Consider the following 57,671-nt stretch of genomic DNA (forward strand, 5'->3'; position numbering starts at 1 on the left):
GCCAGGTAGCTCGATCATGCCCGGCAAGGTCAACCCGGTTATCCCGGAAGCCGTGAACCAGGTTGCATTCCAGGTCATCGGTAACGACCTGGCGCTGACCATGGCGGCCGAAGGCGGCCAGCTGCAACTGAACGTGATGGAGCCGCTGATCGCTTTCAAGATCTTCGACTCGATCCGCCTGCTGCAACGCGCCATGGACATGCTGCGCGAGCACTGCATCGTCGGCATCACCGCCAACGAAGCCCGCTGCCGTGAACTGGTCGAGCACTCGATCGGCCTGGTCACCGCACTGAACCCATACATCGGCTACAAAAATGCCACCCGTATCGCCGGTATCGCCCTTGAAAGCGGCCGCGGCGTACTGGAACTGGTGCGCGAAGAAGGTCTGCTCGACGAAGCCATGCTCGCCGACATCCTGCGCCCGGAAAACATGATTGCTCCGCGTCTGGTGCCCCTGAAGGCATAACCTGACACGTTACTTGTAGCACCGCTCACCAGGTCGAGGGACTAGACACCTCTCACCTTTTGAGGGCCTGGAGATCGCTCTGCAGGCCCTTTTTTTTGATTTTTTTCTGCAAGCAAAACCTGACGCACCACAATAGGGCAGACGAACGGTACGCTCATCGGTATAGTGCCGCCCCTCTTCGCGTGAGCGGTCGGCGGTAGCGAGACCAGTCACATGCGAAACCCGAACTAATAACAAACCCGCGATATGAAGCCGGGACGAACATCGACCCGCCGTTTGCGCCGAGCGCAAGCGGAAGTAACTCGATGTGTCTGTCCGGCCAACATTGCCTACACAAAAAACAGCGAGGAATACTCCATGCTCGAAGTCATCAACGACTTCCTCTCAGGGAAAGTACTGATCGTGCTCATTGTCGGGCTCGGTAGCTACTTCACGATCCGCTCGCGTTTCGTTCAACTGCGTCACTTCTTCCACATGTTCACGGTTTTCGGCGACAGCCTCAAAAGCAGCGCCGGGCAACTCAGTTCGTTCCAGGCCTTGATGCTCAGCCTGGCCGGCCGAGTTGGAGCGGGTAACATCGCCGGTGTCGGCATCGCCGTAACCCTCGGCGGCCCCGGTGCAGTGTTCTGGATGTGGGTAACCGCGCTGGTCGGCATGTCCAGCAGCTTCTTCGAATGCTCCCTCGGCCAGCTCTACAAGCGCTGTGATTCCGAAGGCCAGTTCCGTGGCGGCCCGTCCTATTACATCCAGCACGGCCTGCAAAAACGCTGGCTGGGCATGGTCATGGCGTTCCTCCTGCTGGTGACCTTCGGCTTCGCCTTCAACGGCTTGCAAGCCCATGCCGTGACCCATTCGCTGAACAATGCATTCGGCTTCGACACCACTTGGACCGGCATCGGTCTGGCTGCACTGCTGGGCCTGGTGTTCATCGGCGGGATCAAACGCATCGCCAAGGTCGCCGACCTGCTGGTGCCGGTGAAAACACTGGCGTATATCGGCGTGACCATCTACGTGATCGTGCTGCAATTCGACCAGGTGCCGGGCATGCTGATGACCATTGTCAAAAGCGCGTTCGGTCTGGACCAAGCCTTCGGCGGCCTGATCGGCACTGCAATCGTCATGGGCGTGAAGCGCGGCGTGTTCGCCAACGAAGCCGGTCTCGGCAGTGCGCCAAACGTGGCCGCCGTCGCGTCGGTCGAGCATCCGGTAGCCCAAGGTGTGGTGCAGGCGTTCAGCGTGTTCCTCGACACCTTCGTGATCTGCACCTGCACCGCGCTGCTGATCCTGCTGTCGGGCTTCTACACCCCAGGCTTCGAAGGTGACGGCATCGCGCTGACCCAGAACTCCCTGGCCGCCGTGGTCGGTGACTGGGGCCGGATGTTCATTTCCGTGGCGCTGGCATTGTTCGTGTTCACCTCGATCCTCTACAACTACTACCTGGGCGAGAGCAACCTGCGCTTTATGATCGGTGAAAACCGCAAGGCATTGATGGGTTACCGTGCGCTGGTACTGATGCTGATCTTCTGGGGTGCCATCGAAAACCTCGGTACCGTGTTCGCCTTTGCCGACATCACCATGACCATGCTCGCGTTCGTCAACCTGATCGCCCTGTTCCTGCTGTTCAAGGTCGGTATGCGCATCCTGCGTGACTACGATGACCAGCGCGCTGCCGGGATCAAGACGCCGGTGTTCGATTCGAGCAAATTCCCCGATCTGGATCTCGATCGCCAGGCATGGCCGGCCAATCCGCCTGCCGCTGCTCAAGCTCAGGCCGAGCAACAAGGCGTGACCGCAGCGCAACGCTGATCGGTTAAAGTGCGCAATCCCTTGTGGGAGCGAGCCTGCTCGCTCCCACAGGACGTCATTGTTCTCGGAGAACCTCCATGAATTCGTCGACCTACCCTGCCGCTCAGCACGTCATGGTGCTCTACACCGGTGGCACCATCGGCATGCAGGCCAGCGCCCACGGGCTGGCCCCGGCGTCCGGTTTCGAAGCGCGGATGCGAGACTACCTGCACAGCCAACCGCAATTGGTGGTGCCACAGTGGCGCTTTCGCGAGATGTCGCCACTGATCGACAGCGCCAACATGACCCCGACCTACTGGCAGCAACTGCGCGAAGCCGTAGTCGACGCCGTCGATGTGCAAGGTTGCGACAGCGTACTGATCCTGCATGGCACCGATACCCTGGCCTATAGCGCCGCGGCCATGAGTTTTCAGTTGTTGGGCATGCAGGCCCGCGTGTGCTTCACCGGCTCAATGCTTCCGGCCGGCGCAACTGACAGTGATGCCTGGGAAAACCTCAGCGGCGCGCTGGTTGCCTTGGGCCAGGGCCTGGCGCCGGGCGTACACCTGTACTTCCACGGGGAGCTGCTGGATCCGACGCGCTGCGCGAAAGTACGCAGTTTTGGCCGGCATCCGTTCAAGCGTCTGGCGCGTCAGGGTGGTGGCGAGAAGGCGATTTCGACTCCCGCCGCACTGAGTTACAACCAGCCACGGCAGTTGGCGAATGTTGCCGTGCTGCCACTGTTTCCCGGTGTCGGTTCCGAGGTTGTGAATGGCTTGATCAACAGCGGCATTCAAGGCCTGGTTCTCGAGTGCTACGGCAGTGGCACCGGACCCAGTGACAACCCTGAGTTCCTCGCCAGCCTCGGCCGTGCGCGGGACAACGGCGTGGTCGTGGTCGCGGTAACGCAGTGCCATGAAGGCGGCGTCAAGCTGGACGTGTACGAGGCTGGCAGCCGTTTGCGTGGCGTTGGCGTATTGTCCGGCGGCGGGATGACCCGTGAGGCCGCGTTCGGCAAGCTGCATGCGCTGCTGGGTGCAGGGCTTGAAACGCAAGAAGTCCGCCGACTCGTTGAGCTCGACCTTTGCGGCGAGTTGAGCTGACAGAACACAAAACCTGTGGCGCGAGCAAGCTCGCTCCCACAGGCAATAAAAAAATCCTGGCGATTGATCGTCAGCGCCACACGTTTTGAAGACGACCAAGCGCTTCGCTGATCGCGGCTTCAGGCACTGCCGCAAACCCCAGGACCAGTCCTGCTCGCAGGTCCATCGGGGTTTGTGAATCCGGCAGCCAATAACTGCTGAGGGCATTGATCTCGACATCGACACTCGCAGCTTTCTCGATCAGCTCCTGCTCGCGGGCCCAGGACTCGACAGGCACCGTCATATGCAGCCCTGCCGCGACAGTCGGCAGGCTGCCCACACCGGGAATATCCTTCGGCCAACCGGCCAGCAAGGTGTTGCGTCGGCTCAGGGCCGCGCGGCGCATGCGCCGCACGTGCCGCTGGAAATGCCCGGCCGCCATGAACTCGGCCATCACCGCCTGGGTGCTGACCTCGGAGTGACGTACGTCCACGGCACGGCGCCGGGAAAACGCGTCCACCAGCCCCATAGGCAACACCAGATATCCCAGGCGTAATGCCGGAAACGCCACTTTGCCGAAGGTGCCCACGTAAAGTACCCGTCCTTGCCGGTCCAACGCCGCCAGAGGTGCCAGAGGCGCACCGCTGTAGCGGTACTCGCCATCGTAATCATCCTCGACTATCCAGCCCTGGCTACGCTCGGCCCAGGCCAGCAGCTCCAGGCGCCGAGCGAGGCTCATGACCACGCCTGCGGGGTACTGGTGTGACGGCGTAACATACGCCAGCCGGCAATCACCGAGCCTCGCCAGCTCACCACAGTCGATACCCTCGCCGTCCACCGCCACCCCATGCAAACGCGCCCCGGCAACGGCGAAGGCATGAGCGGCTGCCCGATACCCGGGATTTTCAATCGCCACCCCAGCGCCCGGCTCCACCAACAACTGTGCACAAAGGCTAATCCCCTGCTGCGCGCCACTGGTGATCACAATTTGCTCAGCGGTGCATTGCATGCCACGGGAACTGCGCAAGTAGGCGGCAATCATTCCACGCAGCCGCGCATCGCCGGCCGGATCGCCGTAACACAGTTGCTGCAAATCCGGTTTGCGCCAGAAAGCCGCGTTCAGCTTGGCCCAGACCTCAAAAGGGAATAGATCAAAAGCCGGAACACCGACTCGAAATGCACGGGGCGGACCACTTGGGGGCATGGCCAAATGGTTCTTTTCGACGCGAGTCAACGCATCACTGTGGATAACTTTGCTGGATGGATCCACAGGTAAATCGGACCAATTTGTGGATAAGGCTGTGGGTAAGCCTGTTGAAAACCCTGTGGATACTTTTGTGGATAATTTTTTTGCCGACAGTGCCGCCTGAGGCAACTGCGCCACATAAGTACCGTCACCGACTCGCCCCTCAATGAAGCCTTCGGCATACAGCTGGTCGTAGGCCCGCACTACGCTATTGCGCGAAATCGCTAACGCCGCTGCCAGGTCACGACTGGCGGGAAGACGCGTACCGCTGGCCAATCGACCGTCGAGGACGCGAAGGCGCAGCGCCTGATAAAGCTGGCGGCTCAGCCCCTGACGGCGATCAAGTTCAATGCCCGCAGGGTTGAAGGATAGCGAAAGCGGCACGTCCGACATGGTAATGGACCTATGAAATTGGTCATTAATGGCTCTTACAACAGACCAATAGCCTGCCTAGGATGCAGACATTCTCCAAGGAAAACTTTCCATGTACTTACCCAGAGCTTTTGCCATCGACGACTTACAGGAACTGCAGCAGCAGATCCACTGCACCCGCCTTGCCATGCTGGTCACCCATGGTGAACAAGGCCTGCAGGCCAGCCACTTGCCGTTACTGCTGAACACCGAACAAGGCCCGAACGGCACCCTCTACGGTCACTTCGCCAAAGCTAACCCGCAATGGAAGGAGTTGCAGAACGGTGCCGAGGCGCTGGTGATATTTGCCGGAGCGGACGCTTACGTGAGCCCCGGGTTCTATCCGAGCAAGGCCGAGCACGGCAAAGTAGTGCCGACCTGGAACTACGTCGCGGTACACGCATATGGCACTGCCGAAGTGTTTACCGACGCCCAGCGCCTGCTCCATCTGGTCAGCAGCCTGACTGATCGTCATGAGGCCGGTCAGGCCCGCCCATGGAAAGTCGCCGACGCCCCCGCCGATTACATCGATGGCATGCTCAAGGCCATCGTCGGTTTTGCCCTGCCGATCCAGCGCCTGGAAGGCAAACGCAAACTCGGTCAGAACCGCAATAGTGCAGACATCGCCGGCGTGCGCGAAGGGCTCAGTGCCAGCCCTGATGCCCGCGACCAGGCAGTAGCCCACCTGATGCCCAAGGAATGAACATGACTCAGATCGAAATCCGCCAGGTCAGCGCCGACGATTACGCCGCCTGGCTGCCGTTGTGGCAGGCGTACCTGCGCTTCTACAACACCGATCTGCCGCAAGCCGTCACCCAAAGCACCTGGCAGCGCATGCTCGACCCTAACGAACCGACCCACGCAGCCCTCGCCTGGGCAGACGGCAAAGCCGTGGGCATGGTGCATTTCATCTACCATCGTTCGAACTGGAGCATCGAGAACTCCTGCTACCTGCAGGACCTGCTGGTGACACCTGAAACACGGGGCACCGGCGTCGGCCGGCAACTGATTGAGTTCGTCTACTCCACGGCCAAGGCAGACGGTTGCTGTAAGGTGCATTGGCTGACCCACGAAACCAACGCTACCGCGATCCAGCTCTATGAACGCATCGCCGAGCGCCCCGGTTTCATCCAGTTTCGCAAAGCCATTTAAGGTTCAAGGAGAACAGCATGACGACTTCACCCGCCGACTGGAAAGGCGCCCCGGCCCCCGCGACTCAGCTAATCGAAGGCCGTTTCATCCGCCTGGAAAAACTCGACCCGGCGCGCCACGGCGACGGCTTGTTCAACGCCCTGCAAGGCCCTGGCGCCGACCCGAAGCTATGGGATTACTTGCCGTACGGCCCATTCCCCGAGCGCAGTGCGTTCCACGATTGGCTGAACAATCATGCCGCTAACAGTGATCCGTACTTCTTCAGCGTGATCGACAAAGCGACGGGCGAAGTCCAAGGCATTCTCAGCCTGATGTCGATCGTTCCGGCCCAGGGCCGTATCGAAATCGGCCACGTCACCTTTGGCGCGCCAATGCAGCGCTCGCCGAAGAGTACCGAGGCGGTTTACCTGCTGGCTAAAGAATCCTTTGCCCTGGGTTACCGTCGCCTGGAATGGAAATGCAACAACGACAACGCCCGCTCCAAATACGCGGCCGAGCGCCTGGGCTTCAGTTTTGAAGGCGTGTTCCGCCAGCACATGGTGGTCAAGGGCAAGAATCGCGACACGGCGTGGTACTCGATTCTCGACTCGGAATGGCCGGCAATCGGCGCGGGGTTCGAGCACTGGTTGAGTGATGAGAACCAGACGGCGTCGGGGCAGGTAAAAGGGTTGGTGGAGTGCCGGGGCTAAGGCCTCTCAAATTGCGGACAAAAAAAGGGGAGCACATGCTCCCCCGAGGTATAAAGCGTTTGTATCGAGGCTGTTAAATCAGCCTTCGATCTCGATCAGGATCTCGCCCGGGTTGACCCGGTCGCCCTTGGCCACATGGATGGCGGTGACTTTGCCGGCGATGGCCGATTGAACTTCGGTTTCCATCTTCATCGCTTCGGTGATCAGCACGGCCTGGCCGGCTTTCACGGTGTCGCCTTCCTTGACCAGCACGTCGACGATGTTGCCCGGCATGGTGGTGCTGACGTGGCCCGGTGCAGTGGCTTGCTTGCGCTTACTGCTGCCACCGCCGACGAATTCGTTGAGTGGCTCGAACACCACTTCTTCCGGCATGCCATCGATGGACAGGTAGAAGTGACGCTTGCCTTCAGCCTTGACGCCTACACCAGTGATGTCGACGCGGTAAGTTTCACCGTGGACGTCGATGACGAACTCGGTCGGTACGCCTTCGCCGCCGGCCGAGGCCACGCCGCCTGCTTCCGGAATCGGCAGCAACACTTCAGGGGTCAGGGTGCCGGCAGCACGCTCTTCGAGGAACTTGCGACCGATGTCCGGGAACATGGCGTAGGTCAACACGTCTTCTTCAGACTTGGCCAGGGCACCGATGTCGGCGCGCAGCTTGGCCATTTCCGGCTTGAGCAGGTCCGCAGGACGCACGTCGATCACTTCTTCGCTGCCGATGGCCTGGCGGCGCAGTTGCTCGTTCACCGGGGCCGGGGCCTTGCCGTAGCCGCCCTGCAGGTAAAGCTTCACTTCGTTGGTGATGGTCTTGTAGCGCTCACCAGCCAGCACGTTGAAGAACGCCTGGGTGCCGACGATCTGCGAGGTCGGGGTTACCAGCGGCGGGAAGCCGAGGTCTTCACGAACCCGTGGAATTTCTGCCAGCACTTCGCTCATGCGATTGAGAGCACCCTGCTCTTTCAACTGGTTGGCCAGGTTGGAAATCATCCCACCCGGTACCTGGTTGACTTGAACGCGGGTGTCGACTGCGGTGAACTCGCTTTCGAACTGGTGGTACTTCTTGCGCACGGCGTAGAAGTACAGGCCGATCTCTTGCAGCAGCTCCAGGTTCAGGCCGGTGTCGAACTCGGTGCCCTTGAGCGCAGCAACCATCGACTCGGTGCCAGGGTGGCTGGTACCCGAGGCGAAGCTGGAGATCGCGGTGTCGATGTGATCGGCGCCGTTTTCGATGGCCTTGAGCTGGCACATGGTCGCCAGACCGGCGGTGTCATGGGAGTGAATGAACACTGGCAGCGACTGTTCGGCTTTCAACGCCCGAACCAGTTCGCCGGTGGCGTACGGGGTCAGCAGGCCTGCCATGTCCTTGATTGCCACCGAGTCGCAACCCATGGCTTCCATTTGCTTGGCTTGGGCCACGAACGCGTCGATGGTGTGCACCGGGCTGGTGGTGTAGGCAATGGTGCCCTGGGCGTGCTTGCCGGCGGCTTTCACCGCTTCGATGGCTACGCGCAGGTTACGCACGTCGTTCATGGCATCGAAGATGCGGAACACGTCGATGCCGTTGACGGCAGCCTTGGCGACGAAGGCCTTGACCACGTCGTCGCTGTAATGGCGATAGCCCAGCAGGTTCTGGCCGCGCAGGAGCATTTGCAGACGGGTGTTAGGCAGCGCTGCGCGCAGTTGGCGCAGACGCTCCCACGGATCTTCTTTCAGGAAACGTACGCAGGCGTCGAACGTCGCGCCGCCCCAGCATTCCAGCGACCAGTAGCCGACTTTGTCGAGCTTGTCGCAGATAGGCAGCATGTCTTCGGTGCGCATGCGGGTGGCGAGCAGCGATTGGTGGGCGTCGCGCAGGATAGTGTCGGTTACGTAGATTTTTTTGCTCATTGTTATATTCCTCACAGGCCTGCGTGGGCGGCGATGGCGGCGGCGATGGCCAGGGCCAGCTCTTCGGGTTTGCGCTTGATCGAGTAGTTGGTCAGTTCAGGGTGGCTTTCTACGAAGCTGGTGTTGAACTGGCCACTACGGAATTCCGGGTTACGCAGGATTTCCTGGTAGTACGCGGCGGTGGTCTTGACCCCTTGCAGACGCATGTCGTCCAGGGCACGCAAGCCACGGTCCATCGCCTCTTCCCAGGTCAACGCCCACACCACCAGCTTCAGGCACATGGAATCGTAGAACGGCGGAATGGTGTAGCCGGTGTAGATCGCTGTATCGGTACGCACGCCAGGGCCGCCGGGGGCGTAGTAGCGAGTGATCTTGCCGAAGCTCGGCAGGAAGTTGTTTTTCGGGTCTTCGGCGTTGATCCGGAACTGCAGGGCAAAACCACGGTGGTGGATGTCTTCCTGCTTCACCGAGAGTGGCAGGCCGGAGGCGATGCGAATCTGCTCACGGACAATGTCGATACCGGTGATTTCTTCGGTGATGGTGTGTTCCACCTGCACCCGGGTGTTCATTTCCATGAAGTACACTTCGCCTTCGGCGAGCAGGAACTCCACGGTGCCGGCGTTCTCGTAGCCCACGGCCTTGGCCGCACGCACCGACAGGTCGCCGATGTAGGCGCGCTGTTCCGGGGTCAGCTGCGGGCTCGGGGCGATTTCGATCAGCTTCTGGTTACGGCGCTGGATCGAGCAGTCACGCTCGAACAGGTGCACCACGTTGCCAAAGCTGTCACCGAGAATCTGTGCTTCGATATGCTTGGGATTGACGATGCACTTTTCCAGGAACACTTCCGCCGAACCGAAGGCCTTGGTGGCCTCGGAAATCACTCGAGGGAAAGCCTGTTCCAGCTCTTCGCGACTGTTGCAGCGACGAATGCCGCGACCGCCACCACCGGAGGTGGCCTTGAGCATCACCGGGTAACCGATGCGATCGCCTTCGGTCAGGGCTTCTTCAATGCCGGAGACATTGCCTTCGGTGCCTGGGGTTACCGGCACACCGGCCTTGATCATGCTGCGACGGGCTTCAGTCTTGTCGCCCATGCGGCGAATGACCTCGGCCGACGGCCCAATGAACTTGATCCCCCGTTCGGCGCAGATCTCCGCCAGTTCGGCGTTTTCCGAAAGGAAGCCATAGCCGGGGTGCAGTGCGTCGCAACCGGTTTCCACAGCCAGGTTCACCAGCTTGCGCGGGTTCAGGTAGCCTGCCAAAGGCTCGGCACCAATGCTGTGGGCCTCATCCGCACGTTTAACGTGCAGGGCGTGACGGTCGGCGTCGGAATAGATCGCGACCGAGCGAATGCCCATTTCGGCACAGGCACGTACGATTCGTACGGCAATCTCACCACGGTTGGCGATCAGGATCTTTGTTATCACTTGGAGTTTCCCTTGAGCCGGTGGTACCCACGACCTGCTAGACCCAGGTCGACGCGTGACCAAATGTTTCAATTTAGTCGCTGCGCCACACTAGCGCTCACAAGGGATTAACAAAAATGAATAAAAATTGGGTCATGCATAAGTAAAGACTTATAGTTGACCCATCAGCCAGTGTCGGGAGTGATCGAATAATGCGTAAGTCATTGATGCGTATGACTTTACGGCAACTTCAGATTTTCAACGAAGTCTGCGATTTGCGTTCCTACAGTCGGGCAGCCGACGAAATGTCACTCACACAACCCGCTGTCAGCCTGCAGATTCGTCAACTTGAGGAGCTGGTTGGGCAACCTTTGTTCGATTACGTGGGCAAAAAACTCTACATGACCGAAGCGGCTGAAGCGTTACAGCGGGCCAGTCGTGACATTTTCGGGCGCCTGGAAAACCTCGATATGCAGCTATCGGACATGCAGGGCTCGCTGCAGGGGCAGTTGAAACTGGCCGTGGAGTCGAGCGCCAAGTACTTCGTGCCACACCTGTTTGCCGCGTTCAAACGCCAGCATCCGGAAGTTAACCTGCAACTGACGGTGGTCAATCGCGGGCAGGTGATCCGGCGCCTATCGGACAACCGCGATGACCTGGTGATCATGTCCATGGTGCCGCAGGACATGGGGCTGGAATTCCTGCCGTTTCTGAATAATCCGATTGTCGCCGTTGCGCCACCGGATCACCCGTTGTGCCATGCGGGCCCCTTGCGCCTGCAGGATCTGGAGCCTTACACGCTGCTGTTACGCGAACACGGCTCCGGGACGCGCATGGCCTGCGAAGAGTATTTCAAAGAAAAGCGCGTGCACTTCAATCAGACCCAGGAAGTCTCGTCTGCCGAAGCTCAACGCGAGTGTGTACTGGCGGGTCTGGGCGTTGCGCTGTTGACGCGTCACGCCCTGAACCTTGAGTTGGCAACTGGTGGGCTGATCGAACTACCGATTGAAGAGCTGCCGTTGTATCGCAGCTGGTGCCTGGTGCAGGCCAAGGCGAAACGCCTGTCACCGGTGGCTCACGCATTCCTTGCGTTCATCCGTAGCGAACGTATTCAGATCAGCGCGCTGGTAGAGCGTTTCGACGGGAAGTCACGGGGGTTGCCTGCCAGAAATTGAGCTCCAGACCTTCGGGAAATTCACCGATTTCGGCCAGAAGCTGCCGGCGTTCGCAGCGATCTTCGATAGCGCGGCGAAACTCCATGCGGCGCTGATCTTCTTGCTGGCGGCGGGTTTTGACTGCGCTGTTGCGTTCTTCGTAAGGCAGGGCCATTTCGAGTCTCCCAAGACGAGTACGGGAGTTTCAAGATAGGCGCGGGGGATGACGGTTTGGCGGCTCGATGGTTACAAAGCGATGAACAATTGTTGGGTGCCCTGTGGCGAGGGGGCTTGTCGGAACGCCGAGCCCCCTCGCCACAGGTCAGTCGTCCAGCGCCTTCACCGACTTGGGCGACAACCGCAAGCTGCGCAGGCTGCGCTTGACGCTCTTGAGGTGATTGACCAGGCTCGGCCCACGGGCCATGGCCACACCCATTGCCAACACGTCGATCACCACCAGGTGGGCGATACGCGAAGTCAGCGGTGTATAAATTTCAGTGTCTTCATGCACATCGATTGCCAGGTTAACCGTCGACAGTTCGGCCAATGGTGTCTGGCTTGGGCACAGGGTGATCAATGAGGCGCCGCTCTCACGCACCAGGTTGGCCGTGATCAACAGGTCCTTGGAACGCCCGGACTGGGAAATGCAGATTGCCACATCGCTCGGTTTCAACGTCACCGCCGACATCGCCTGCATGTGCGGGTCGGAATACGCCGCCGCAGTCAGCAGCAGACGGAAAAACTTGTGCTGGGCGTCCGCCGCGACGGCACCCGAGGCGCCGAAACCGTAGAACTCGACACGCTGGGCCTGGGACATCAGCGTCACAGCCCTCTGCAATTCCACCGGATCGAGCTTCTCGCGAACCTCCATCAGCGTATGCAAAGTAGTGTCGAAGATTTTCAGGCTGTAGTCAGCGACCGAATCGTCTTCATGGATTGCGAACTGCCCGAAGCTCGCACCCGCTGCCAGGCTCTGGGCCAGTTTCAGCTTCAAGTCCTGGAACCCGGAACAACCAATGGCACGGCAGAAACGCACGATGGTCGGCTCACTGATACCCACGCTGTGGGCCAGGTCGGCCATGGAGCTGTGCATCACGGCCGCAGGATCGAGCAGCACATGGTCGGCGACCTTGAGCTCCGACTTGCGTAACAGGTGTCGAGACTGGGCGATGTGTTGCAGCAGATTCAAAGGGCTGGACTCTTTGTGGTGGGCAGGCGCCGGGGATGTAGCATGCTTGTAGTTATACTACATGAATCGGCTTTTTGCCTGCTCAATGCGTAACCAGATCCCTCGATTACAGGTGCGTGCGTCTCATGTAGCGCTAAAAACGCATTATCCGCGCATGAGTTCAACGCCAGCCCATTCAGATCAGGCGTGGTGCTGTGGCTCCCGCTCGGCTGTCACCGCGTCTGGCGCAAGATCAGTTTCGACCTGCGCCCTCATTCACCTGGTGTTGATCCTTAAGCAGCTGCGCCAAACCTTGCGCCTCGATCGGCCGGCTGATCAGGTAGCCCTGCACTTCGTCACAGCGTTCACCGCGCAGGATTTCAAGCTGCTCCTGCCGCTCCACCCCTTCAGCCACGACCTTCAACGACAGACCATGGGCCATGGCAATGATCGCCCGGGTGATGGCCGCATCCTCCGTGCCCTCCCCCAGCCCGCGGATAAACGCCTGATCGATCTTCACGTAGTCCACTGGAATACGCTTGAGGTAACTCAAGGATGAGTAACCAGTGCCGAAATCGTCAATCGCCAGCTGCACTCCAAGATCACGCAATTGCTGGAAGGTCGCGATGATATGCTCGACGCTGTCCAGCAACTGGCTTTCGGTCAACTCCAGCTCCAGCAGGTGCGGCGCCAACCCGGTTTCCTCCAGAACCTGACGCACCAGGCTGACCAGCTTGCCCTGACGCAATTGATGGACTGACAGATTGACCGAAACCCGAATCGGCTCCAGGCCCTGGCGTTGCCATTCACAGGCTTGCCAGCAGGCCTGGCGCAGCACGAACTCACCGATCGGGCCGATCAACCCGGTTTCCTCGGCCAAGCCGATAAAGTCCCCCGGTGGCACCTGCCCCATGGTCGGGTGATCCCAGCGCACCAAGGCTTCGGCAGCATTCAGCCGACCGGTGGCCAGACATAACTTCGGTTGGTAGAACACCTTGAGCTGCTTTTCTTCGACGGCTTTGCGCAGGTGGTTTTCCAGCTGTAACCGCTCCAGCGTGCTGGCTTGCAGGCTGTCGGTATAAAACTGGAAATTATTGCCGCCCAAGTGTTTGGCGTGCTGCATGGCCATGTTCGACTGACTGACCAATGCGGAAATTTCCCGGGCGTTGTCCGGCAACAGGCTGATGCCCATCGACACGCTGATCACCAGCTCATGCCCGTCGACCGTCACCGGCACGCGCAACTTGGCTGCCAATCGGGTCGCCACCCGCGCCAGACTGGACAGGTTGCCGTAGGCGTTGAACAACACCGCAAACTCGTCGCCGGAAAGACGAGCGATGGTGTCCGCCTCCGGCAGCGCGTTCACCAACCGCCGGGCCATTTTCTGCAATAACCGGTCGGCGATATCGTGGCCGAGGCTGTCGTTGAGCAGTTTGAAACGATCCAGATTGATGTGCAGCAGCGCCAGGCTGCGATAACCACCCTGGCGCACGCGCTGGTGTGCTTCGTTCAGGCGCTCGCGAAACAGGGAGCGATTGGCCAGGCCGGTCAGTTCGTCGTAATGGGTCAGATAACGCATGCGCTCTTCGGATTCGCGTCGCGCCGACAGATCGGCGAAGAAGCCGACAACGTGGCTGACATTTCCCCGGGAATCACGCACAGCACTCAGGTGCAACCATTGCGGATACATCTCGCCATTCTTGCGGGTTTCCACCAGTTCGCCTTGCCAGCTGCCATGTTGCTCCAACGTTTGATGAATCGCTGCGTAGTGCCGGCGGGCATCCCGGCTGCAAGGCAACTCGGCCACATTACGCCCGAGCAGTTCCCCGATGTCATAGCCGGTCACGCGACAGAAAGCCTGGTTGACTGCTATCAATGCGTAATCCGGGTCGAAAATGACTATGCCTTCGCTGGCCGCCTCGAATACCGTCGCCGCCAGTTGCTGCTGCTCTTCCAGCGCCTTGCCGACGCTGATGTCTCGACGGGTGCCGACCATGCGGGTCACCCGGCCATTCTTGCTGCGTTCGACGGCCCGGCCGCGGTCCTCGATCCACACCCAGCGGCCATCGCGATGACGCACGCGGTATTCGACCTGGTAGTCCTCGGTGCGCCCTTTCAAATGATCGATCATTGCCCGGCGTAGCACCGGTACATCTTCGGGGTGCAGGCGGGGCTTGAGATGGCGCAGCATCGCTGTCACATACTCAGGTTCCAGGCCAAATAATTCCTGGATGTGGCTGTGATGCACTTCATCGGTCTGCAGGTTCCAGTCCCACAGCCCCAGCTCGCTGGCTTTGAGCGCCAGCGCCAGACGCGCCTCGCTCTTGCTCAGGGCCTGGTTGGCGGCATCCAGTTCCAGGCTGCGCTGGGCAACGCGGCTTTCCAGTTCGATCTGAATCTGCCGCAGTTCGTCTTCGGCGCGACGGCGCTGGTCAATCTCACTGGCGAGTTTGTTGTTGAGTTGCTCACTGCTGCTTTGGGCCTGCTGCAGATGCTCGATCAGCGCCTGATTCTGAAAGCGCCGCAACAGGCCGCGATCGATCAAGCGATTGACCTGCCAGGCAACCACACTCAACGCGCCCAGCAGGATCAGGCCGAACCACCCCCAACCCTGCTGTTGTTCGTCCGCCAACCAAAACATATAGGCAATGGCGGGCAGCAGGCAGGGCAAGGTAAAAGACAGGAAGGCCGGCAGGCTGACCGCGTAGGCAACACTGGCCGAAAGTGCAGCGGCACCGATCAGACCGAACACCCAGGCTTGCTGAATGAAATTGTCAGCGGGCGCCAGGGCAATACCCGCGCCGGCCAAAGTCAGCCCGGTAAGCCCCGAGCCCAGCAGAAACATGCGGCCCCAGACCGGATGGGCCTGACGATCAGGAATCGCCGAATCAAAGGCGGCGACCTGAATCACTCGCAATGCCACCAGTGATAACAACCAGATCAGCCAGACACTCACCAGGAAGTGGCGCTGTGGACTCCAGAGCAATCCGGCACACACCAGGCCATTGATCAGCATGAACAACGTGGGTAGCAAAGAACCTTGATACAGCAGGCGCGTGCGCTCGACCGCCATTTCCATGGCGTACAGTTTGCGGATAACCCGGGGCTCCACAGTAGGGCCCGACAGGTCAGAGCTGAGGGTCATAGGCGATGTTCTTGTTCTTATATTAATGAGCATGAGCCCGAAACGTCGACGGAGCATACACAAGCAAGCCCGTGGACCAAACTGCTACTGATCAAATATTCGCCAAAACTTTTGGCCGCCGATGCCGGCCTGAAAACAGCACGAGCACGCCCGGCAACGCCTGCAGGCGATGACCGACCGGTCGTCATTCACCTGACATTCATCGATTAAAGCAAAGCGGTGTTTGCCCGGTGTGACGCCGCCCCCTAGAATGCCCCGATGCGCGATGATCTCTCCCTTTTGCTGAACTCCCTCAACGATGCCCAACGGCAGGCCGTAGCGGCCCCCGTGGGTCGTCAGTTGGTCCTGGCCGGTGCTGGCTCCGGTAAAACCCGAGTGCTGGTGCACCGTATCGCCTGGTTGATCCAGGTCGAAAACGCCTCGCCCCACTCCGTCCTGTCGGTGACCTTCACCAACAAGGCCGCTGCCGAGATGCGCCATCGCATCGAGCAGTTGATGGGTATCAACCCGGCCGGTATGTGGGTCGGTACCTTCCACGGCCTGGCGCACCGCTTGCTGCGGGCGCACTGGCAGGAAGCCGGCCTGAGCCAGACTTTCCAGATTCTCGACAGTGACGACCAGCAACGGCTGGTCAAGCGGGTGATCCGCGAGCTTGGCCTCGATGAACAACGCTGGCCGGCCCGCCAGGCACAGTGGTTCATCAACGGGCAAAAGGACGAAGGTCTGCGCCCGCAACACATTCAAGCCAGCGGCGACCTGTTCCTGGCGACCATGCGCGGCATTTATGAAGCCTACGAGGCCGCCTGCCTGCGCGCGGGCGTGATCGACTTCTCCGAACTGCTGCTGCGTGCCCTCGACCTGTGGCGCGACCACCCGGGCCTGCTGGCGCATTATCAGAAGCGCTTCCGGCACATTCTGGTGGATGAGTTCCAGGACACCAACGCCGTGCAGTACGCCTGGTTGCGCCTGCTGGCCAAAGGTGGCGACAGCCTGATGGTGGTCGGTGACGACGACCAGTCGATCTACGGCTGGCGTGGCGCGAAAATCGAAAACATCTACCAGTACTCCGAAGATTTCCCGGACGCCGAGACCATTCGCCTGGAGCAGAACTACCGCTCCACTGCCGGCATCCTGAAAGCCGCCAACGCCCTGATCGCCAACAACACCGGACGCTTGGGTAAAGAACTGTGGACCGATGGCGGTGACGGCGAAGCGATCAACCTGTATGCCGCTTTCAACGAGCACGACGAAGCTCGCTATGTTGTGGAAACCATCGAAAGTGCGCTGAAAACCGGCCTGTCTCGCAGCGATATCGCAATTCTGTACCGCTCCAACGCCCAATCGCGCGTTCTGGAAGAAGCCTTGCTGCGCGAGCGCATTCCGTACCGAATTTATGGCGGGCAACGCTTCTTCGAGCGTGCAGAAATCAAGAACGCCATGGCTTACCTGCGTTTGCTCGAAGGTCGCGGCAACGATGCCGCGCTGGAGCGGGTGATCAACGTTCCCGCCCGTGGTATCGGTGAGAAAACCGTCGAAGCGATTCGTGATCATGCGCGCCACAGCGATGTGTCGATGTGGGAAGCGATGCGCCAACTGGTCGCCAACAAAGGCCTGACCGGCCGCGCTGCCGGTGCTCTCGGTGCGTTTATCGAACTGATCGAAAATCTCGCCGCCAAGTGCATGGAAATGCCGCTGCACCTGATGACCCAGACCGTTATCGAGCAGTCGGGACTGATCGCCTACCACGAAGCGGAAAAAGGCGAGAAAGGCCAGGCCCGGGTAGAAAACCTTGAGGAACTGGTCAGCGCCGCCCGCAACTTCGAAAACAGCGAAGAAGACGAGGACCTGACGCCGCTGGCGGCCTTCCTCGGCCACGCGTCGCTGGAGGCCGGTGACACCCAGGCCGACGAACACGAAGACAGCGTTCAGTTGATGACCCTGCACAGCGCCAAGGGCCTGGAATTCCCTTACGTATTCCTGGTGGGCATGGAAGAAGGCCTGTTTCCGCACAAAATGAGCCTGGAAGAGCCTGGCCGTCTTGAGGAAGAACGTCGCCTTGCCTATGTCGGCATCACCCGTGCCATGCAGAACCTGGTGATGACCTACGCTGAAACCCGACGCCTTTACGGCAGCGAGACCTACAACAAGGTGTCGCGTTTCGTACGCGAAGTTCCGAAAGGCCTGATTCAGGAAGTGCGGCTGTCCAATAGCGTCAGCCGTCCGTTCGGTGGCAATCAATCGATGAGCGGCAGCAACCTGTTCAGTGGCAGCGAGATTCCGGAAACCGGCTTCAGTCTGGGCCAGACCGTACGTCATTCGATATTTGGCGACGGCGTGATCCTCAACTTCGAGGGTGCCGGTGCTCAGGCCCGGGTGCAGGTGAATTTCAGCGAAGGCAGCAAGTGGCTGATGCTGGGCTACGCGAAGCTGGAGGCCATTTAAAGGCTCTTTCCTGTGGGAGTAGAGCTTGCGTAGTGAAGGGTTTTGTTGTGCCGGGGGGGCTCGCCTGTGGCGAGGGGGCTTGCCCCGTTGGGCTACGCAGTAGACCCAGACTACTATTTTGGCGCCGCTTCGCGACCCCGACGGGGGCAAGCCCCCTCGCCACACGAGACTTCCTACAGAACTCGTCCACTCATCTGACAGTCCAAAGGCAACAGGTCCTATTGCACTGACACAAGCTGAATATTACCTGTCAGGCAAAAGCCCGAAACACTCTGCCGCTAGCCAGTAACACTTCAGCTGTGCAACATGGCGCGCGTGCCTTCCACAAATGGGAATTCCCTATATGAAACGTTTTCTTAGCATCGCCATGGCGTTGTGCATCGGCCTGACGATGAGTCTCGACGTCAATGCCGCCAAGCGCTTCGGTGGTGGCAAGAGCGCCGGCGCTGCGCCGACGCACCAGACCAGCCAGATGGCTCCTTCTTCTCCAGGCATGGGCGGCGCTGCGGCGACCGCTGGTGCTGCCGGTGCCGCTGGCGCCGCCGCCAAGGCCGGTGGCGCTTCGCGCTGGCTCGGCCCCCTGGCCGGTATCGCCGCCGGTGGCCTGCTGGCCTCCATGTTCATGGGCGACGGCTTCCAGGGCATGCAGATCTTCGACATCCTGATCATGGCGGTCATCGCCTTCCTGGTCTTCCGCTTCATCGCTGCCCGTCGTCGCAAGCAGCAGGCGCATTACGCCCCGGCCGGTCACGCGCCAATGCAGCGTGAAGTCTTCGAACAGAAGCCTGCTGGTGGTTCGATCTTCGGCGGTTCGGCAGCACCTGTTGCTGCTCGTCCAGTCATCAATGCTCCAGCCTGGTTCAATGAACGCAGCTTCATCGAAGCCGCGCGCAACCACTTCCAGTCCCTGCAACAACACTGGGACGCCAACGAAATGGACAAGATCGCCGAGTTCGTGACCCCGCAAATGCTTGAGTTCCTCAAGCGCGAGCGTGCTGACCTGGGCGACGGCTTCCAGTCCACCTACATTGATAACCTCAATGTGCAGCTGGACGGTGTGGATGACCGCGCCGACAAGACCATCGCCACCCTGACCTTCAACGGCGTGTCGAAAACCTCGCGTTTCGACCAGGGCGAAGTGTTCAGCGAAAGCTGGAACATGGAGCGTGCACAGGGCGAAAACCAGCCTTGGCTGGTCGCGGGTATCCGCCAGAACGGCTGATAACCTTCCGCGCCTCATCCGCTGTAAATAAAAACCCCGGCTTGCCGGGGTTTTCTATTTCGCGGTTGCATCTATAGCGAGCTACTGTATAAACCGCCCCATATAAACCGCGCCATACAAGCAAGAGGATCCCGGACGTGGAAGAAATCATCGAACAACTGCGTGAAGCCAACGAGCCGGTACCGGTCCCCTTGGAGTTGCCCGACGAAGATCTGCTGGTCGAAATCGAAGAACAACTGTTCATCGACATTCCATTCGTCTTCAGAGAGTTTCTGCTGACCGTTAGCGACGTAGTCTACGGCAGCCTGGAGCCAGTGACTGTTACCGACCCGCAATCCCACACCTATCTGCCGGATGTGGCCGCCAACGCCTGGGACGCAGGCGTCGATCGCAGCCTGATCCCGATTTGCCAGGACGGCGACGACTATTACTGCGTTGAAGAAGACGGCACCGTCGTGCTCTGGTCCGCCGAAGAAGAGCTGATTACCGAGGAAACCTGGGAATCGGTGTGGCACTGGGCGCGGGACGTCTGGCTCGAGAGCTGAGTCAGACCACACTCCAGGTGGTCAATGCCCGGACGACTCCTTGTGGTTGTCGAGGGTGTCCAGCAGCGCCACCTGCATCCGCGTGTGCACGCGGATGAACCAGCGCCATAGCACCGCCGCTACGGTGGCCGCGACTATGGCAATGAGCACCAGCAACTTGTTGGTCGGCAAAATACTGGCCGACAAGGCTGCCAGCAGCAGGAAAATCACCAACAGCGACAGGATCGGGATCACCTCGGCAATTACCCGACGCACCCGCTGGGTATGTCGCCCCGCCATCTCGGGTTTCACGCCCATTTCCGCCAACAGCATCGACAGCGCCTTGAGCTTGCGATACGCAGCGATAAGGAATGGCAGCGACAACAACAGCGCGCCTCCCCAGATCAACGCTTTCTGCCAGCTTGGATCAGCGATCCAGTCTTGCAGATAAGCCGACATGCGTTCGGCGAAGTACGCACCGGAGAAAAAGATCGCGATCACCAGCGCCAGATTGACCCCTACCTGCAGCAAAATCCGCCGGATCATCGACGCCAGCAGCGCTCCCTCGCCTTGGGGCTGGATGCTGCGCAGCCATTCGCCATACATCCCCAGCACCCGCCCCAGGCGTTCAGGCACGATCCCCGCCAACTTGATCGACAATGGATCGGCCGCGCGGATCAGATAGGGCGTCAGCAACGTTGTAATGACCGAAACCGCCACGGCCACCGGATACAGAAAGCTGCTGGTGACCTGCAGGGTCATGCCCAGCGCAGCGATGATGAAAGAAAACTCGCCAATCTGCGACAAGCCCATACCGACGCGCAGCGAAGTGCGGCCATCATTGCCGGCGATAAACGCACCGAGACCACAGGACAGCATCTTGCCAAGGACCACCGCTACGGTGATCACCGCGATTGGCCAGGCGTACTGCAACAGGATCTGTGGGTCGAGCATCAAACCGATGGCAACGAAAAAAATGGCGCTGAACAGGTCGCGAACCGGCTCGATCAAGCGTTCTATTTTCAGCAACTGCCGGGACTCGGCCATGATCGCCCCGATCAGGAACGCGCCAAGCACCATGCTGTACTCGAGCTTGACCACCAGCAGGCAAAAACCGAAACACAGTCCCAGTACCGTGATCAGCAACATTTCATTGCTTTCGAATTTGGCCACATAGGCTAACAGGCGCGGCACCAGCAGGATGCCAATGACCAGGGCTACAATCATGAACAACGAAAGTTTGCCGACGGTCGAGAACACCTCGCCGGAACTGACCGTACCGCTGACCGCGATGCTTGAAAGCAAGGCGATGATGCCGATGCCGAGTATGTCTTCAACAATCAGCACGCCGAAAATCAGCTGCGCAAAACGCTCGTTTTTCAGTTTGAGATCGTTGAGTGCCTTGACGATGATGGTGGTCGAGGAGATTGCCAGGATCGCGCCGAGAAACAGTGAATCCATGGTGTTCCAGTCAAACCAGCGGCCGATCTCGTAGCCGATCCAGATCATCAGCACGATTTCCAGGAACGCCGCGATGAATGCCGTGGCACCCACCTTGAACAGCTTGCGCAAGCTGAACTCCAGCCCCAGGCAGAACATCAGGAAAATCACCCCGAGTTCCGCCAGGGTCTTGATCGTTTCTTCGTCGTGGATCAGGCCGAACGGCGGGGTGTGCGGGCCGATGATGAAGCCGGCGACGATATAACCCAGCACCACCGGCTGCTTGAGTCGGTGAAACACCACGGTCACCACACCTGCGATCAACATGATCACTGCCAGATCCTGAATGAAACTGATGGCATGCATGGCGTGTGGCTCCTTGATGACATTACTGCGCGCAAGAATAGCCATTGGAAAAAATGGCTTTTCGCAGCGTAACACCGCGACTTGTGGCAAAAAGGCGATGCAATATATGGAAACAGATCGATCCGGCGTGACGGCGACCAGACACCCGGCGTCCCGATAACTGATGGTTTGAAAAAACCGCCGAGGCACCCGCAGAGGTGCGTCCCTCAAACCTTGCCCTGATCCGTGAGAACGTTATGGAACCCGGAAACGCCCAGCTGTCGATGACGGTATTGATGACCCCCGACATGGCCAACTTCTCTGGCAATGTGCACGGCGGTACCCTGCTCAAGTACCTCGACGAAGTGGCCTACGCTTGCGCCAGCCGATATGCCGGCCGCTACGTGGTGACCCTTTCGGTGGACCAGGTGATTTTTCGCGAGCCGATCCATGTCGGCGAACTGGTGACCTTCCTCGCGTCGGTCAACTACACCGGCAACACGTCCATGGAAGTGGGTATCAAGGTGGTGACCGAGAACATCCGGGAGCGCTCGGTGCGCCATACCAACAGCTGCTTCTTCACCATGGTCGCGGTCGATGACCTGCGCAAACCAGCCTTGGTACCACAGCTGCAACCGCAGAACAGCGAAGACAAGCGTCGTTTCATCCAGGCTCAACAGCGCCGGCAGATTCGTCAGGAGCTGGAAAAACGCTATCAGGAGATCAAGGGCGACGCTTAAAGTGAAGTTCGCAGCCTGCTGCAGCCCCTGTAGGAGTTGCCGCAGGCGGCGATCGTTTCGCCATACCCGAATCAGAGACTGATCGCTGTCGCCTCAAACCGCACTCGCGGATGGGCAATCCGGTCCTGAGCCCGCACCAGCTCCAGTTCATAACTGGCGCAGGCCTGGGTTTCCAGCAGGACTTCGTGCACCGCCGAGGCGGCGAATTCAAACGCTGCGACGAGGCTGTCGCCGATCAGCACGCGCGCCAGGAACAGACCGGAAGTCAGGTCGCCGACACCCACCGGCTGACGCGGGAACGCCAGCAGCGGTCGCTGCAAGTGCCAGCTGCCTTCTGCCGTCACCAGCAGCATCTCAAAGACTTCTGTCGACTTGCCGGGATAGTCCAGATGCTTGACCAGCACCGCCTTCGGGCCACGCGCCAGCAGCGCCCGGGCCATTGCCAGGCAATCGAGCAGTGACTGCGGCTTACGGCCCGAGAAGCTGTCGAGCTCCAGTTGATTGGGGCACATGAAATCCGCCACGGCGGCGGCCTCCTCCAGCAGGAAGTCGCTGACTTCAGCCGGTACGCTGCAACCCTTCTCCGGGTGTCCCATCACCGGATCGCACAGATACAGTGCCTTGGGGTTCATCGACTTGATCTTCGCCACACCCGTCAGAATCGCTCGGCCCTGGGCTGCGCTGCCCAGATAACCGGAGAGCACTGCATCGCAGTTACCCAGCTCGCCAATCGCCGCAATGCCGTCGACCAGATCAGGAATCTGATGCGGTGCCAGCACCTCACCGGCCCACTGGCCGTACTGGGTGTGGTTGGAGAACTGCACGGTATTGAGCGGCCAGACATTTACCCCGACCCGCTGCATCGGGAAAACTGCGGCACTGTTGCCAGCGTGACCAAACACCACGTGGGACTGGATAGCGAGCAAATGGGGTGTACGTTTCATGCGGTGGATATCCGTAAAACGATTGAAATTCAAGCCGCGCAGTATGCGACTAAACACAGCCTGTACGACAGACCGGCGACGCAGTTAAGCTGACACTATCTTGTTGGAGCACCCAGTTGATGCTGACCCTTGGAAATATCTTCGTGCTGATGCTGTTCGCCACCGCTGGCGCATGGCTGTGGCACAACCACGGCTTGCGCGAGCGGGCGCTGGAGCGGGTCAAGCAGCATTGCAGCAAACTCGGGGTCGAGTTGCTGGATGGCAACGTGGCCCTGAAAAAAATCGGTTTTATCAAAGACGCCAATGGTCGCCGACGCCTGGCCCGTGTGTACAACTTCGAGTTCACCGTCACCGGCGAAACCCGCCACAACGGCACCATCACCCAGTTTGGCGCTCACAGCGCACAGATTGAACTGGCGCCCTACCCGGTACCATTCGACGAGCCAGAGACGGTGGTCGATGTAGTGAAACCTCGTGCCGAAGTGATCGAGTTGAGCCAGTGGCGTCAGGAACATTCCAAGTGGAAGCCTTGAGCCTTCTATTCATTTTTTAGCGGCAACCCGCCAGTCCACGCTGCAGCTCTGCGATATTCTGCGGTTCGCTGAAAATCAACTCGATGCGAGAGTCCTGCCGCCATTCACTGGGCTGCCAGTCCAGCGCCGAGTTATCCAGCGCGTTCGCCGACACCCACTTCTCTGCACTGCGGATAACCAGCTTCGCCCGCCTCCAGGCAAAACCTGCCAGCCACTGATCGGTGAGCGCAGTGTCGAAAACCTGGCTCGGATGCCAGCGCCAACCGATGCTCCAACTGTTTTCCTGCTCCTGACTCAGGCGAATCGGTAGTTCGGGATCGATCCAGACGGCCGGCATCTGCGCCAATCCTTTGGGTGCGATGAAGTTATCCACACCGGCTACCGCCTGAGCGGCAAGTCCCGGCAACTCAACTAAAGGCAATGCTGCTTGCTGCGCCCAATACAAGGGTCGCAATGGCAGCTGTGCGGCGATCCGCCGGCGACTGCCATCATCGAGATTTTCAGACTTGTTCAGCACCAGGAGCCCTGCCGTGTGCAATGCCTCCTGCTGCGCATCCGGCAACGGCCTGCCGGACGCGAGTGCCTGAGCATCCAGCACCAGCACGCAAGGTTGTACGGCCAACACCCCTTGCCACGGCGCTTCGCTCAATTGCCTGAGCAACTGCGCAGGATGCCCCAACCCCGAAGGTTCGATGAACAGTCGATCCGGTTTCGCCTTGCGCAACAATCGCCCCAGGCCGATCTGAAATGGCGCGCCGTTTACGCAACACAAGCAGCCGCCAGCCACTTCACCCAAGGCGATACCGTCGTCGTCCTGGGCAAGTAGCGCAGCGTCGAGGCCAATCTGGCCGAACTCATTGATCAACACCGCCCAGCGCTCGCCGTCAGGACGTTGAGCCATCAGATGTTTGATCAGACTGGTCTTGCCGGCGCCCAACGGACCGGCAATGACGTGGGTGGGAATGTTCTGCAGCATGTCTGGTGATTTCTGAGGGTTATCTGGCTGATCGCCAATATGCCCGATAATCACTGCAGGCGTCAGGCAGCTTCTTCATACCAGGGGCCGAACGGATCCGGGAACAAGCGCCATCCCTCGACGCCAAGGACCATTTCATCGTCCGTCAGCAGGCATTCGTCGAGCTCGGTACTGAGTTGCGCGAAGTCGATGTTTTGACCGATAAACACTAGCTCCTGGCGGCAATCACCGTTGGCCTCAGTCCAGTTTTCCATGATGGCGGCTTTACCCTCCCAGTCTTGCGGCCACTGGTCCTTCGGTACGAAACGCCACCAGCGCCCGGCAAAACCGTGGCGCATCAAACCGCCGGCCTGGGACCAACTCCCGGCATCCATATGCTTGCTCGCCAGCCAGAAAAAGCCCTTGGAGCGCAACAGCTTCCCGTTCACCCACGGGCGATCGATAAAACTGAAGAAGCGCTGCGGATGGAACGGCCTGCGCGCTCGGTAAGCGCTGGAGGCGATACCGTACGCCTCGGTTTCCGGGACGTGTTCGCCGTGCAGTTCGCGCAGCCAGCCTGGTGCCTGAGCGGCTTTGTCGAAGTCGAAATAACCAGTGTCGAGGATTTTCCCCAGCGGAACTTCACCCATGACCATCGGAATGATTTCCGCCTGGGCATTGAGCCGCTCCAGTATGGCGATCAGCTCCTGGCGCTCGGAGCGGCTGATCAAATCGATCTTGCTGATCAGAATCACATCGGCAAACTCGACCTGCTCGATCAACAGATCAGTGATCGAACGTTCGTCGCCTTCACCGAGGGTTTCACCTCGGGAAGCGAGGCTTTCGGCGGCCTGATAGTCGAGCAGGAAGTTCACGCCGTCGACCACTGTGACCATGGTGTCGAGACGGGCGATGTCGGCCAGGCTCTGCCCGCCCTCATTGCGAAAGGTAAAGGTTTCCGCCACGGGTAAAGGTTCGGAAATGCCGGTAGATTCGATCAACAGGTAGTCGAAACGACCGTCCCTCGCGAGTTTGCTCACTTCCTCGAGCAGGTCTTCGCGCAACGTACAGCAAATACAGCCATTGCTCATCTCCACCAGCTTCTCTTCTGCGCGATTCAGGCTGACATCACGCTGGACTTCACTGCCATCGATGTTGATTTCGCTCATGTCGTTAACGATTACGGCGACTCGAAGATTGTCGCGATTACGTAGTATGTAATTGAGAAGTGTACTTTTTCCGGCACCCAGAAAGCCGGAAAGGACGGTCACGGGAAGGCGGTTGGGCATCAGGACGTTCCTCACAGGAGAAAAAAGCATCGTCACGCTAATTGATATACTATAACATTTCAATCAATTGCTCTGATGGACCTGCCGATGAACGCGTTGCTTATGCCAGATATCGCCACGCAAACCTCACACGAAACCATACCGCTGGAGTGGGTGGGTATGTGCGGTATTGCTCTACCCGTGTTGTTCGATGGCCAGCGCCTGAACGCGAGCGTCGATGCCGGTGTCAGCCTGGATGATGGAAACGCGCGCGGCATTCATATGTCTCGGCTGTACCTGGCCTTGGAAGGGCTCGAGCACGAAAGCCTGTCTCCAGCTTCATTGCGGCGCGTTCTGCAGAACTTTCTTGAAAGCCACGAAGGCCTATCCAACGCAGCTCACTTAAAAATTCACATGCAAGTGCTGCTGAAAAGACCGGCATTGATCAGTCCATTGAGCGGCTGGAAAAGCTATCCGGTTAGCATCGAAGCGCATTTGAAATACCCGATGTTCCACGTGGAACTAAAAATCGATGTGCCTTATTCCTCAACTTGCCCATGTTCCGCAGCGCTATCGCGTCAATTGATCCAGCAGAAATTTGTCGATGATTTTGCTAACCGCACGCTGGACCACGCCGATGTTCTGGTTTGGCTCGGCTCTACCAACGGCATTGTCGCCACGCCCCACAGCCAACGAAGCACAGCGAAGCTGCGTCTGCGGCTGGATGACTTTCTGGATGATCTGCCGCTGATTGCGATCATCGACAACGCAGAAACAGCACTGGGCACCGCGGTACAAACAGCAGTGAAGCGCGCCGACGAACAAGCGTTTGCCTTGGCCAACGGTCAGAACCTGATGTTCTGCGAAGACGCCGCCCGACGCCTGAACCTGTCCCTGAAACGCTCCCCGGGCATCACCGCCTTCCACATCCGTGTCGTCCACGCCGAAAGCCTTCATGCCCATGACGCCATCGCCGAGAGCGCCTTCAACTGGGAGGTAAAATGATTGATTGCATCCACACCCGTGCAACGCAGTGGCAGTGACGATTGGCGAGTTCACCTCCATCGCCCACCGCTCGATTGTTCATGGCCCGTGCACCGTGGGCGATCGAGTTTTCATCGGTTTCAACAGCGTGCTGTTCAACTGTGTAGTCGGTAACCGCTGCGTGGTACGGCACAACTCGGTGGTCGACGGCCGCAACTTGCCGGATGCCTTTTACGTGGCCTCTACCACCCGTATCGGCCCCGAAACCGACCTCAGCCGTTTTCCAATGGTGAGTGTCTGTGCTTCGGAGTTTTCCGAGGATGTAGCTCGTACGAAAGTCGATCTGGTACGTGGCTACAAAGCCCTGCAGAACGAATTCTGAGCATGAAGGCCACTGTTGATGACCGCGCAAGACAATCGTCTAAATGACAGCGGCCGGTACTGCCTCTATGGTTAAGACGCTAGCGCATGTGATCGAAATAGCCGAGAACAATATCAACATGATCCAGATCACCTTGCCCGACGGTTCATTGCGTGAATACGACCAGCCCCTGACCGTACACGAGTTGGCTGCGAGCATTGGCTCGGGTCTGGCCAGCGCAGCGGTAGCAGGTCGGGTGGATGGGATGTTGGTTGACTGCGAACACATGATCCAGGCGAATGCTCGTGTCAGTATCGTCACGCCCAGGGAGCCAGATGGCCTGGAGATCCTGCGCCGCTCCTGTGCGCTGATGCTGGCCATGGCGCTCAAGCAGCTCCACCCCACGGCACAACTGCGTGCGGGGTCGGAATTGGGAGATGGGTTTTACTACGAATTCGTAGTCGAGCAGCCGTTGCTGCCGGTCGATCTGCCGCTGATCGAAGCTCGCATGCAGGCGCTGGCGGCAACCAACCATTCAATCCGGCGTCAGGAAATGGCAAGGACCTCCAAGGCCCTGTCTTTATACCGTCTCGGGGACACCGATTACCTGACCACAGGCCCTCAGGTGCCTGCTACCAGGGTATTGCAGGCGTTCGCCCTGGATCACATCAGCGGAACGTTGCAGCAACGGATCTATGGCACGTGCTGGTCCAGCCACCAGGAACTACAGGATTGGCGTATTCCACCGCAAGTGATGGTCGTTAGCATGGACGACCGACAGGCGACTTATGCCCAGTCCGTGACCGAGACCTTACGTCAAAGCGGCATCCGCGCCAGTGCAGACTTACGCAACGAGAAAGTCCACTACAAGCTCCGTGAACACAGCCAGACCGTGCCGTATCTGGTGGTGATTGGCGAGAGGGAGGAAGCCGGTGGGTTTGTCAGCGTGCGTAGTCGCAACGGGGCGAATTTTGGCAGGATGGAGATCGAAGCGCTGTGCCAGTGGTTTAACCAGCCGGGTATATTCGCCGCCGGTGCAGATGCCATCGCGAGCAAGCGCGCTCCCACATCGGATGCATGACTGCGACCCATTGTTGAAACGAGCTTGCCAGGTAATCCCGGACTTCTTTAAGCCCTGGGCTTGACTGTGCCGCAATCTCCGCCCAGCCACACGGCGCGGGATTCTAGGCTACCCTTCTGCTGAATACCGGTGGCGTTGAAGGTACCGTTGACCTTGGTAGTGAATTCGCGATCACTGAGGAATGTGGCAACTCCTGAACCCTGGGCACGTGGACAGCTGAAGCGGAACTTCCACTGATTACCGGTGCGTTCGGTGATTTCCTGCTTGCAGCCCGATTGCGGGTCGGTCAACGGAATGTCGTCGGTCCTGACCTGCTCCGGGGTCAGGCAGGCGCGAATGCCCTTGCCGCCCATGGAGATGCCCTGCTTCTCCAGTTGAGCACGCTGCTCAGGAGTGATCTGGCTCTGGATCTGTCCGAGGATCAATTGCAGGTCCGGCATGTTCTGGTCATCGACCTTCATGTTGCTTGTGGTCAGCTCCCACAAACCTGGCTGAAGCATCTGAGCCTGAGCGGCGACAGGAAGTGCCACCCCCAACACCATGGCCAAACCCAGCAGACGAACGTTCATTGAGTAACTCCTGATCAGTAGTGGCTGTTAGACGTCAGCCGTCGGCTTCGGTTCATGGGCCAATTAATTAGCGACATTCTGCACGGAACATGGTCTGTTAAGCATTGAATCTTCAGGAGCAGGGCTGCCCCCATGGATTATTTTGGACCACATATTTTCGGTTACACCATTGCACTGGTGCATACGCTTGGCATGATCGCGGCCATACACGCGGTGCTGACCGTTCGCACAGCCCAAGGCTCGATCGCCTGGGCCCTGTCGTTGTTTTTCATACCCTACCTGACGCTTATCCCGTATCTGGTGTTCGGCCGCAGCACCTTCGATGGCTACATCAAGGCCCGCCGCCAGGCCAACGAGGAGATGCGCAAAGCCATCTCCGAGCTCAACTGGCGCCCTTGGGTAGAAGAAGCGCTTAGTGCTCGTGCTTCCAGCGCCTACGACTCCTTGCGAGCGATGCCAAAGCTCGGACATATGCCGTGCCTGGCAAACAACGAAGTGCGCCTGCTGATCAATGGCCAAGCCACATTCGACGCCATTTTCGAGGCCATCAGCCAGGCGAAGGAAGCCGTACTGATTCAGTTTTTCATCGTCCACGACGACCGTCTCGGTCAACGCCTGCATAACCTGATGCTGAAGAAAGCGGCCGAGGGTGTGGCGATCTATTTGCTATACGACCGCATCGGCAGCCACTCCCTGCCCCGCAAATACGTACAGGCATTGCGCGATGGTGGTGTCGAGGTCAAGGCCTTCGCCACTCGCAGCGGCTGGCTCAATCGCTTTCAGGTCAACTTTCGCAACCATCGCAAGATAGTGGTGGTGGACGGGGTTCTTGGTTTTGTCGGCGGGCACAACGTCGGCGATGAATACATGGGCGAGAAACCGCCTCTGGCACCCTGGCGCGATACCCACGTAAAAGTACGCGGCCCGGTAGTAGCCTGCATGCAGGAGTCGTTCGCCGAAGACTGGTTCTGGGCGGCGCGTAAACTGCCACCGCTGATCCTTCCACAGGTCTACCCTGACGACGGGGTGCTGTGCCAATTACTCGCCAGCGGCCCGGCAGATTCCTTCGAGACATGTTCATTGTTCTTCCTTGAAGCTATCTACGCTGCCACCGAACGGATATGGATCACCACGCCCTACTTCATTCCTGACGAGGCGGTGTTCGCCGGCTTGCGCCTGGCAGTGATGCGCGGCGTCGATGTGCGGATCCTCCTGCCGGCCCGGCCTGACCACCGTATCGTCTACGCCGCTTCCAGTCTTTATGCCTTCGAAGCCGCGCGTGCAGGTGTGCGGATGTTCCGCTACGAACCCGGGTTCATGCATCAGAAAGTGTTGCTGATCGACAACGAGCTCAGTGCCATCGGCAGCGCCAACATGGACAACCGTTCGTTCCGCCTGAATTTCGAAGTGATGTTGCTGACCGTCGACAGAAAGTTCGCCGCCGAGGTGGAACAGATGCTGAACGACGACTTCGCCCTAGCCACTGAAATCGCTAAGGATGAAGGCCGGGAGGCCCACCGCCTGCAAAAAGTCGGCATGCGGGTCGCCCGGCTTATTGCGCCGATTCTTTAAGGGTTGTAGATATCATCCCGGGTCCATGGCAGTTCATGACTGCCATCGGCGTGGGCTTTCACCGCGAGAATCTGGTGCAGGTTCATCCAGCCCCTTGCGAAACCGTAGGCGCACCCTGCCAGGTACAGGCGCCAGATCCGCAGCACCTGTTCCGGCACCAGTCTGGAGGCGGCGTCGAGGTTGTCCTCCAGACGTTCGCTCCAGTGATCCAGCGTGCGCGCATAGTGCAGGCGCAGGCTCTCGACATCGACGATTTCCAGCCCAGCCGCGCTGATCTCGGCGGAAATCATCGACAGGTGCGGCAACTCGCCGTTAGGAAATACGAACTTCCCGATGAACTCACCGGCACCGCGTCCCACCGGCCGTCCATCGATGGATTTGGCCGTGATACCGTGATTCATCACCAGACCGCCCTCTTTCACCGCGCCGAACAGGGTTTTGCAGTACTCGGCGAGATTGGCGTGACCGACGTGTTCGAACATGCCGACACTGACCACTTTGTCGAAACGCCCGTCCTGGGGAAGGTCGCGATAGTCGAGCAATTGCAGTTCGACCAGGTCCTCCAGGCCCTCGGCTTTGACCCGTTCACGGGCCAGCGCCAGTTGCTCCTTGCTCAGCGTGATACCGAACACTTTCGCGCCAAACTCTCGCGCCGCGTATCGCGCCAGTCCGCCCCAGCCGCAGCCAACATCCAGCAGGTATTCGCCAGGTTGCAGGCGCAATTTGCGGCACAGATGCCGGAACTTGGCCTGCTGGGCTTGCTCAAGGGTTTCGCTGCCGGTTTCGAAATATGCGCAGGAGTAGGCCATGTCGCTGTCGAGAAACAGCTGATAAAAGGCATTGGAAAGGTCGTAGTGATAGGAGATCGCCTTGGCGTCGGTGTCCTTGTCATGGACGGTGCGCACCGGCTGATTGTCGTCTTCCTCGTTCAACAAGGCCTGACTCCATTCATCGCAGACGCGAATCACATCGCTGATGGAGCCTTCGAGTTCCAGCTTGCCTTCGACGAATGCCGCCCCAAGCGCATCCAGGCTGGGATGGGTGAACTGGGTGACCATTTGCGGGTCCTTGACCACAATCGTGACGCTGGGCGTCGGCCCCAGATTGAATTCGTGGCCGTCCCAGAGTCGCAGGCGAAGCGGTAACTGCAGATTCTGTAAGGCCGGTGGAAGTTGCGCGAGCATGAAAATTCCCCTTGTTTCAGACTTCTGATCAGAGGGTAGACCATCTTTTTGAAAAATAGCCGGCTACCAATTGAATAGCCAATTCCAATGATTCGCGCCACCTCGACTCATCGTCGCGAATGCACAAAAGATGTGCCCTCAATTCAGTGACTACGAATCAGCCGTACAGTTCGAAAACATGAACGCTCTCAAGGCTGTCGTTTTTCATCCCTGGACGAGAAATCAACGCCGCTTAAATCATTTTGTTCCACGTGGAACCAAATGCCTGAGCGGCACGCGCGAGGACAAACAAATTGCGTCCTTGGTTTATACACCGACTACTTTTAACCATTCGATCCCCTTTCAAATCCAAGGAGCAGATCCATGAGCATCTATGACGTCGTAATACTCGGCGGTGGTCCAGGCGGCTACAACGCGGCAATTCGTGCCGGTCAGCTGGGTTTGAAAGCGGCTTGCGTCGAAGGACGAGCCACTCTCGGTGGAACCTGCCTTAACGTCGGCTGCATGCCTTCCAAGGCATTGCTGCACGCCTCCGAACTTTACGATGCGGCCATGGGAGCGGAGTTCGCCAACCTCGGGATCGAGGTCAAACCCAGCTTGAATCTGGCCCAGATGATGAAGCAGAAGGACGAGAGTGTTAGCGGGCTGACCAAGGGCATCGAGTTTCTTTTTCGCAAGAACAAGGTCGAATGGATCAAGGGCTGGGGCCACATAGACGGTCCGGGCAAAGTCACGGTGACAGACAATGCGGGTGGCAAATCTGAACTGAGCGCCAAGGACATCATCATCGCTACCGGGTCCGAGCCCACTCCCCTGCCCGGCGTGGACATCGATAACCAGCGCATCCTCGATTCCACCGGCGCCCTGTCGCTGGCCGAGGTACCTAAACATCTGGTGGTAATCGGAGCTGGCGTGATCGGGCTGGAGCTGGGCTCCGTGTGGCGACGTCTGGGTGCGCAGGTGACGGTCGTCGAGTTCCTCGACCGAATCTGTCCCGGGGTTGACGTCGAAGCCGGCAAGACTCTGCAGCGCTCACTGGGCAAGCAAGGCATCAGTTTCAAATTGAGCTCAAAAGTGACCAGCGCCACTGCATCCGCCAACAGTGTCCAGCTCAGCGTCGAACCCGCCGCGGGCGGTACTGCCGAATTGATTGAGGCCGATTACGTGCTGGTGGCCATCGGACGGCGACCGTATACACAGGGCCTGGGGCTGGAAAATGTCGGCCTCGCCACGGACAAACGCGGCATGCTCGCCAACAAGGGCCACCGCACCGAGGCGGCAGGCGTCTGGGTTATTGGCGATGTGACCTCAGGCCCCATGCTCGCGCACAAAGCCGAAGACGAGGCCATGGCCTGCGTCGAGCAGATCGTCGGCAAGGCCGGGGAGGTCAATTACGATCTGATCCCCAGTGTGATCTACACCAAACCGGAGCTGGCCAGCGTCGGCAAAACCGAAGAACAGCTCAAGGCTGAAGGTCGCGCGTACAAGGTCGGTAAATTTCCCTTCACCGCCAACAGCCGGGCCAAGATCAACCACGAGACCGAGGGCTTCGCCAAGGTCATCGCCGATGAACGCACCGACGAAATCCTCGGCGTGCACCTGGTCGGCCCAAGTGTCAGTGAGTTGATTGGCGAATATTGCGTAGCCATGGAGTTCAGCGCTTCGGCCGAAGACATTGCCCTGACTTGCCATCCACACCCGACGCGCTCCGAGGCGCTGCGCCAGGCGGCGATGAATGTGGAGGGGATGGCGACGCAGATGTAGCAAGGTCGAAAGCTCGCAGCTGCGGCAGCGCCTACTTAGATCGGTGAGAGCTGCTGCAAGCTGTGATCTTTTGTTTTTCAAGCAGGCAAATGCTCCAACGGCAAAGCCCCCGGGGTCTTCACCGTATGAATCGCAAAGTTGCTGCGGATATCGCTCACGCCGGGCAGCGTCAGCAACCGGCCAGTAAGAAAACGGTCATAGGCGCGCAGGTCCGGCACCACCACTTGCAGCAGAAAATCCGACTCCCCTGACACCAGGAACGCCGATATCACCTCGGGCAATGCCGTCACTGCCAGGCGAAAGGCCTCGGCCTGTTCATCGTTATGACGCTCGACCTTGACCCCGACAAACACGGTCAAACCCAACCCGACTTCATCCCGATCCAGGTTGGCCTGGTAACCGCGAATTACCCCAGCCTCTTCGAGCATCCGCACCCGGCGCAAACAGGGTGAGGCCGACAGGCCGATCTCGTCAGCCAGTTGCACATTGCTCAGGCGACCGTCCCGTTGTAGCGCGGCGAGAATCTTGCGGTCGTAGGCATCCAGTTTCATGGTTTGGCAGATCCTGATGGTTGAACCTTTCTTTAATGGCAGGTTATGCCAATCCAGTGCTCTTTAGAAGCTGACTACGCAACCACCTGCCCTGCCCTTCAGCCCTAGACTGGCCGTACCGAATCGACAACGAATGGGGTGCTACATGACAGGGCTCTGGCTGTTTTTCCCGGCACTGGCAGTGATTTACCTGCTGCCCGGGCCGGACATGATCTTGCTGTTGCAGACGGGGGCCCGCCAGGGCAAAGGTGCCGCGCTGGCCACGGCGGTAGGCCTGGCTGTCGCCCGGGCCTGTCACGTGGCGCTGGCGGCATGGGGACTTGCGGCGTTGTTCAAGACGGCGCCCTGGACGTTCGACGTTGTGCGCCTGGCAGGTGCTGCGTACCTGTTGTGGATCGGCATTCAGTGCCTGCGAACCACGATGTTGCCGAGCCTCGGCGGTGCTGACCCGAGCGGTGAAAAACCGCGCTGGAGAACAGCAATCCAGCGCGGCCTGCTGACCAACCTGCTCAATCCCAAGGCGTTGCTGTTCTGCTCGGTGCTGCTGCCGCAGTTCATCGATCCGCAAGCCGGGTCGGTGCTCGGTCAATTTGCCAAGCTGGGCTTGGTGCTGGTCGCTGTCGGCCTCATGTTCGACACCGCCTACGCCCTGGTCGGCGCGGCGCTTGGCCGCTGGCTGCAACGCAGCCCCTCAGCCCAGCGCCTGCAGCAGTGGCTGTTCGGCAGCCTGTTGATCGGGTTCGCGGTGCGGCTGACCTTCGTGCAACAGGCTTAAGCCCTACCGAGCCTTGCGGCGCCGATGACTGATCAACAACACCGCGGCAATGAGCCCGACGCCACCGAGCAGCAGCGGCGTCTTGTAGGGCCGCAACGCCGAACGCGCGGCGTCGGTCACTTGGGTCACGTAGCGCTTGTCGGCGTTCTCGAAGTCGGGATACGGGCATTGATGACCGAAGTTGGCCGCCCATTCCACGTATGGCCCTTCCTTGACGTAACGCTGGTACAGCGCTCTTTGGTCCGCAAGGCTGCTGTTCCAGCCCGACGCCTCGCACAGCACGGCGGCAAACGCCTGGCTGGTATGCGGCAGATTGTCCGCGGCTCGACTGGCCAGCGCCGTGGCCACAAAGCGATAGTGATAACGTTCCTCAGGCTGAGCGGCACTGGCCTGCTGGCGCTTCACCTCGTCTTCAGTCACTAGCGGGCCGACCTTGAGCTCAGTGCTTCCCAGGCTGAAATTACCACCCAACGTGGCGTAGTCCGGCGCCATTTCATAGCCGAGAATGTCCATCCCCCACTCCCGCGCCGTCCACGCAGCATTGAACAGCGCAGCAGCGCGCCGGGTCGGCCACCACGCCGAATCGGCAGTCTGACGCTGCTGGCCATACAGCCTGGCCTTGTTCTGCAAACCGGGGTTATCGAAATACGCCGGCGCCTGCTCGTAATGCCCTTCACGCAACAATCGCCGCCCAAGCAGATTTCGCAGGCTCGCAGCCACCGGCAAGGGCACGTAATTGTCGCGATCCTGCTGGCTGAGCACCGGTGGTGCCGGCACCTGAGTGTCGACGTACTGCTTGAGCTCTTCGAGGGTCAACACCCGTTCAGCGACGGTGGCCGCGTCGAACCAGTAGACGCCCTGGCTGCGATAGAGTTGATCGAAGGCTTGCAGGTAGTCTCCCCGTTGCAGGGCGAGAATTGCGCTTTCACCCTCGACCCGACATTTGGGCGCAAGCGCTTCGTAATCGAAGTCCGGAGTGCGTCGCTCGCCCCACGCCTCACTCTGTGGGAAGGCCTGGGCCGCCTTGGCATATGCTGCGGCCGCAGCGCTTTTATCGCCTTCACGCACGGCCAGTTTTGCCCGCAGCCACCACGCCAGCCCGCCATCTCCGGCATGTTCGAGGAAAGCCTTGGCACTGGCGTAATCGCCCTGCTGATAATTCATCGCCGCCAGTCGATCGGCGTTTTCAAGGCTGCCGCGAGTGGTGTTCTGCAACGTCTTGACCAGTTTCTTCTGGTTTTCCGGTTCATCACCAAATGACCAGCCGAGTCGACTGATCAGCGACGCAGTCACCAACTGCTGCACCGGTTTACCCTTGAGCAGTTCGGCGAGTTGGTCCTCTGGCATCGCCGCCAGATCAGCCATCAACAGTTTCAGCGAACTGTAGCCCACTGCCGATCCGTGGAGATTTTGCGCGGCATAGAGCTCGATTGCCCGGTTCCAGTCGCCAGCTGTGCGCACCACCCGGGCTTCCTCACCAAGGCTGGCGACACCCAGTTCCAGCGGGTCACTGAAGCCATCGATGCTTAGCTGTCGAGTTTGCTCGAAGGCCTTTCGAGCTTGAGTCAACAGGTCGGGGTCGGCACCCGCCTCTGAACTCAGGGCGAACAGCGCCCGCCCTAACGAGTACGCCGCCCAGGTGCTGCGCAGCGGGCGTTGATCCATCGGCAGCGCCAGTACTTTCTGAAAGTAGTCGGCAGCCAGCTCACGGTTACCGGCGTTGAACGCCACGGCACCGGCCAGATAGAACCTGTACTCGGCCGGCAGGTTCGAACCTTGCTCTACAACTTGATTGGCATCCGTCAGGCTGCGCAGTTGTTGCACCAGCGCTTGCTGCTCAGGCGTCAAGCCAGCCTGTTCGGCTGCACTGCGCTGATCGGCATAATCAGGCGTATCGCCGTAGCTGTAATCCGGATTATGGGTGGCGGCCGTGACGTTTTTCAGCCCCGCGATGGCCTGGCCGAGGCGACTGATCTCGAAAGCGAAGTTGCCTTCCGGCAGCTCTGCAAGCGACTGCCCACGGTTGTCCAGCAGACGCATGGGGAAGTCCGGACCGCAGGCCAGAGCCGACCCCAGCGGCAGGCTGAGGCTCAGGCACAGCAAATGACGCGGCCAATTACGGGTGAACATTCGAACCTCCTTGATCAATGTGTGCGCAGCGAGCCCAACCGATGGCGCGCTGCCCGCCGGCCGCAATTCGACCGTCGCGCAGGCGCGTGAAGGTAAGCATCTGCGGTTGCTGTTGCAATGTATAACCGGCCAATGCGTCGGCACCTTCGCAACCCTGCACCGCCAGCGTCAGGCGTTCGGGCCAGGCGCTGTCGAGGTTGCCCTCATTGTTGATGCTGATGTCGTAGAGCCCGTCCTGCGCCGAAAGCTTCAAGCCCAGACGACTGTCGAGGGTTTCACCGCGTGCGACAGCCGCCAAAGTCGTCAGGCTCCAGGCCCTGCGGTCAGTGACCAGTGGCAGGCGAAACCAGATCAACCCGGCCAGATGAGCAGGAGGATCAGCGCGCAACCGGGCGCCAAGTTCGCTCAGTTGCAGCGGGTCGGCCAACAACTCACGGCGTTTGCCAACCCTTTCGATAGGCACCTCGCTTTCCACGACGGGTGCGCCAGCGTCTCCCGGCAACAACGCCACGCCATAAGCCGGCAGGGCCAGATAAAACGGCTTCCTGGTGATGCGGCTCCAGGCCCAGGCCCATTGGCGCGCTTGATCCGCGTCGAACAATCCGCGCCGCGGATCGCTCACCGCATGCACCTGTAATACGCTACTGTCGACCGTCGCCAGCAACGCCGGCAATTCAGGGCTGTCGAGCCAGGCCGGCAAAGCGGTGATGCTCAGTGGCAAGGAGGCCGGCAATGCGGCGCGCAAATGCGCTAGAAATTCGCGGTAAACCGGTAGCCGGGCGCTGCCCGCATCGTGGTCGATTTCCACCCCGGAGAGCACCAGACCCTGCCCTTGCCAATCGCTAAGTACCTGCTGGATCTGCGCCGTGACCTCGTCCCGATCCAACTTCTTTAGCTGCCCGTCCAAACGAATCACTGCAATCAGCGGTCGGCCATCTCGCTTGAGCAGCGTCGGATCGATTCGTGCCCGGCTCCAGCCAGCCTGGGAAAACGCCTGCAAGGCCAGCACACGCAAGGTCGAAAAATCGTCGTGGCTGTCGCGCAGCGCGGCGTCATGGGCTGGCGTCCATTGCCGTTGCCAGACATACAGTTGTTGATCGAGCGGCGGCGCGTCCTGACGCTCGCAACCGTTGAGCAACAGCACTGCCAGCAGAACGCTCAAGCGGGTAAAAAATGCCATGAATAACCTTGTTCCTGAAATGCAAAAAGGGCCTCTCAAGGCCCTTTGTCGCTCTGCTCGTTACCCTACGCATCCATTGGCTTGCGGGCAATGATCACCTGACTTTTTGCCACGACCGCGTCCAGCGCCTGTTTGATCTGGGCACCCCGGGGCGAGGACAAAACCGCCTGCCAGGTGTCGGCCCAATGGTTGAGCAACGGATGGTCGGCGTTGCTGAAATCGACCTTGGCTTCCCAGAACAACAGCATCCACATCGACCAATAGAACCCGTACTGGCTATGGCTGATGACTTCCAGGCCGGCGTCGCTGACCATCGCCTTGAATTGCTCTTCGCTGATGATGCGAATGTGGTTGGGCTTCTGGAAATACTGCGGCGCGGCGATATCTTTTTGCAGATCTTCAGAACTCGGGTGCGGAACGCTGAGCAAATACAGTGCCCCGGGCTTGCCCACCCGCACCAGCTCGGCGAGGAACTGCGCCGGGTCGTCGACATGCTCGATGACTTCAGTAGACACCACCCGGGTGGCGGTGGCATCGGCAATCGGTAGCGGATTGCAGTCCGTGACGTGGCACTCGACGCCCCGCGCCGGCGTGTCGCTCAGGCGCTGGCGAGTCGCTTCGACCTTGGCGCCATCGATGTCGGCAATGATGATGCCGGCTCCGCGCATAGCGCAAAAGTGCACATTGCCGCCATCTCCGCAGCCGACATCCAGCAGCGTGTCATCAGCCGTCACCGGGAAGCCTTTGAATAACTCGCCGGTCTCCTCGTTGAACCAGCCACTGAGCATCGCATCGTGCAGACCAAGCATGTACGGATCGACCTTGTCGGCAACCGGCGCGACAGGCTGCGTCGGGGCCGGTGCAGGCGTCGCCGCCGTGAGTTTCTTCAAAAGGCTCAGCATGAGGTGGCTCCAGAGGATGGGACGGCGGTTCGTGCGTACCGAGGCGCTTGACCAGAGCGGTACCACGGTTGCGCATAGGCATTTCGATAAAGCGGTAATTCAGTTCACTGAGCACTACGATCAGGCCGAAAGCGATCAACAATGTGAGGACCGGATGCCCGGCAGGGCTCGGCATGCCAGCGCCCTGCAAGCGAAAGATCAGCTCACGCACCAGTTGATAGGCCGGAATGTGAATCAGGTAGATACCGTAGGAGCGGCTGCCAATCCAGGCCATCAACCGTTGCAATTGGCCGGCTGGCAACAGGTAATCGCGGTCGTAGGAAGCTATCCATACCAGCAGCGCGCTGAGCACGGCGATCGCGCCGATGCGGTAACTGACAAAGGTGAAACGATCGGTGGCCATGTAGCTCAACAGCATGCCGACAACAATGAACGTCGACACGCCCGCCCATGGATGACGCAAAAAGGTCGGCTCCCAGCGCCGGTAGCCCGGCTGAGCGCTCCACATCGCCAGCAGCACACCGAGGGCCAGTGCATCGGTACGAACGACCATCAGCAAGGGTGTCCGCAGGGTGAACAGCTGCACGGCGACCAATGCCAACAAGGCCCACACCAGATGTTTGCGGCACAGCAGAATCAACAGCGGAAACAGCAGATAAAACTGCTCTTCCAGCGACAGGCTCCAGTACACAAAACTGCTGCCGTATTCGTAATGAAAGAAGCTGTCGGCGAAGCGGAAATTGGCGTACTGAAACACCCCCGCCAGGGTGGCTTGCAGGTTGGCGTACAGTGAACCGAACGCCCCCGAGCGGTTGAGGAACACACACGCCAGCAGCATTAACGCCAGCCACAACCAGGCCGATGGCAACAGGCGAAACGCTCGTCGCAACCAGAAATTACGCGTCTGTTCCCAGTACTCCTGGCGCGTGCTGCAACCTTGCAGCGCGGGTATCAGGCTGCGAGCGATGACGAATCCGGAGATCGCAAAAAACAGGTCGACGCCCCACCATGGCTGCGCCCATGCATGGATTTTTTCCAGCGCTGGCACGGAGTCGGTGAACAACGATCCCTGCAAATGATGGAACAGGACACCCAGCACCGCGATAGCGCGCAGTACTTCAATGTCCATGATCCGTTTAGCGTTCATGACGGCCCTCCGCATTCAGCGGCTTGCGGGCAATGATCACCTGGCTCTTGGGCATGAAGCGGTCGAGCGTCTGCTTGATGGCCAGTCCGTCTGGACGAGCCAGCAGGTCCTGCCAGGTTCGCGCCCAGCTTTCCATCAGCGGTGGGTACGGTGCCTGAATCCGGTCGCGTACTGCGCCGCCCGGATCACGCCCGGCGGCGCGCTCACTGGCCCAGAAAAAAATCATGCCCATCACCCAGAAGAATCCACTGGCCTGACGATGCTCGATCACCAGTCCCGCGTCCTCCACCAGGGCGGCAAAACGCTCCGGGGTGAAAATCTGTACATGGTTGGGCGCCTGGTAATAACTGGCCGGGGCGATGCCTTGCTGCAAGTGCTCACCGACGGGTGCCGGCACACTGAGCAGATACTGCGCGCCGGGGCGGCCCATGCGCACCAGTTCGGCCATGAATGGCTCGGGCTGGTCGATGTGCTCCAATACTTCCATGCACACCACCTTGCTCGCGCAACCATCGGCCAGTGGCAATGGCAGGCTGTTGCTGACCAGGCCCAGATTCGGCTTGCTGCTTAGCGCTTCAATTTGCCGGGCGAGGTCGCGCACCTTGTCCTCTTCACTGTCGGTGAAAATCACCGATGCACCCTGGCGCACCGCAAACAAAGACGCCACACCCTCGCCACAACCAACATCAAGCAAGGTGTCATCAGCAGTTATTGCAAAGCCCTTGAGCAGTTCGCCGCTGTCATTGAGAAACCAGCCGTCAAGGACAGCGTCATGCAAGCCAACATCCCGCGGCGACAGACAATCGAACGGAGCTGGCGCAGGCAGTGGTGCCGGGCGAAATCGTGCAAGCAGACGGCGGATCATGCGTCAGAGGCTTCCACGGAGGGTGCCCGGAGCTGTTGCAATCGCTGTTCGAAAAATGTCCGCAGTCGCGCTTCGGTGCCGGCCTGGCTGCAGAAACGCTCCAGACTGCTGACCGCATGAGCCGACATGCTGGCGTAGCGTTCGACATCGGTTTTCGCCACGTCATAGCTGGCGCGATAGGCCGCACACAAGGAATCCCAATCCGTCACGTAACGCAGCGTGCGATAGGCCGCCCGGGGATCGTGGGGCCAGGACGTCAGCTCATCAGTGGAGTCGACGATGAAGGCATTATCGTTATCGACGTAATCGGCCATCGCTGTATTGAGGGGCGCGATCGCCGGCTTGCCGCAAGACATGAACTCCATCAGCGGCATGCACTGCCCTTCGCCGTAAGAGCTGTTAACCACGTAACTGGTGGCCTGGACCAGCCTCTCGTAATCAACGTCTGCCAGATAGCCGTGGATCAGCACGATCCGGCACTGGTACGACTGATTTTTGTAGACGTGATGCAGCATGTCGTTCAACGCGTTGGCGATGTCATGGTGAGTGAGTTTCAGCACCAGAGTCGCATCGGGGGTGTCGCGGAAAACCGTGCAGAACGCGCTGATCATGTCCTGCCAGTTCTTGCGCCCGTCGTAAGGATTGAACACCGAGGTGTAGACCACGCCCTCAAGCTGCAACTGACAATCCTGCGGCGGCCCGGCAAAGGAGATCGGGGTTCCTTCGCGCAACGCTGGCGGACCATAGGGGCGCAAATCCGTAGTGCGGCTGTCGATCAACAGGCCACGCAGGTTAAGCCGCACCGGATCCACCACCGGACGCTTGGTCAGGTGCTCGCCCCGTGCGGCAAAGCGATCCCACACCGGCGCCGCGATGGCGCAGATCGGATAATCGGCGCCCATCACATCGCGCACGGCATTTACCGTGAAGGTCGAATGGGTTATCGCGCGCCCGGATGCACCCAGCACCATGCGCCAGTCATGGCGGGGTTCGCCCTGCCAGCTTTCAGTGGGGATGGTGCTGAACTCCCAGGCGAACACCGGGATGGTCGGGCACGCGTAGTGAACCGGCGTGCGATGGGGCGGCGAGAACGACAGAAAGACGCAGTCTTCGCCACGGCTCAAGCAATCGAAATACAGGCGATCGACCATTTCCTCAGGGTTGCTGACTTCGATGACCTGACCCAGTCGCTCCAGCACCGGGCGGAACTCCTTGAGGACAAAGTAGTAGCTGTACTCGGGCTTTCCCAGGTTCTGCTGGATGTTGCTCTTGTTGGTTTCCGAATGAATGATGATCAGCATGATGCAATCCCGGCCTCGGCGGCCAACGGCTTGGTTTCGCTGCCCGGCACCTGCCCGAGGAATTGCGCCAGACGTTGCTGAACCGGGGCAAAACTGCAGTATTCGCGCATGCGTTCATTGGCGGCCGCGGCCATCGCCTGGTAGGCCTCGGGATGGTTTTTGGCCATGGCGTAACTGTCCTCATAGGCGGCTTTGAGCGAGCCCCAGTCCGGCCGATGGCGCAGGGTACGATAGAGAATGCGCGCGTCTTCCGGCCAGATCGTCGGCTCATGGCTGGACTTGACGATGAATGCGACCCGCTCATCGATATAGTCACGCATCGCCGTGTGGTTCGGCGCAATCACCGGCCGGGCGCAAGACATGAACTCCATCAACGGCAGACACAGGCCTTCGCAGCGCGACGCGTTGACGTAGAAACTCGCCGCACCGTAAAGCCTGGCGAACTCCTCGTCCTGCAGATAGCCGTGCATGACCACAACCCGACAGGCGAACGGAGAAAGTTGTGACAGCAAGGTGATCAGTTCGACGTAATAGGTCGACAAGTCGTTCTGGGTCATCTTCAGCACCAGCGTGGCGTCTTGCGCGTCGCGCAGGGCCCAGCAGAACGCGGTGATCAGATGGTGCCAGTTCTTGCGGCCATCGTCGGGGTTGAACACGCTCACGTACACCACGCCGCTGACGTTGATTTCGACGCGTTGACTGGTATCGGGAAAGATGGCTTGAGGGTGCTCGACTGGCTCCGACGCTTCGCTTTCGGTTGTCACCACCGGCTGTGTTTCAAGTTCCGGTAAAAGCGCTGGTTCAGCCAGTCGGGGCGGCGAGCGAAACCGGCCGAGGAGCGCGCGAACGGTATTCGGCACCAGGTCGCGTACAGCTTCGCGATACCACAGCAACAGATAATGTTTGCTGATGAACACACGTCGCCGCAGGGTCAGTGGTGGCGGCGCCAGGACTTGCGGTTCGGGTTCAGGCGTTGGCTCAGGTTGCGGTTCTTCAACACTCTCGGCACCGCTTTGCAGTTCCGGCTCGTCGAGTAGCGGCGCGATCAAACCATCGGCTGACAACCCCAGGGCATGGCTGTCGATGATGCAGCCTTTGATCTGCAACGTGGTGCCCTGGTTCACCGAATTACTCGGGTACACTTGACGCACATCGGCGAAGCGTTCCCACAACGGCGTGGGTAACACCAATACCGGGAAGTCTTCACCCAGGGTTCGGTGGATGGCTTGAGCCGTGTGGCTGGACAAGGTAATCACCCGACCATGGCGCGCCAGGGTCTGGCTCCAGTCATGCCTCGTATCGTTGTCCCAGTGCTCCGCCGGGATCGAGTCAAATTCCCAGGCAACCACACATACCATCGGGCATTGCAGGTCGGTCGGGGTTTTGTGCGGCGGCGAGAACGAAAGAAAAAGGCATTGCTCACCGGCCTGTTGCAGTTGCCGATACAGCGGGTCGACTTCTGCGACCGACGACACCACATGCACCCGCCCCAGGCTTTCGAGCACAGGGCGATAAGCCTTCAAGACGAAGAAATAACTGTATTCAGGACGACCGAGGCTCTGGCTGATGGAGCTGTCATTGACGTCTGAGTAAAGAATGAAATTCATGGCATCCCACGATGAAACCGCCGTCCCGGCAGCCCCACTCTATGACAGCAAAGCGCAAGATCGAGTCGAAATTCTCCGGCCCTCGTCCAGCGTCTTCTTGCTCGTCTACGTTCTTGTTTTAGTGGCCAGTTTCGCAAGGTTCAAAAACAATCGGCCGAACCCTGAGTAATCGTGACGAGGGGCATTCTAAACACATCCATCGAGGATCCGGGAACCGCCCCGCCAGAATAAATCAGCTAGCGCTGACGAGAACTGATCAGTCACGGTAGGACTTGTTGAAATTGCCGCGAAGTTGGCACAAATTGATGCCTAAATAATTACAACAAACCATTTCGCCTGTCTTTCGACCCAGCAATCCAACCGGTCTGTCAGACATATCCCAAAGCCTGCGGGAAATGGACGAAATAAATGACCAAGGGGCTGCTGTTTGAAAAAACGTCTGTTCGTTACGGGTCTGAGTGGATTCGTAGGTCAGCACATCCAATCCCGTCTGAGGGCTGATGCCTCGGGTTGGGAGCTTCTGCCTGTGGCTGAGCGCTACGACCTGAGTCAGCCGCAAAGCCTCGACGGCCTGTGGCCGGAGTTACCCGACGCGGTCATTCACCTGGCCGGGCAGACTTTCGTCCCCGAAGCGTTCCGCGATCCGGCAAACACCTTCAATATCAATTTGCTCGGCACTCTGAATCTGCTTCAGGCCCTCAAGGCTCGCGGCTTCAACGGTACCTTTTTGTATGTCAGCTCTGGCGACGTTTACGGCCAGGTCGGCGAACCCGAATTACCGATTACCGAACTCCAGCCACCCTGCCCGCGCAACCCGTACGCCGTGAGCAAACTGTCGGCGGAATTCCTCAGCCTGCAATGGGGGTTGAGCGAAGGCTGGTCAGTGCTGGTCGCACGCCCTTTCAACCACATCGGCGCCGGGCAGAAAGACAGCTTCGTCATTGCCAGTGCCGCGCGGCAGATCTGCCGAATCAAACAAGGCCTGCAAGCCCCGCAACTGGAAGTCGGTGATATCGACGTCACGCGGGACTTCCTCGATGTGGGTGACGTGGTATCGGCCTACCTGGCGCTGCTGGAAAAGGGCGCGCCGGGGCAGGCCTACAACATTTGCTCGGGGCGCGAGCAAAGCATCCGCAGTCTGATCGAACAGATGGGGGACCTCGCCCAGGTCGACGTGCAATTGGTTCAGGATCCTGCGCGTCTTCGCCGCGCGGATCAGCGTCGCGTTTGCGGTAGCCATACCAAGCTTGCCCAGGCCACAGGATGGACGCCTGGAATCACAACACAACAATCCCTGCGGGCGATCCTGTCCGACTGGGAGAAGCGAGTGAATGAAGAATGACAAAAAGTGCACTGATCACAGGGATCACCGGGCAGGACGGCGCCTATCTGGCCAAACTGCTGCTCGACAAGGGTTATAAAGTTCACGGCCTGGTTGCGCGGCGCAGCAGTGATTCGCGCTGGCGCCTGCGCGAGATGGGGGTCGAGGGCGACATCGTTTACCTGGACGGCGACATGGCCGATGCCTGCTCAGTGCAGCGCGCGGTGATCAAGTCAGCCCCGGACGAAGTTTATAACCTGGCAGCGCAAAGCTTCGTCGCTGCCTCCTGGGATCAACCGGTAACCACCGGCATCGTCGACGGCCTGGGGGTAACCCACCTGCTTGAAGCGATTCGCCAGTTCAGCCCGCACACGCGTTTCTATCAAGCGTCCACCAGTGAAATGTTTGGCCTGATCCAGGCCGAGCAGCAGGACGAGAACACCCCGTTCTACCCGCGCAGCCCGTACGGCGTGGCCAAGCTTTATGGCCACTGGATCACCGTGAACTACCGCGAGAGTTTCAACCTGCACGCCAGCAGCGGCATCCTGTTCAACCACGAATCACCGCTGCGCGGCATCGAGTTCGTGACCCGCAAAGTCACCGACGCCGCCGCGCGCATCAAGCAGGGCAAACAGCAGGAGTTGCGTCTGGGCAACATCGACGCCAAACGTGACTGGGGTTTTGCCGGCGACTATGTCGAAGCCATGTGGCTGATGTTGCAACAGGACAAGGCAGATGACTTCGTCGTCGCCACCGGCGTGACCACCACCGTGCGCGAAATGTGCCGCATCGCCTTCGACCACGTCGGCCTGAACTACCGCGATTTCGTCAAGATCGACCCGGCGTTCTTCCGCCCGGCCGAGGTCGAAGTGCTGCTCGGCAATCCAGCCAAAGCCCAGCGCGTACTCGGCTGGAAACCAAAAACCGACCTGGATACCTTGATCCGCATGATGATGGATGCGGACATGAAGCGCGTCGCCAAGGAGTAGGCCATGCTGATTCCCGTGATTCTCTCCGGCGGTGCCGGTACGCGTTTGTGGCCTGTGTCCCGTGAAGGCCACCCAAAGCCATTCATGATGTTGCCCGACGGCGAGTCGCTGCTGGGCAAGACTTATCGGCGTGCAGCCGGTTTGCTCGATGGTCGTGGCGATATCGTCACGGTCACGAACCGCGACTATTACTTCCAGAGCAAGGATCACTACCAGGGCGCGCACCTGGCCCGGCATCGCGGGCATTTTCTGCTCGAGCCGACCGGCCGCAACACCGCCCCGGCCATCGCAGCCGCAGCGCTGTCACTGCAAGCGCTGCACGGCGATGAAGCGATCATGGTGGTCATGCCGGCCGACCATTTGATCCTCGATGAAGCCGCATTGAAGAAAGCGGTCGAGCACGCCGTGGCATTGGCCAGGGATGGATTCCTGGTGACGTTCGGCGTCGTACCGACCGCCCCGGAAACCGGCTTCGGCTACATCGAGGCCGGTGCAGCTCTGGACGGTAAAGGTGCGGCCAGAGTGCAGCGCTTCGTCGAAAAGCCCGACCTGCAAACCGCGACCCACTACCTGGAAAGCGGTAACTTCCTGTGGAATTCCGGGATGTTCTGCTTCTCGGTGACGGCCCTGCTGTCCGAGCTGCAGATCCACGCTCCCGACCTGCTGGCGCAGACGCAAGCCTGCATGGCAGCAAGCGTTCCCGTAGAGACCAGCGGCTGCCTGCAACAGGAGTTGTCGCCAGCACTGTTCGCTGAAATCACCGACATATCCATCGACTACGCCGTGATGGAGCGCTCCGACAAAGTGGTCGTGGTGCCCGCCGGTTTCGACTGGAGCGATATCGGCTCCTGGAATGCAGTTGCGGCACTGGTGCCGGCCGATGCGCAGAACAACCGCAGCAGCGGCGATGCGACTTTTATCGACAGCCACAACAACTTCGTCCAGAGCGAGGACCGGTTGGTGGCCACGGTGGGTGTGGATAACCTGATCATCATCGACACCGCCGACGCGGTGCTGGTGGCCCACGCCGAGCGCGCCCAGGACGTGCGCCGGGTAGCCAAGCAACTCAAGGACAAACAACACGAAGCCTATCGGCTGCACCGCACCGTCAGCCGGCCATGGGGCACTTACACCGTGCTCGAGGAAGGCCCGCGCTTCAAGATCAAGCGCATCGTGGTCAAGCCTGGCGCCAAGTTGTCGTTGCAAATGCACCACCACCGCAATGAACACTGGGTGGTTGTCGAAGGCATGGCCAAGGTCACCAACAACGCCACCGGTACCCATCTGGTGGCGAAAAACGAGTCGACCTTCATTGCCGCCGGTCACAAGCATCGCCTGGAAAATCCGGGCGTGATTGATCTGGTGATCATCGAAGTGCAGAGCGGCGAATACCTGGGAGAGGACGATATCGTCCGCTTCGAAGACCAATATGGCAGGACGGTTTGAATGCTGCTTAATCTGTACCGCTCTCTGTGGAGTTACCGCGGATTCATCCTCGGCAGCGTCAAGCGAGAGTTTCAAGCGCGCTATCGCAATTCGCTGTTCGGTGCCCTGTGGACCGTACTCAACCCACTGTCGATGATCGTCGTGTACACGGTGATTTTCTCCCAGATCATGCGCGCCCGCTTGCCGGGCGTGGAGGACGGCCTGGCGTACAGCGTTTACCTGTGCGCCGGGCTGCTGACCTGGGGCCTGTTCGCGGAAATCACTACACGCAGCCAGAGCATGTTTCTGGAGAATGCCAACCTGCTGAAGAAAATCAGCTTCCCGCGCATCTGCCTGCCGGTGATCGCCCTGCTCAATGCCGGCATCAACTTCGCAATCATCATGGGGCTGTTCTTCGGCTTTCTGTTGATCAGCGGACGATTGCCCGGCATGGCATTGCTGGCGCTGATACCACTGCTGATCCTGCAAGTAATGTTCGCCGCCGGCCTGGGGATGATCCTCGGCGTTCTCAACGTGTTCTTTCGGGATGTCGGCCAGCTTTTTGGCATCTGCCTGCAGTTCTGGTTCTGGCTGACGCCAATCGTCTATCCCGTCTCAATCCTGCCGTCGGGCATCCAGGAGCTGATCAGGCTCAACCCGATGACGGCTCTGATGAACAGCTACCAGAACGTCTTTCTCTATAACCAATGGCCGGACTGGAACTCACTGATCCCGTTGATGGTGATCGGGCTGTTGTTCTGCGTGATGGCGCTGCGGCTTTTCCGTCAGCGTGTCGGTGAAATGGTGGACGAGCTCTGATGGGACATATACGCGTCAGTGGCCTGGGCAAGGCTTACAAACAGTACCCGAATCGCTGGAGCCGGCTGGTCGAATGGATGGTGCCGTTTGCCGGTACCCATCATCACCTTCACTGGATCCTGCAAGGCGTCGATTTCGAGATCAAACCCGGTGAAGCCGTCGGTATCGTCGGCGTCAATGGTGCGGGCAAAAGCACCTTGCTGAAGATGATCACCGGCACCACCCAACCGACCTGTGGCCAGATTCAACTGGAAGGTCGGGTGGCTGCATTGCTGGAGTTGGGCATGGGCTTTCACCCGGACTTTACCGGGCGCCAGAACGTGTTCATGGCCGGCCAGTTGCTGGGCATGCAGATTGAAGAGATCGAAGCGTTGATGCCGGAAATCGAAAGCTTCGCCGAAATCGGCGACGCCATCGACCAACCGGTGCGTACCTATTCCAGCGGCATGCAGATGCGCCTGGCGTTCAGTGTCGCCACCGCGCGGCGCCCGGATATCCTGATAGTCGACGAAGCGCTGTCGGTGGGCGACGCCTACTTTCAGCACAAAAGTTTCGACCGCATCCGCAGCTTCCGCAAAGCTGGCACTACCCTGCTGATTGTTTCCCATGACCGCTCGGCGATCCAGTCGATCTGCGACAGCGCCATACTCCTGGAAAACGGGCGCATGGCCATGCATGGCAAACCCGAAGAGGTCATGGATTACTACAACGCCATGCTCGCCCAGCGTGAAGGCCAGACCGTGCGCCAGGAGATGCTCGCCAACGGCCAGGTACAGACCATTTCCGGCACCGGTGAGGCCGGGATTCTGAGCGTGCGCCTGCTCGACGCACAGGGGCGCTCTGTCGAAGTGGCAGAGGTTGGCCAGCCGATGGTGCTGGAAGTACAGACCGAGGTCCGGGAAGACATCGAACGACTGATTCTGGGCTTCATGATCAAGGATCGGCTGGGCCAGGCGATTTATGGCATCAACACCCATCGCCTGGACAAACCCGTCACCGACCTGAGTGCCGGTGAGCGTGTCACCTTCCGCTTTGACTTCGACATGCGCCTGGGCAAGGGCAACTATTCGGTCGCCTTGAGCCTGTCGCGCCTGGATTCGCACCTGGATCGCAACTTCGAATGGCGCGATTACGGCCTGGTCTTCCATGTGATCAACAATCGCCAGGAAGACTTCGTCGGCTGCTCGTGGCTGCAGGCGCAGACAACGATCACCCGCTCCAGTGAAAACATTGTGCAAACGGAGGTGTCGCAATGACCCGATTGTTGGTGGAGTGCACCTACGTCTTTGAGCATCCAGAGGCCAACTCGGGCATTCAACGCGTCGTCCGCAACGTCATTCAACAACTGCCGGCGGCCGACGCAAAGCGCGAATGCATTCCGGTGGTGATGATCAATGGCGGCCTCTATCAGGTGAATAGCCTGGCCCCGTTGAAGACACCGAAAGTCGATCTGATGAGCCTGCGCGTGAAGCTGGAACAATGGGCCAACACGTTCTGGCTGCGCCACCGCGCGCTGGAACGACGCCGCCCCTTCAGCCAGTCGCATTTCGCCCGGCGGGTGCTGTATGTCGGCTGCCGCCTTGGCGCATTCGCCTGCTTCAGCCTGCCGATGCGCCTGCTCAACAAAGTCCTCAAGGGCAAGCCAATTCCCGAACGATGCGTGCCGTTGCAGCATCGGGCCGGTGATCAATTGGTGCTGCTCGACTCGTCGTGGCACGCCAATTTTTTCCCCTTGGCCGAGCAACTCAAGCGTGACGGGGTCGGCATCGTTTCGGTCATCTACGACCTGATTCCGCTGACCCATCCGCAGTTTTGCGACGCCGGGCTGGTCAAGGTATTCAACGACTGGTTCGACTGGATCGCCCGTACCGCCGACGGTTATGTGGCAATCTCCACCACCATCCGCGATCAGGTGCGCGAGGAAATGCTGCGCCGGATAGGAACGCAGCGAGTCCAGCAACGCTGGTTCGACTATTTCCATCTCGGTTCCGAACTGGATTTGAGCGATGCCCGCTCCGAAGTCGATCGGGGCCTCTTGCAAATGTTCAAGACGCCGGAGCCAGTGTTCCTGATGGTCAGCACCATCGAACCACGGAAAAACCACGGCTACCTGCTCGATGCCTTCGAGAGTGCCTGGGCAGCCGGGTCCAAAGCCAGGTTGTGCATTGCCGGGAAGATTGGCTGGAAGTGTGATGCGTTGATCGAACGAATCCGTCAACATCCCGAGCTGAACCGACGCTTGTTCATGTTCAACACGCTTTCGGACAAGAGCCTGGAGCACGCCTATTCCCACGCCACATCGCTGGTGTTCCCGTCCCATGTCGAAGGCTTCGGCCTACCTCTGGTGGAGGCCATGCAGCGCGGCCTGCCAGCGATGGGCAGCGATATACCGGTGTTCCGGGAAATCGGTGGCGACTACATGGCGTACTTCGATCTTGCGGATCCGCAGAGCCTGACCAAACTGGTAATGGACATGGAAGGGTCCGGCAAATTTCCGGCACCGCTTGCCCTCGAGCAATGGCGTTGGTTGAGCTGGCGCGAGGCGAGTGCGCAATTCGTACAACGGATCGAGCGCAACCTGAACAGCCCGCAGCCGGTCCCTGAGAGTCAACATGCGAATTGCCCTTAACGCCCGGATCCTCCAGGCCCCGCGCACCGGTATCGGCCATTACGTCGCCGAACTGGTGGGCGCGCTCGCCCGTGAACCGGATGTTGAGCTGTCACTGTTCCATGGCTGGGGCTGGAGCTCTGCGCTGCCGAAAGCGGCCATGCCAGGCTATTCCCGACTGACCCCGCTGCTGCGGCAGATTCCAGGGGCTTATCAGGCGCGGCGCTGGCTGGAGCAAAAACGCTTTGATAAAGGTCACACGCAGCCGATTGACCTCTACCACGAACCGAGCTTGTGGCCGCTGTCGTTCGACGGCCCGACCGTCATCACCTTGCATGACCTGACCCACCTGCACTACCCCGAAACACAGCCGGCGGCGCGCTTGCGAGAAATAGAACGGCGATTGGCCGATGGTGTGCAGCGGGCGAAGCTGATCCTGGTCGACTCGCAGTTCATTGCCGACGAGGCCCAGCTCCATTTCGGCTTGCCGGCTGAACGCTTCGTCGTGGCGCCATTGGGCGTGGCATCGCGCTTCCATCCTCGTGCGCCCGAATCCATCGATACAGTCCTCAAGGCCCATGGCGTCGATGCAGGTGAGTACTTCCTTTGCGTCGGCACCCTCGAGCCGCGCAAGAACCTGACACTGGCCCTGCGTGCCCACGCAAGGTTGCCGCACGCCATACGCCAGCGTTACCCGCTGTTGATCGTCGGCATGGCTGGCTGGCAGCGTGAGCAATTCAGCGAAGAGCTGCACCAGGCATTGGCCAGCGGCCATGTATGCCTGCTGGGTTATCTGCCCGACGAGCACGTCGCGCAGTTGTTGGCAGGCGCTCGGGCACTGATTTTTCCGTCGCTCTACGAAGGCTTCGGCCTACCCGTGCTGGAGGCCATGGCCTGCGGTACGCCAGTGGTTCTGGCCCGGCGTTCGGCAATGCCCGAAGTCGCGGGAGCTGCCGGCAACTATATCGAACCTGACGATCCAGACGGTTTGCGTGATGCAATGCGCCGTCTGATCGACGATCAGGCGCACTGGCAGGCATGCTCGGACGCCGGATTACAACAAGCAAGGATGTTTTCCTGGGAGCGTTGCGCGCAGGTCACCGCCCGCGCCTACCGCCAGGCTATGGGAGGTTGAATGCGAGTACTTCATTTTTTCAAGACGTACCTGCCTGACTCGGTCGGCGGCATCGAGCAAGTGATCTTCCAGTTATGTGAAAGCGGTGCCCAGCACGGCGTTGATGGCCAGGTCCTGACCCTCAGTGCCGATCCGACACCGGCCGTGGTGCAGCTTGGTCAACACGAAGTCCATAGGGCCAAACTCGACATTCAGTTCGCTTCTACAGGCTTTTCCCACAGCGTCTTCAAGAAATTTCGCGAATTGGCCGCCGAAGCGGACGTGGTCAATTACCACTTCCCGTGGCCATTCATGGACCTGGTGCATTTTTTCAATGGCTTGAACAAACCGAGCGTAGTGACCTATCACTCAGACATCATCCGCCAGAAACACCTGCTCAAGCTCTATCGGCCACTGATGAACCGCTTTCTCGCCAGCGCTGACCGAATTGTCGTCGCGTCCCCCAACTACCTGCACACCAGTGATGTATTGCAGCAGTTTCACGACAAGACCCGAGTCATCCCCTATGGCCTGAACAAAGCCGGTTATCCACAGCCCGCCAGTGACCGTATGGCGCATTGGCGGCAAAAGCTTGGGGATAAGTTTTTTCTGTTCGTTGGTGTGATGCGCTATTACAAGGGCCTGCACATCCTGCTCGACGCCTTGAAAGATGTGGATTACCCGGTAGTGATCGTCGGCGCCGGGCCACTGGAAACCGAACTGCACGCTCAGGCTGCGGCGTTGGGGCTGCGCAATATTCACTTCCTGGGGCGCTTGGGTGACGAGGACAAGGTGGCATTGCTGCAACTGAGCTATGCCATTGTTTTCCCATCGCACCTGCGCTCCGAAGCGTTCGGTATCTCGCTGCTTGAAGGCGCGATGTATGGCAAACCGATGATCTCCAGTGAAATCGGCACGGGCACCAGCTTCATCAACATCCACAACGAAACCGGGCTGGTGGTGCCGCCGAGTCATCCACAGGCTTTCAGTGAAGCGATGCGCACGCTGTGGGAAAACCCGACGCGCGCAGCCGAAATGGGCATCAAGGCACAAGCCCGTTATCGACAGTTGTTCACCGCCGACGAAATGGGCCGCAAGTGGACGAAGCTGTACGAAGAACTGCTGGAAGAAAAATCCCTGTCTTACGCCTGACTGCTTTTGTCGGAGCGAGCCTGCTCGCTCCTGATGAAGTTGTGATTGTCCGGCTTACAGGTCCAACACCAACGGCTGCGAACCCTCGGCCGGCACAGCACAGCAAATCAGCACATCTCCAAGCTCGGGGACCTCAGCAGGCGGTTGTGGATAATTCACCGTTCCGTTGATCAGCCGCGTCTTGCAGGTGCCGCACGAGCCACCGCGACAACTGAACTCCGGGTGCAGGCCACGGCTTTCCGCCAACTCCAGCAAGCTGCCGCCACCCGGTTGCCAACGCGCCTCTTTGGCCGAGCGCTGGAACACCACGGGCACCGAAACGGTGGCGGCCGGAATTTGCTCGATAAGCACAGCGTCCGGATCCGGTTTGCGGCGTAGCGTGGAGGGGCCAAAGGTCTCGGCATGAATCCTTGAGTCGCGGATGTCCAGATCACGCAGGCTGTCGTACAGCCCCTGGGTAAAACTTCCCGGGCCACAGAGGACAAAATCCACTTGGTCGTAATCCTCCACTTCGAGCATGTTGTTGATCAGGTCAGTATCGATACGCCCTGTCAGGTCGAAATCTTCACCCTCACGGGCGTCGGACTCCGGTTGACTGAGCAAACGCAGCACTCGCACGGAGTCACCGATTCCATCAAGCAATCGGTCCAGCTCGGGACGAAAGGGTTGATCCGCCAAGGTCCGCGAACTCTGGAAAAACCAGGTAGGACGGATACGCCGTGTGCGCAGACCTTGATAAACAACCTCACGGAGCATCGACAGCAGCGGCGTGATGCCGACCCCGGCGGCCAACAGCACCAGTGGTCGATGTTCATGAGGCGCCACAGTGAAATGCCCCTGCGGGGCCCGCGCTTGCATTACGTCACCGACGCGAATCTGTTCATGCAGATGCGTGGACACCTGTCCGTCCCGCTTGACGCTGATACGAAAAAAATCATCCGAGGGCGCGCTGGACAAGCTGTATGTGCGGATATGCACCTCGTTTGCGATATTGAACCGCAACGGCAGATGTTGCCCTGCCTGAAACAGCGGCAACCCGGCGTCATCTGCAGGTTCAAGATAAATCGAACGGATGTTGTGGCTTTCCGCTTCGATCCGCACCACGCGTAGCGGCCGCCACTGATCGCCCAACGCCTTGGCCTGCAATCTTGCTTTGGTTTGCGCCCAGGTGCCGGTGAGCAGGCTAGTGGGTGACACGCCGTCAAAGCGCCAGCGTAAAGCCAGCGCCGCGGGACGACGCACTACCTGTTCCACGTGGAACATCCACAGTCGCTCAGCTCCTTGAAACGCCTCGACCTGCGAACCTTCCAAGATGATTTCGGTGCGGCCGCTGAGGTGTAGCAGATCGCCCGAGTCGAAATCGATGAACAAAAGGCCCGCCTTGGGATTGAGCAACAGATTGCCCAAGGTATTGAAATGCAGGTTGCCGGCGAAGTCCGGGATGGTCAGACGATTGCCTTCTACCAGTACGAAACCGGCCTGGCCGCCGCGATGGGAAACGTCGACCGAACGCTCGCCATCGACATCCACATAGCTGGCGACAAAGAAGGTGTCTGCCTCGGCGATCATGCTTTTGGCCGCGTCATCCAACCCGGTGAAATGTTGCGCGATACGCGTAGAGGGGTCAGCCAGCGGCACAGAATGAAACTGCCGCAACTGAATGTATTGCGGACAATTGCCAAAGGACTGATCGACTGTCACGCCGAAGCCAGCCGCGGTCATGGCCTTGATGTGCCCATTGATGCGGTTGCGCCGCCGGGTGTGTAGCTCGATGCCCAGCAGGCCAATCGCCGCACCATCGGTCAGTTGCGCAGGGTCGTCGGCCTTCGGCACGCTGTTGAATTGCAACAGGCCAGGCTCGGGCGAACAGGCGAAACCAGGTTGCCCTTCAAGAATGCTGGCCCAGGGATGCCCTTGCGCATCCACCGCCCCGTACAACATAAAGGGCAGTTGCTCATAGAATTTACGATGCTGATCCGGCATCTCGCTGCGAATCACCTTACGACCGAAGGCTTCCATTCTTTCAGCCACACCCACGTGCGCCTGCAGCTGTTTCTCACCGGCATGCCAAGGTGAACGGTCCATTGGGGTTGCTCCCCCGCGCCATCGGCGCGGTATGAGGGTGGCCCGCACAGGTCGGGCCACCAGCATCAGGCAGTTTTCTGCAGACCGGCGAGAGTGCGCGGCATGCCGACAAAACCGGGCAAGGCTTCAATGCGAGCCAACCAAGTACGAATGCTGGGGTAATCATCCAGGGACACATTGCCTTCGGGGGCGTGGGCGATGTAGCTGTAGGCAGCGACATCGGCAATGGTCGGTGTGGTGCCGGCCAGATAGGCCGAATCGGCCAGTTCGTGTTCGAACACTTTAAGTACGGTGTGGGCGTAAGCAATCACTTCTTCAGCGTTGTACGGGGCACCGAACACAGTGATCAAACGCGCTCGCGCCGGGCCGAATGCAATCGGGCCAGCTGCTGCCGACAGCCAACGCTGTACGTTGGCAGCGCCCACTGGATCGCTCGGTAGCCAACGACCCTCGCCATATTTTTGCGCCAGATAAACCAGGATCGCGTTGGAGTCGGCCAGCACCACGCCCTGATCGTCAATCACCGGCACCTGACCAAACGCGTTGAGCGCCAGGAACGCCGGCTGTTTATGCTCACCCTTGGCCAGGTCAACGAGGATCAACTCGGTGGGTAATTTCAGCAGCGACAGCATCAGTTCGACGCGATGGGCATGACCGGAGCGGGGGAAGTTATAGAGTTTGATCGCTTGCATGGTCGACTCCTTGGGTGGTGCGCTGCTCAAGGCGAGTTCAGCGTCCTGGGTCGTATGTTCTACCTGCAACCAAAACAAAAGAATAACCAGTAAGTGCAATCATTTATTTCACCTGGCGAAATTATTTCGCCCTCAATGCCGGGTGTGCCCTGAGGGCTTTCACAGCAAAATCGACGAAACTGCGCACTCGCGCCGGGGCTTGGCGTCCACCTTGATAGAGCACATGGATGGGCATGGGCGGCAGTTCGAAATCGGCCAAGAGAATTTCCAGCTCGCCGGCAGCAACCTTGCTGGCAACCTGATAAGACAAGACACGAGTGAACCCCAACCCCAGGCAAGCTGCGGCAATGGCTGCCTGATTGGCAGTCACCACAAGGCGCGGCTCCGTGCGCACACTCAGGGATTCGCCCTCATCGATAAATGGCCAACTCCGCAGTTGACCTGAAGCAGTAGTCGCAATGATCGGCGCCTGAGCCAACGCTTGTGGATGTTCCGGTCGACCATGGCTCGCCAGAAAACCTGGCGATGCGCAGACCACTCGCCGCACCTCCCCCACCCGTATCGCATGCTGGTTGCTATCGGGCAGTGCACCGATACGTATAGCCACATCGACACCTTCCTCGACGACGTTGACTATCCGATCTACCAGCAAAGCGTTGATATGGATCTCGGGGAACTGTGTCAGATAACTCACCATCAACGGCGTGACGAACAGCTCCCCAAACAGGACCGGCGCGGTGATCGTCAGCTGCCCACGTGGATGGATGTGGCTGCCCGCCGCAGAGTCTTCAGCTTCCTGCACCTCGGCGAGAATTCTGCGGCAGTCTTCCAGATAACGCTGACCGGCTTCGCTTAAATGCACGCTGCGCGTCGTGCGTGTGAGCAGCAACGTTCCAATGCGCTTTTCCAGAGCTGCTACCGCCCGGGTAACGCTGGCCGCCGATAGACCCAGGCGTCGCGCCGCCGCGGAAAAGCCCTGTTCCTGGGCAACGGCGGCGAAGACCTGCATTTCCTGAAAGCGGTCCATGGCGTGTCCTTTTTTCAGAATCCAAAACAACCGGAGCGACAATCAAGCCTGTCACAAACAACGATATTCGAAAACCGAAGGCTGATTATTACAAAAAGTCAGTCCCTTTCCTGACAGATCCTTTCTTCAAAAAAGCAGGAAGCCATCACAGGCTTTAGATTTCCTTCTGCTTAATCAGGCAGAAAACGAGACTGCTCCTATACTACAAACCAGTCTACGACCTGTTGAACTTTCTGTAAGTGCGACTTTTCAAGTTCCTTACATGGAAATCAGGCCTTGCTAGCCACTAGTGGCTAGACGGATATCCATAAAACTTGCTCAGATGCTCGGTTGATTTGACTTGAAACTTTAACTAGCTGGCTAAGCCTGATGACACCGCAAGGAGTTAGACAATGTTGCGCACAAACATTTCTGCTAGAGCACTATCCGGTGGATTACTTGATGTACTGATTCGCGCCGGGC

At 59.4% G+C, this 57,671-nt stretch carries 48 protein-coding genes and 2 pseudogenes (2 of these 50 running past the window's edge); 27 read left to right on the forward strand and 23 right to left on the reverse strand.

What is annotated here, in order from left to right; all coding sequences use genetic code 11:
- The 3 genes from aspA to ASE98_RS04770 form a co-directional block, all read left to right on the forward strand.
- Positions 1–466: the final stretch of an aspartate ammonia-lyase gene (aspA, locus tag ASE98_RS04760; protein WP_060540221.1), read on the forward strand. It extends 959 nt beyond the left edge of the window; the window shows 466 of its 1,425 coding nt (coding positions 960–1,425); its start codon lies beyond the left edge, outside the window; it ends in the stop codon at positions 464–466.
- Between the two features lie 357 nt (positions 467–823).
- The gene (locus ASE98_RS04765; RefSeq protein ID WP_060540222.1) at positions 824–2,272 is read left to right on the forward strand and encodes an alanine/glycine:cation symporter family protein; all 1,449 of its coding nucleotides are present in this window, start codon (positions 824–826) and stop codon (positions 2,270–2,272) included.
- A 77-nt stretch (positions 2,273–2,349) separates the two neighbouring features.
- Positions 2,350–3,354, forward strand: a complete 1,005-nt coding sequence (locus ASE98_RS04770) for an asparaginase (RefSeq protein WP_060540223.1) — start codon at positions 2,350–2,352, stop codon at positions 3,352–3,354.
- A 70-nt stretch (positions 3,355–3,424) separates the two neighbouring features.
- Here ASE98_RS04770 and pdxR read toward each other — a convergent pair whose 3' ends face one another.
- Positions 3,425–4,972 carry a MocR-like pyridoxine biosynthesis transcription factor PdxR gene (gene pdxR, locus ASE98_RS04775; RefSeq protein WP_060540224.1) on the reverse strand — a complete coding sequence of 516 codons (1,548 nt, stop codon included), beginning with the start codon at positions 4,970–4,972 and terminating at the stop codon, positions 3,425–3,427.
- 91 nt (positions 4,973–5,063) lie between these two features.
- On the opposite strand from pdxR, the gene ASE98_RS04780 reads away from it, so the two are divergent.
- From ASE98_RS04780 to ASE98_RS04790, 3 genes are read left to right on the forward strand one after another with little or no spacing between them, the layout of a single operon-like run.
- Positions 5,064–5,693: an FMN-binding negative transcriptional regulator gene (locus ASE98_RS04780; protein ID WP_060540225.1), complete on the forward strand. Its 630-nt coding sequence runs from the start codon at positions 5,064–5,066 to the stop codon at positions 5,691–5,693.
- A 2-nt stretch (positions 5,694–5,695) separates the two neighbouring features.
- Entirely contained in the window at positions 5,696–6,142 is a 447-nt protein-coding gene (locus ASE98_RS04785; protein ID WP_060540226.1) for a GNAT family N-acetyltransferase, read from the forward strand.
- A 17-nt stretch (positions 6,143–6,159) separates the two neighbouring features.
- A complete protein-coding gene (locus ASE98_RS04790; RefSeq protein ID WP_060540227.1) occupies positions 6,160–6,831 on the forward strand; it encodes a GNAT family N-acetyltransferase in 672 nt (223 codons plus the stop codon).
- Positions 6,832–6,909: 78 nt separating this feature from the next.
- Here ASE98_RS04790 and oadA read toward each other — a convergent pair whose 3' ends face one another.
- Both oadA and ASE98_RS04800 read right to left on the reverse strand, forming a co-directional pair.
- The gene (gene oadA / locus ASE98_RS04795; protein ID WP_060540228.1) at positions 6,910–8,718 is read right to left on the reverse strand and encodes a sodium-extruding oxaloacetate decarboxylase subunit alpha; all 1,809 of its coding nucleotides are present in this window, start codon (positions 8,716–8,718) and stop codon (positions 6,910–6,912) included.
- 11 nt (positions 8,719–8,729) lie between these two features.
- The gene (locus tag ASE98_RS04800; RefSeq protein WP_060540229.1) at positions 8,730–10,145 is read right to left on the reverse strand and encodes an acetyl-CoA carboxylase biotin carboxylase subunit; all 1,416 of its coding nucleotides are present in this window, start codon (positions 10,143–10,145) and stop codon (positions 8,730–8,732) included.
- 191 nt (positions 10,146–10,336) lie between these two features.
- On the opposite strand from ASE98_RS04800, the gene ASE98_RS04805 reads away from it, so the two are divergent.
- Positions 10,337–11,299 carry a LysR family transcriptional regulator gene (locus tag ASE98_RS04805; protein WP_060540230.1) on the forward strand — a complete coding sequence of 321 codons (963 nt, stop codon included), beginning with the start codon at positions 10,337–10,339 and terminating at the stop codon, positions 11,297–11,299.
- Here ASE98_RS04805 and ASE98_RS25555 read toward each other — a convergent pair.
- From ASE98_RS25555 to ASE98_RS04815, 3 genes are all read right to left on the reverse strand, one after another.
- Entirely contained in the window at positions 11,241–11,453 is a 213-nt protein-coding gene (locus ASE98_RS25555) for a PA3496 family putative envelope integrity protein (protein WP_082457481.1), read from the reverse strand. The two genes, ASE98_RS04805 and ASE98_RS25555, sit on opposite strands and share 59 nt — an antisense overlap.
- Before the next feature lie 147 nt (positions 11,454–11,600).
- Positions 11,601–12,467: a transcriptional regulator HexR gene (gene hexR / locus ASE98_RS04810; protein ID WP_025131545.1), complete on the reverse strand. Its 867-nt coding sequence runs from the start codon at positions 12,465–12,467 to the stop codon at positions 11,601–11,603.
- Positions 12,468–12,699: 232 nt separating this feature from the next.
- On the reverse strand, positions 12,700–15,591 hold the full coding sequence (locus tag ASE98_RS04815) for a GGDEF domain-containing phosphodiesterase (RefSeq protein ID WP_060540231.1): 2,892 nt from the start codon (positions 15,589–15,591) through the stop codon (positions 12,700–12,702).
- Positions 15,592–15,849: 258 nt separating this feature from the next.
- On the opposite strand from ASE98_RS04815, the gene uvrD reads away from it, so the two are divergent.
- The 3 genes from uvrD to ASE98_RS04830 all read left to right on the forward strand — a co-directional run bounded on the left by uvrD (position 15,850) and on the right by ASE98_RS04830 (position 19,800).
- On the forward strand, positions 15,850–18,033 hold the full coding sequence (uvrD, locus tag ASE98_RS04820; protein ID WP_060540232.1) for a DNA helicase II: 2,184 nt from the start codon (positions 15,850–15,852) through the stop codon (positions 18,031–18,033).
- A gap of 343 nt (positions 18,034–18,376) precedes the next feature.
- A complete protein-coding gene (locus tag ASE98_RS04825) occupies positions 18,377–19,255 on the forward strand; it encodes a Tim44 domain-containing protein (protein WP_060540233.1) in 879 nt (292 codons plus the stop codon).
- A gap of 137 nt (positions 19,256–19,392) precedes the next feature.
- Positions 19,393–19,800: an SMI1/KNR4 family protein gene (locus tag ASE98_RS04830; RefSeq protein ID WP_060540234.1), complete on the forward strand. Its 408-nt coding sequence runs from the start codon at positions 19,393–19,395 to the stop codon at positions 19,798–19,800.
- A 21-nt stretch (positions 19,801–19,821) separates the two neighbouring features.
- On the opposite strand, the gene ASE98_RS04835 is transcribed toward ASE98_RS04830, so the two are convergent.
- Positions 19,822–21,585 carry a cation:proton antiporter gene (locus tag ASE98_RS04835; protein ID WP_060540235.1) on the reverse strand — a complete coding sequence of 588 codons (1,764 nt, stop codon included), beginning with the start codon at positions 21,583–21,585 and terminating at the stop codon, positions 19,822–19,824.
- A gap of 236 nt (positions 21,586–21,821) precedes the next feature.
- Here ASE98_RS04835 and ASE98_RS04840 point away from each other — a divergent pair, with 236 nt between their 5' ends.
- Positions 21,822–22,304: an acyl-CoA thioesterase gene (locus ASE98_RS04840; RefSeq protein WP_060540236.1), complete on the forward strand. Its 483-nt coding sequence runs from the start codon at positions 21,822–21,824 to the stop codon at positions 22,302–22,304.
- A 71-nt stretch (positions 22,305–22,375) separates the two neighbouring features.
- On the opposite strand, the gene pdxY is transcribed toward ASE98_RS04840, so the two are convergent.
- Entirely contained in the window at positions 22,376–23,248 is an 873-nt protein-coding gene (pdxY, locus tag ASE98_RS04845) for a pyridoxal kinase PdxY (protein ID WP_060540237.1), read from the reverse strand.
- A 119-nt stretch (positions 23,249–23,367) separates the two neighbouring features.
- On the opposite strand from pdxY, the gene ASE98_RS04850 reads away from it, so the two are divergent.
- Positions 23,368–23,781 carry a DUF3301 domain-containing protein gene (locus ASE98_RS04850; RefSeq protein ID WP_060540238.1) on the forward strand — a complete coding sequence of 138 codons (414 nt, stop codon included), beginning with the start codon at positions 23,368–23,370 and terminating at the stop codon, positions 23,779–23,781.
- A 16-nt stretch (positions 23,782–23,797) separates the two neighbouring features.
- Here ASE98_RS04850 and ASE98_RS04855 read toward each other — a convergent pair whose 3' ends face one another.
- Positions 23,798–24,757 (reverse strand): CobW family GTP-binding protein, encoded by a 960-nt coding sequence (locus tag ASE98_RS04855; protein WP_060540239.1) that lies wholly within the window; start codon positions 24,755–24,757, stop codon positions 23,798–23,800.
- Positions 24,758–24,819: 62 nt separating this feature from the next.
- Positions 24,820–26,025, reverse strand: coding sequence for a zinc metallochaperone GTPase ZigA (gene zigA / locus ASE98_RS04860; protein WP_060540240.1), 1,206 nt, complete (start codon positions 26,023–26,025; stop codon positions 24,820–24,822).
- Positions 26,026–26,112: 87 nt separating this feature from the next.
- Between zigA and folE2 the strand changes: the two genes are divergently transcribed.
- From folE2 to ASE98_RS04875, 3 genes and pseudogenes are all read left to right on the forward strand, one after another.
- Positions 26,113–27,009, forward strand: a complete 897-nt coding sequence (folE2, locus tag ASE98_RS04865; protein WP_060540405.1) for a GTP cyclohydrolase FolE2 — start codon at positions 26,113–26,115, stop codon at positions 27,007–27,009.
- Between the two features lie 28 nt (positions 27,010–27,037).
- Positions 27,038–27,370: pseudogene (locus ASE98_RS04870) on the forward strand (carbonate dehydratase); the annotation flags it as partial.
- A 118-nt stretch (positions 27,371–27,488) separates the two neighbouring features.
- Positions 27,489–28,430, forward strand: coding sequence for a His/Gly/Thr/Pro-type tRNA ligase C-terminal domain-containing protein (locus ASE98_RS04875; RefSeq protein ID WP_060540406.1), 942 nt, complete (start codon positions 27,489–27,491; stop codon positions 28,428–28,430).
- Positions 28,431–28,477: 47 nt separating this feature from the next.
- On the opposite strand, the gene ASE98_RS04880 is transcribed toward ASE98_RS04875, so the two are convergent.
- Positions 28,478–28,999 (reverse strand): DUF3617 domain-containing protein, encoded by a 522-nt coding sequence (locus ASE98_RS04880; protein WP_060540241.1) that lies wholly within the window; start codon positions 28,997–28,999, stop codon positions 28,478–28,480.
- A gap of 132 nt (positions 29,000–29,131) precedes the next feature.
- On the opposite strand from ASE98_RS04880, the gene cls reads away from it, so the two are divergent.
- Entirely contained in the window at positions 29,132–30,571 is a 1,440-nt protein-coding gene (gene cls / locus ASE98_RS04885) for a cardiolipin synthase (RefSeq protein ID WP_060540242.1), read from the forward strand.
- Here cls and cfaB read toward each other — a convergent pair.
- Positions 30,568–31,755, reverse strand: a complete 1,188-nt coding sequence (gene cfaB, locus ASE98_RS04890; RefSeq protein WP_060540243.1) for a C17 cyclopropane fatty acid synthase CfaB — start codon at positions 31,753–31,755, stop codon at positions 30,568–30,570. The genes cls and cfaB overlap by 4 nt on opposite strands.
- Positions 31,756–32,118: 363 nt before the next feature.
- Here cfaB and lpdA point away from each other — a divergent pair, with 363 nt between their 5' ends.
- Positions 32,119–33,519 (forward strand): dihydrolipoyl dehydrogenase, encoded by a 1,401-nt coding sequence (lpdA, locus tag ASE98_RS04895; RefSeq protein ID WP_060540244.1) that lies wholly within the window; start codon positions 32,119–32,121, stop codon positions 33,517–33,519.
- Between the two features lie 77 nt (positions 33,520–33,596).
- On the opposite strand, the gene ASE98_RS04900 is transcribed toward lpdA, so the two are convergent.
- Positions 33,597–34,070 (reverse strand): Lrp/AsnC family transcriptional regulator, encoded by a 474-nt coding sequence (locus ASE98_RS04900; RefSeq protein ID WP_060540245.1) that lies wholly within the window; start codon positions 34,068–34,070, stop codon positions 33,597–33,599.
- 145 nt (positions 34,071–34,215) lie between these two features.
- Here ASE98_RS04900 and ASE98_RS04905 point away from each other — a divergent pair, with 145 nt between their 5' ends.
- Positions 34,216–34,845, forward strand: coding sequence for a LysE family translocator (locus ASE98_RS04905; RefSeq protein WP_060540246.1), 630 nt, complete (start codon positions 34,216–34,218; stop codon positions 34,843–34,845).
- Between the two features lie 3 nt (positions 34,846–34,848).
- On the opposite strand, the gene ASE98_RS04910 is transcribed toward ASE98_RS04905, so the two are convergent.
- The 7 genes and pseudogenes from ASE98_RS04910 to ASE98_RS04940 all read right to left on the reverse strand — a co-directional run bounded on the left by ASE98_RS04910 (position 34,849) and on the right by ASE98_RS04940 (position 43,977).
- Positions 34,849–36,975, reverse strand: a complete 2,127-nt coding sequence (locus ASE98_RS04910; protein ID WP_060540247.1) for a hypothetical protein — start codon at positions 36,973–36,975, stop codon at positions 34,849–34,851.
- A complete protein-coding gene (locus tag ASE98_RS04915; RefSeq protein WP_060540248.1) occupies positions 36,962–38,155 on the reverse strand; it encodes a DUF3142 domain-containing protein in 1,194 nt (397 codons plus the stop codon). The genes ASE98_RS04910 and ASE98_RS04915 overlap by 14 nt, the downstream gene beginning before the upstream one ends.
- A gap of 65 nt (positions 38,156–38,220) precedes the next feature.
- Positions 38,221–39,057: a class I SAM-dependent methyltransferase gene (locus tag ASE98_RS04920; protein ID WP_060540249.1), complete on the reverse strand. Its 837-nt coding sequence runs from the start codon at positions 39,055–39,057 to the stop codon at positions 38,221–38,223.
- A pseudogene (locus tag ASE98_RS04925) lies at positions 39,051–40,204 on the reverse strand (acyltransferase family protein). The gene ASE98_RS04920 and the pseudogene ASE98_RS04925 overlap by 7 nt, the downstream one beginning before the upstream one ends.
- Positions 40,194–41,069, reverse strand: a complete 876-nt coding sequence (locus tag ASE98_RS04930) for a class I SAM-dependent methyltransferase (protein WP_060540250.1) — start codon at positions 41,067–41,069, stop codon at positions 40,194–40,196. Before ASE98_RS04930 ends, ASE98_RS04925 begins: the two are co-directional and overlap by 11 nt.
- The gene (locus ASE98_RS04935; protein WP_060540251.1) at positions 41,066–42,370 is read right to left on the reverse strand and encodes a glycosyltransferase; all 1,305 of its coding nucleotides are present in this window, start codon (positions 42,368–42,370) and stop codon (positions 41,066–41,068) included. The genes ASE98_RS04930 and ASE98_RS04935 overlap by 4 nt, the downstream gene beginning before the upstream one ends.
- Positions 42,364–43,977, reverse strand: a complete 1,614-nt coding sequence (locus ASE98_RS04940; RefSeq protein WP_060540252.1) for a glycosyltransferase — start codon at positions 43,975–43,977, stop codon at positions 42,364–42,366. Before ASE98_RS04940 ends, ASE98_RS04935 begins: the two co-directional genes overlap by 7 nt.
- Positions 43,978–44,404: 427 nt before the next feature.
- On the opposite strand from ASE98_RS04940, the gene ASE98_RS04945 reads away from it, so the two are divergent.
- Genes ASE98_RS04945 through ASE98_RS04980 form a run of 8 tightly spaced genes read left to right on the forward strand, consistent with a single transcriptional unit; the run spans position 44,405 to position 53,405 of the window.
- Positions 44,405–45,319 carry a GDP-mannose 4,6-dehydratase gene (locus tag ASE98_RS04945; RefSeq protein WP_060540253.1) on the forward strand — a complete coding sequence of 305 codons (915 nt, stop codon included), beginning with the start codon at positions 44,405–44,407 and terminating at the stop codon, positions 45,317–45,319.
- Positions 45,316–46,287 carry a GDP-mannose 4,6-dehydratase gene (gmd, locus tag ASE98_RS04950; RefSeq protein ID WP_060540254.1) on the forward strand — a complete coding sequence of 324 codons (972 nt, stop codon included), beginning with the start codon at positions 45,316–45,318 and terminating at the stop codon, positions 46,285–46,287. Before ASE98_RS04945 ends, gmd begins: the two co-directional genes overlap by 4 nt.
- A 3-nt stretch (positions 46,288–46,290) precedes the next feature.
- Entirely contained in the window at positions 46,291–47,733 is a 1,443-nt protein-coding gene (locus ASE98_RS04955; RefSeq protein WP_060540255.1) for a mannose-1-phosphate guanylyltransferase/mannose-6-phosphate isomerase, read from the forward strand.
- Complete coding sequence (locus ASE98_RS04960) at positions 47,734–48,531, forward strand: ABC transporter permease (protein WP_060540256.1); 798 nt, start codon at positions 47,734–47,736, stop codon at positions 48,529–48,531.
- Positions 48,531–49,787 carry an ABC transporter ATP-binding protein gene (locus ASE98_RS04965; protein ID WP_060540257.1) on the forward strand — a complete coding sequence of 419 codons (1,257 nt, stop codon included), beginning with the start codon at positions 48,531–48,533 and terminating at the stop codon, positions 49,785–49,787. Before ASE98_RS04960 ends, ASE98_RS04965 begins: the two co-directional genes overlap by 1 nt.
- Positions 49,784–51,160 carry a glycosyltransferase family 4 protein gene (locus tag ASE98_RS04970; RefSeq protein ID WP_060540258.1) on the forward strand — a complete coding sequence of 459 codons (1,377 nt, stop codon included), beginning with the start codon at positions 49,784–49,786 and terminating at the stop codon, positions 51,158–51,160. The genes ASE98_RS04965 and ASE98_RS04970 overlap by 4 nt, the downstream gene beginning before the upstream one ends.
- Entirely contained in the window at positions 51,144–52,274 is a 1,131-nt protein-coding gene (locus ASE98_RS04975; protein WP_060540259.1) for a glycosyltransferase family 4 protein, read from the forward strand. Before ASE98_RS04970 ends, ASE98_RS04975 begins: the two co-directional genes overlap by 17 nt.
- On the forward strand, positions 52,275–53,405 hold the full coding sequence (locus ASE98_RS04980; protein WP_060540260.1) for a glycosyltransferase family 4 protein: 1,131 nt from the start codon (positions 52,275–52,277) through the stop codon (positions 53,403–53,405).
- A gap of 54 nt (positions 53,406–53,459) precedes the next feature.
- Here the strand turns inward: ASE98_RS04980 and ASE98_RS04985 are convergent, their stop codons facing one another.
- From ASE98_RS04985 to ASE98_RS04995, 3 genes are all read right to left on the reverse strand, one after another.
- The gene (locus ASE98_RS04985; RefSeq protein WP_060540261.1) at positions 53,460–55,490 is read right to left on the reverse strand and encodes an FAD-binding oxidoreductase; all 2,031 of its coding nucleotides are present in this window, start codon (positions 55,488–55,490) and stop codon (positions 53,460–53,462) included.
- Positions 55,491–55,555: 65 nt separating this feature from the next.
- On the reverse strand, positions 55,556–56,182 hold the full coding sequence (locus ASE98_RS04990) for a glutathione S-transferase family protein (RefSeq protein ID WP_060540262.1): 627 nt from the start codon (positions 56,180–56,182) through the stop codon (positions 55,556–55,558).
- A gap of 121 nt (positions 56,183–56,303) precedes the next feature.
- Positions 56,304–57,209: a LysR family transcriptional regulator gene (locus ASE98_RS04995; protein ID WP_060540263.1), complete on the reverse strand. Its 906-nt coding sequence runs from the start codon at positions 57,207–57,209 to the stop codon at positions 56,304–56,306.
- A gap of 392 nt (positions 57,210–57,601) precedes the next feature.
- Here ASE98_RS04995 and ASE98_RS05000 point away from each other — a divergent pair, with 392 nt between their 5' ends.
- A protein-coding gene (locus ASE98_RS05000; protein WP_060540264.1) for an AI-2E family transporter crosses the window boundary here: on the forward strand, positions 57,602–57,671 show its 5' end (the start). The gene runs 1,073 nt beyond the window's last position; the window shows 70 of its 1,143 coding nt (coding positions 1–70); it begins with the start codon at positions 57,602–57,604; the stop codon falls past the right edge of the window.

The sequence above is a fragment of the Pseudomonas sp. Leaf48 genome (assembly GCF_001421885.1).
Taxonomy (GTDB): Bacteria; Pseudomonadota; Gammaproteobacteria; order Pseudomonadales; family Pseudomonadaceae; genus Aquipseudomonas.

Bases quoted from the DNA above. Each gene is read 5' to 3' on its own strand.
- ASE98_RS04765 (WP_060540222.1), top strand. From the start codon at position 824: ATGCTCGAAGTCATCAACGACTTCCTCTCAGGGAAAGTACTGATCGTG.
- ASE98_RS04770 (WP_060540223.1), top strand. From the start codon at position 2,350: ATGAATTCGTCGACCTACCCTGCCGCTCAGCACGTCATGGTGCTCTAC.
- pdxR (WP_060540224.1), bottom strand. From the start codon at position 4,972: ATGTCGGACGTGCCGCTTTCGCTATCCTTCAACCCTGCGGGCATTGAA.
- ASE98_RS04780 (WP_060540225.1), top strand. From the start codon at position 5,064: ATGTACTTACCCAGAGCTTTTGCCATCGACGACTTACAGGAACTGCAG.
- ASE98_RS04785 (WP_060540226.1), top strand. From the start codon at position 5,696: ATGACTCAGATCGAAATCCGCCAGGTCAGCGCCGACGATTACGCCGCC.
- ASE98_RS04790 (WP_060540227.1), top strand. From the start codon at position 6,160: ATGACGACTTCACCCGCCGACTGGAAAGGCGCCCCGGCCCCCGCGACT.
- oadA (WP_060540228.1), bottom strand. From the start codon at position 8,718: ATGAGCAAAAAAATCTACGTAACCGACACTATCCTGCGCGACGCCCAC.
- ASE98_RS04805 (WP_060540230.1), top strand. From the start codon at position 10,337: ATGCGTAAGTCATTGATGCGTATGACTTTACGGCAACTTCAGATTTTC.
- ASE98_RS25555 (WP_082457481.1), bottom strand. From the start codon at position 11,453: ATGGCCCTGCCTTACGAAGAACGCAACAGCGCAGTCAAAACCCGCCGC.
- ASE98_RS04815 (WP_060540231.1), bottom strand. From the start codon at position 15,591: ATGACCCTCAGCTCTGACCTGTCGGGCCCTACTGTGGAGCCCCGGGTT.
- uvrD (WP_060540232.1), top strand. From the start codon at position 15,850: ATGCGCGATGATCTCTCCCTTTTGCTGAACTCCCTCAACGATGCCCAA.
- ASE98_RS04825 (WP_060540233.1), top strand. From the start codon at position 18,377: ATGAAACGTTTTCTTAGCATCGCCATGGCGTTGTGCATCGGCCTGACG.
- ASE98_RS04835 (WP_060540235.1), bottom strand. From the start codon at position 21,585: ATGCATGCCATCAGTTTCATTCAGGATCTGGCAGTGATCATGTTGATC.
- ASE98_RS04840 (WP_060540236.1), top strand. From the start codon at position 21,822: ATGGAACCCGGAAACGCCCAGCTGTCGATGACGGTATTGATGACCCCC.
- pdxY (WP_060540237.1), bottom strand. From the start codon at position 23,248: ATGAAACGTACACCCCATTTGCTCGCTATCCAGTCCCACGTGGTGTTT.
- ASE98_RS04850 (WP_060540238.1), top strand. From the start codon at position 23,368: ATGCTGACCCTTGGAAATATCTTCGTGCTGATGCTGTTCGCCACCGCT.
- ASE98_RS04855 (WP_060540239.1), bottom strand. From the start codon at position 24,757: ATGCTGCAGAACATTCCCACCCACGTCATTGCCGGTCCGTTGGGCGCC.
- zigA (WP_060540240.1), bottom strand. From the start codon at position 26,025: ATGCCCAACCGCCTTCCCGTGACCGTCCTTTCCGGCTTTCTGGGTGCC.
- folE2 (WP_060540405.1), top strand. From the start codon at position 26,113: ATGAACGCGTTGCTTATGCCAGATATCGCCACGCAAACCTCACACGAA.
- ASE98_RS04875 (WP_060540406.1), top strand. From the start codon at position 27,489: ATGATCCAGATCACCTTGCCCGACGGTTCATTGCGTGAATACGACCAG.
- ASE98_RS04880 (WP_060540241.1), bottom strand. From the start codon at position 28,999: ATGAACGTTCGTCTGCTGGGTTTGGCCATGGTGTTGGGGGTGGCACTT.
- cls (WP_060540242.1), top strand. From the start codon at position 29,132: ATGGATTATTTTGGACCACATATTTTCGGTTACACCATTGCACTGGTG.
- cfaB (WP_060540243.1), bottom strand. From the start codon at position 31,755: ATGCTCGCGCAACTTCCACCGGCCTTACAGAATCTGCAGTTACCGCTT.
- lpdA (WP_060540244.1), top strand. From the start codon at position 32,119: ATGAGCATCTATGACGTCGTAATACTCGGCGGTGGTCCAGGCGGCTAC.
- ASE98_RS04900 (WP_060540245.1), bottom strand. From the start codon at position 34,070: ATGAAACTGGATGCCTACGACCGCAAGATTCTCGCCGCGCTACAACGG.
- ASE98_RS04905 (WP_060540246.1), top strand. From the start codon at position 34,216: ATGACAGGGCTCTGGCTGTTTTTCCCGGCACTGGCAGTGATTTACCTG.
- ASE98_RS04910 (WP_060540247.1), bottom strand. From the start codon at position 36,975: ATGTTCACCCGTAATTGGCCGCGTCATTTGCTGTGCCTGAGCCTCAGC.
- ASE98_RS04915 (WP_060540248.1), bottom strand. From the start codon at position 38,155: ATGGCATTTTTTACCCGCTTGAGCGTTCTGCTGGCAGTGCTGTTGCTC.
- ASE98_RS04920 (WP_060540249.1), bottom strand. From the start codon at position 39,057: ATGCTGAGCCTTTTGAAGAAACTCACGGCGGCGACGCCTGCACCGGCC.
- ASE98_RS04930 (WP_060540250.1), bottom strand. From the start codon at position 41,069: ATGATCCGCCGTCTGCTTGCACGATTTCGCCCGGCACCACTGCCTGCG.
- ASE98_RS04935 (WP_060540251.1), bottom strand. From the start codon at position 42,370: ATGCTGATCATCATTCATTCGGAAACCAACAAGAGCAACATCCAGCAG.
- ASE98_RS04940 (WP_060540252.1), bottom strand. From the start codon at position 43,977: ATGAATTTCATTCTTTACTCAGACGTCAATGACAGCTCCATCAGCCAG.
- gmd (WP_060540254.1), top strand. From the start codon at position 45,316: ATGACAAAAAGTGCACTGATCACAGGGATCACCGGGCAGGACGGCGCC.
- ASE98_RS04955 (WP_060540255.1), top strand. From the start codon at position 46,291: ATGCTGATTCCCGTGATTCTCTCCGGCGGTGCCGGTACGCGTTTGTGG.
- ASE98_RS04960 (WP_060540256.1), top strand. From the start codon at position 47,734: ATGCTGCTTAATCTGTACCGCTCTCTGTGGAGTTACCGCGGATTCATC.
- ASE98_RS04965 (WP_060540257.1), top strand. From the start codon at position 48,531: ATGGGACATATACGCGTCAGTGGCCTGGGCAAGGCTTACAAACAGTAC.
- ASE98_RS04970 (WP_060540258.1), top strand. From the start codon at position 49,784: ATGACCCGATTGTTGGTGGAGTGCACCTACGTCTTTGAGCATCCAGAG.
- ASE98_RS04975 (WP_060540259.1), top strand. From the start codon at position 51,144: ATGCGAATTGCCCTTAACGCCCGGATCCTCCAGGCCCCGCGCACCGGT.
- ASE98_RS04980 (WP_060540260.1), top strand. From the start codon at position 52,275: ATGCGAGTACTTCATTTTTTCAAGACGTACCTGCCTGACTCGGTCGGC.
- ASE98_RS04985 (WP_060540261.1), bottom strand. From the start codon at position 55,490: ATGGACCGTTCACCTTGGCATGCCGGTGAGAAACAGCTGCAGGCGCAC.
- ASE98_RS04990 (WP_060540262.1), bottom strand. From the start codon at position 56,182: ATGCAAGCGATCAAACTCTATAACTTCCCCCGCTCCGGTCATGCCCAT.
- ASE98_RS04995 (WP_060540263.1), bottom strand. From the start codon at position 57,209: ATGGACCGCTTTCAGGAAATGCAGGTCTTCGCCGCCGTTGCCCAGGAA.